The 41,421-nt window shown below is 41.3% G+C and carries 32 protein-coding genes and 1 tRNA gene; 10 read left to right on the plus strand and 23 right to left on the minus strand.

The window, feature by feature from the left end:
- Positions 1–19: 19 nt before the first annotated feature.
- From infC to DW981_RS03185, 5 genes are all read right to left on the minus strand, one after another.
- A complete protein-coding gene (gene infC / locus DW981_RS03165; protein WP_022025856.1) occupies positions 20–514 on the minus strand; it encodes a translation initiation factor IF-3 in 495 nt (164 codons plus the stop codon).
- Between the two features lie 325 nt (positions 515–839).
- Positions 840–2,087 carry a hypothetical protein gene (locus DW981_RS03170; protein ID WP_118506745.1) on the minus strand — a complete coding sequence of 416 codons (1,248 nt, stop codon included), beginning with the start codon at positions 2,085–2,087 and terminating at the stop codon, positions 840–842.
- A 20-nt stretch (positions 2,088–2,107) separates the two neighbouring features.
- Positions 2,108–2,947, minus strand: a complete 840-nt coding sequence (locus DW981_RS03175; protein ID WP_118506746.1) for a hypothetical protein — start codon at positions 2,945–2,947, stop codon at positions 2,108–2,110.
- 60 nt (positions 2,948–3,007) lie between these two features.
- The gene (locus DW981_RS03180) at positions 3,008–4,261 is read right to left on the minus strand and encodes a DUF5716 family protein (protein WP_118506747.1); all 1,254 of its coding nucleotides are present in this window, start codon (positions 4,259–4,261) and stop codon (positions 3,008–3,010) included.
- Between the two features lie 10 nt (positions 4,262–4,271).
- On the minus strand, positions 4,272–7,814 hold the full coding sequence (locus tag DW981_RS03185; RefSeq protein WP_118506748.1) for a DUF5717 family protein: 3,543 nt from the start codon (positions 7,812–7,814) through the stop codon (positions 4,272–4,274).
- 208 nt (positions 7,815–8,022) lie between these two features.
- Here DW981_RS03185 and cobD point away from each other — a divergent pair, with 208 nt between their 5' ends.
- Positions 8,023–9,126, plus strand: coding sequence for a threonine-phosphate decarboxylase CobD (cobD, locus tag DW981_RS03190; protein ID WP_118506749.1), 1,104 nt, complete (start codon positions 8,023–8,025; stop codon positions 9,124–9,126).
- Positions 9,127–9,195: 69 nt separating this feature from the next.
- Here the strand turns inward: cobD and DW981_RS03195 are convergent, their stop codons facing one another.
- Entirely contained in the window at positions 9,196–10,485 is a 1,290-nt protein-coding gene (locus tag DW981_RS03195; protein WP_118506750.1) for a PDZ domain-containing protein, read from the minus strand.
- Between the two features lie 340 nt (positions 10,486–10,825).
- On the opposite strand from DW981_RS03195, the gene DW981_RS03200 reads away from it, so the two are divergent.
- From DW981_RS03200 to DW981_RS03210, 3 genes are read left to right on the plus strand one after another with little or no spacing between them, the layout of a single operon-like run.
- Entirely contained in the window at positions 10,826–13,207 is a 2,382-nt protein-coding gene (locus DW981_RS03200; RefSeq protein ID WP_118506751.1) for an endonuclease MutS2, read from the plus strand.
- Between the two features lie 49 nt (positions 13,208–13,256).
- Positions 13,257–13,997 carry a response regulator transcription factor gene (locus tag DW981_RS03205; protein WP_022026080.1) on the plus strand — a complete coding sequence of 247 codons (741 nt, stop codon included), beginning with the start codon at positions 13,257–13,259 and terminating at the stop codon, positions 13,995–13,997.
- Positions 13,994–15,400: a HAMP domain-containing sensor histidine kinase gene (locus DW981_RS03210; RefSeq protein WP_118506752.1), complete on the plus strand. Its 1,407-nt coding sequence runs from the start codon at positions 13,994–13,996 to the stop codon at positions 15,398–15,400. Before DW981_RS03205 ends, DW981_RS03210 begins: the two co-directional genes overlap by 4 nt.
- Before the next feature lie 153 nt (positions 15,401–15,553).
- On the opposite strand, the gene pfkA is transcribed toward DW981_RS03210, so the two are convergent.
- From pfkA to DW981_RS03235, 5 genes are all read right to left on the minus strand, one after another.
- On the minus strand, positions 15,554–16,537 hold the full coding sequence (gene pfkA, locus DW981_RS03215; protein WP_022026082.1) for a 6-phosphofructokinase: 984 nt from the start codon (positions 16,535–16,537) through the stop codon (positions 15,554–15,556).
- Between the two features lie 151 nt (positions 16,538–16,688).
- Entirely contained in the window at positions 16,689–17,204 is a 516-nt protein-coding gene (trmL, locus tag DW981_RS03220) for a tRNA (uridine(34)/cytosine(34)/5-carboxymethylaminomethyluridine(34)-2'-O)-methyltransferase TrmL (protein ID WP_022026083.1), read from the minus strand.
- 53 nt (positions 17,205–17,257) lie between these two features.
- Complete coding sequence (locus DW981_RS03225; RefSeq protein ID WP_118506753.1) at positions 17,258–18,244, minus strand: AIR synthase family protein; 987 nt, start codon at positions 18,242–18,244, stop codon at positions 17,258–17,260.
- 77 nt (positions 18,245–18,321) lie between these two features.
- Positions 18,322–19,638 (minus strand): VanW family protein, encoded by a 1,317-nt coding sequence (locus DW981_RS03230; RefSeq protein WP_118506754.1) that lies wholly within the window; start codon positions 19,636–19,638, stop codon positions 18,322–18,324.
- A 59-nt stretch (positions 19,639–19,697) separates the two neighbouring features.
- On the minus strand, positions 19,698–19,886 hold the full coding sequence (locus tag DW981_RS03235; RefSeq protein WP_118506755.1) for a hypothetical protein: 189 nt from the start codon (positions 19,884–19,886) through the stop codon (positions 19,698–19,700).
- Between the two features lie 521 nt (positions 19,887–20,407).
- On the opposite strand from DW981_RS03235, the gene DW981_RS03240 reads away from it, so the two are divergent.
- From DW981_RS03240 to DW981_RS03265, 6 genes are all read left to right on the plus strand, one after another.
- A complete protein-coding gene (locus tag DW981_RS03240; RefSeq protein ID WP_147352596.1) occupies positions 20,408–20,962 on the plus strand; it encodes a hypothetical protein in 555 nt (184 codons plus the stop codon).
- Between the two features lie 14 nt (positions 20,963–20,976).
- Positions 20,977–21,294 carry a hypothetical protein gene (locus DW981_RS03245; protein ID WP_022026088.1) on the plus strand — a complete coding sequence of 106 codons (318 nt, stop codon included), beginning with the start codon at positions 20,977–20,979 and terminating at the stop codon, positions 21,292–21,294.
- Positions 21,295–21,460: 166 nt separating this feature from the next.
- Complete coding sequence (locus DW981_RS03250) at positions 21,461–22,735, plus strand: CDP-glycerol glycerophosphotransferase family protein (RefSeq protein ID WP_182434110.1); 1,275 nt, start codon at positions 21,461–21,463, stop codon at positions 22,733–22,735.
- Positions 22,736–22,743: 8 nt separating this feature from the next.
- Positions 22,744–23,859 carry a polysaccharide pyruvyl transferase family protein gene (locus tag DW981_RS03255; RefSeq protein ID WP_022026090.1) on the plus strand — a complete coding sequence of 372 codons (1,116 nt, stop codon included), beginning with the start codon at positions 22,744–22,746 and terminating at the stop codon, positions 23,857–23,859.
- A gap of 37 nt (positions 23,860–23,896) precedes the next feature.
- Positions 23,897–25,807 (plus strand): glycosyltransferase, encoded by a 1,911-nt coding sequence (locus DW981_RS03260; protein WP_118506759.1) that lies wholly within the window; start codon positions 23,897–23,899, stop codon positions 25,805–25,807.
- Between the two features lie 148 nt (positions 25,808–25,955).
- Positions 25,956–26,026 (plus strand) — tRNA-Trp (locus DW981_RS03265).
- Positions 26,027–26,123: 97 nt separating this feature from the next.
- Here DW981_RS03265 and DW981_RS03270 read toward each other — a convergent pair.
- The 12 genes from DW981_RS03270 to DW981_RS03325 form a co-directional block, all read right to left on the minus strand.
- Positions 26,124–26,507 carry a hypothetical protein gene (locus DW981_RS03270; RefSeq protein WP_118506760.1) on the minus strand — a complete coding sequence of 128 codons (384 nt, stop codon included), beginning with the start codon at positions 26,505–26,507 and terminating at the stop codon, positions 26,124–26,126.
- Between the two features lie 174 nt (positions 26,508–26,681).
- Positions 26,682–27,659, minus strand: a complete 978-nt coding sequence (locus tag DW981_RS03275) for a substrate-binding domain-containing protein (RefSeq protein ID WP_118506761.1) — start codon at positions 27,657–27,659, stop codon at positions 26,682–26,684.
- 115 nt (positions 27,660–27,774) lie between these two features.
- A complete protein-coding gene (locus DW981_RS03280) occupies positions 27,775–29,817 on the minus strand; it encodes a methyl-accepting chemotaxis protein (protein ID WP_182434111.1) in 2,043 nt (680 codons plus the stop codon).
- Positions 29,818–30,339: 522 nt separating this feature from the next.
- Positions 30,340–31,251 carry an Rpn family recombination-promoting nuclease/putative transposase gene (locus tag DW981_RS03285; RefSeq protein WP_118506763.1) on the minus strand — a complete coding sequence of 304 codons (912 nt, stop codon included), beginning with the start codon at positions 31,249–31,251 and terminating at the stop codon, positions 30,340–30,342.
- 628 nt (positions 31,252–31,879) lie between these two features.
- The gene (locus tag DW981_RS03290; protein WP_147352597.1) at positions 31,880–32,110 is read right to left on the minus strand and encodes a hypothetical protein; all 231 of its coding nucleotides are present in this window, start codon (positions 32,108–32,110) and stop codon (positions 31,880–31,882) included.
- A gap of 70 nt (positions 32,111–32,180) precedes the next feature.
- Positions 32,181–32,777, minus strand: a complete 597-nt coding sequence (locus DW981_RS03295; protein WP_118506765.1) for a hypothetical protein — start codon at positions 32,775–32,777, stop codon at positions 32,181–32,183.
- A 367-nt stretch (positions 32,778–33,144) separates the two neighbouring features.
- Positions 33,145–33,687 (minus strand): SMI1/KNR4 family protein, encoded by a 543-nt coding sequence (locus tag DW981_RS03300; protein WP_118506766.1) that lies wholly within the window; start codon positions 33,685–33,687, stop codon positions 33,145–33,147.
- 2 nt (positions 33,688–33,689) lie between these two features.
- Entirely contained in the window at positions 33,690–34,301 is a 612-nt protein-coding gene (locus DW981_RS03305) for an HNH endonuclease (protein ID WP_182434112.1), read from the minus strand.
- On the minus strand, positions 34,301–37,618 hold the full coding sequence (locus DW981_RS15550; protein ID WP_118506768.1) for a DUF87 domain-containing protein: 3,318 nt from the start codon (positions 37,616–37,618) through the stop codon (positions 34,301–34,303). Before DW981_RS15550 ends, DW981_RS03305 begins: the two co-directional genes overlap by 1 nt.
- A gap of 14 nt (positions 37,619–37,632) precedes the next feature.
- Entirely contained in the window at positions 37,633–38,934 is a 1,302-nt protein-coding gene (locus tag DW981_RS03315) for a hypothetical protein (RefSeq protein WP_147352598.1), read from the minus strand.
- Positions 38,865–39,677: a dynamin family protein gene (locus DW981_RS03320; protein WP_118506770.1), complete on the minus strand. Its 813-nt coding sequence runs from the start codon at positions 39,675–39,677 to the stop codon at positions 38,865–38,867. The genes DW981_RS03315 and DW981_RS03320 overlap by 70 nt, the downstream gene beginning before the upstream one ends.
- A 3-nt stretch (positions 39,678–39,680) precedes the next feature.
- A complete protein-coding gene (locus DW981_RS03325) occupies positions 39,681–41,303 on the minus strand; it encodes a hypothetical protein (protein ID WP_118506771.1) in 1,623 nt (540 codons plus the stop codon).
- Positions 41,304–41,421 lie beyond the last annotated feature (118 nt).

The following is a 41,421-nucleotide window of genomic DNA, read 5'->3' on the forward strand; positions in this document are numbered from 1 at the left end:
CTGCAAATAACACACTTTATTAGCGCTTCTTTGACAAAAACATTACCATGGATCTGCCTTCCATCTTCGGCGGCTTATCCACAACCGCAATATCCTCTACCTTTTCAAAGAAACTGTCCAGGATCTGCTTACTGTAATTGATATGTGTCATCTCTCTTCCGCGGAAACGAAGTGTAACTTTTACTTTATCTCCTTTTCCTAAGAACTTTCTTGCATGATTTGCTTTGGTGTTCAAATCATTGACATCAATATTTGGAGAGAGGCGAACTTCCTTAACTTCCATCGTTTTCTGCTTCTTCTTGGCCTCTTTTTCCTTACGTGCCATTTCATAACGATATTTGCCGTAATCAATAATCTTACATACCGGTGGCTTTGCACCCGGAGCAATCTTTACTAAATCCAGATCTGCCTCTCGTGCAAGTTTCATCGCATCTCTAGCTGACATAATGCCAAGCTGCTCTCCGTCCTGTCCAATCAGACGAACCTCTTTGTCTCGGATTCTCTCGTTAATCATTAAATCGCTAATGGTCGTACACCTCCAACTTTCTTCATACTCTTTTTCATTTTACCCAAAGAAAAAAACGCGGGTTTCAAAGAGAAATCCACGTTCTTGCAAAAGGAAATAATATATCATAATACAATGATTATATATATTTTATACACTTTTTAGTAACCCAAGTCACTTGCTCGTGCTAAGGTGAGAGTGGATACTCTTCTTTGGTTGTGTATGATCACACAACAGTCATATATTAACACATCTTTTTTTTTGTGTCAACATCTTTTTTTGGGTAGCAGCACTCTTTTTTAGGCTACACTCTTTTCGGGGAGGCATCACATTTTTACGACTCTTTGTAATAGCTTTGTACGATCGCGATGATATCCCGCTCTGCACTTGGGGTCTGGGCAATGATCCGGTCGATCCCAGCTAACATAGATGCCTTTGCCTCATCATTTTCTGCCATGCGTTCCCGTAGTTTTTGGCGGCGTATATTTAAGGCATGACGCACCTCCACCATTTCTTTGGGATCTATGATCGCTAATGTCTGACTTAGCCAGATATCCGGTGTCGCGACATGATTATCACGCAGCAATTCCAGCAATTGATCCTGCACAAGCTGCAGTTGTTTTGTATTTTCCTGGAATTTGCGTTCATACTCCTTGGCACGCACATATTCCTGCCATATCTTTTCAAACTCCGCAGCATCTTTCACCTGAAACTTAGCCCGATCATAATCCAACAGACTGCGGTTATTAATGTATTTAATCTTGACACGGTTTAATAACGTCGTCGCCTTGTTGATCTTTTTGCCTAACAACGCCGCTTCTGTCCGATTACGCAATGATTCCACAAATATTACCGTGGCAGAAATTGCCGCCAGCAATATCGTTCCCAAATATGGATATGTCATATCTACTTCCATCGCATAGTACAACACAGCAAACAATACAAACAACGATATAATAAGAAGAATGACAAACTTTGCCATCTTTTTCAGCGTTCTCTGATTGGCGATTACCTGACGCTGCTGCCGGTGAAGATCTTTTTTCGTCTCATCCAGCTTTTCAATATCTCCATTGATCGATGTCTGATACATTTCGGCATCATACATTTTCTTTACTTCTCTGCCAAGAACTTCCTCATACGGATCTAATAATCGGATCTGTGCATCCGTGATCGTGAGGCTGCGATTTTTGTACTGATTGCGTTCACGAGTCAGGTTCATGATACGTTTGCTTAAGTCATGCAGCGTATCTTTTGCTTCGCCGGATATTTCATCGATCCGCTGAATATCCGTCAATCGCTCACTCACCTTGTCATACTCGATCGTCGCCAACTCACGCTGATGTTCTATTTCACGGATCGCCTCACAGCACTCTGTGACAAGTCGCTTGCTTTCTGCAACATCTCCCGGTATTAATTCATTATCATCAAACGCTTCCGGCAAAGATGTCCCCTCATTCGATACTGTTTTCTGTGTCTGTGCACGCCTGCGGTCAAATTCTTCCTGTGCCAAGCGCATCTGCTCTGCCAATTCTGCTGCTTCCTGCTCTTTCTTTTCCCTACGTCTACGATTCCAAAATGCCATACCTTCCGCCTTTCTGTATATTATATACTGATCTGCTGACGATACTCCTCTTTCCAATCTCGGATCATCTCATCGATACGATCATAATATTCCGGCAGCTTTCCATTACTCGCCGGAAAACGCATCTTTTTGATCTGTCGCACTTTTACAGCGATCGAACAGCGTTTTTTACACTCTTTGTACTGATCTTCGATAGAGACCAGCCGATCCGGTAATAACCGCAACGTACTTACCGCCTCCTGCCAGGCTTGTTCATTTCCGGACAGGTGTAGTGCCGCCAAATAACACTGTAGACTTTTCTCTTTTTTATTTGTCTCATATGCCCGCAAAAAATAATCCGATGCCTGCAAATACTCACCCAGAAGACCAAGTGCCACGCCGATATTATGATAAAGCGGTGCATATTCTGCCGGACTTGCCTGCATCATATCCTCACTACGTAAGATTGCCTGATATCCCTCGACCGCACTTTCATAGCAGCCGCTCTGTAACTGCGTATCAGCCTTGATCTTACGGCATTCTCTCTCCGGAAGATGCTCTGTTTCTTCCATAATATGCACCATTTCATTGATCTGAGGTTCATCAAAATAATCGCAGCTGCAGCAGATTGTCACAACAACATCTTTTAACGCATCCTCTCGTGTTGACATTGCCTCTAATTTATCAGCAAGTTCTGTTAATGCCAGTTCCTCCCTGACCCAGTTTACGAAGCCTTTGCCAAAAATATCCCTCTGCAGCAGATAAATATTGTGCGCAATAAAATAACATACTTCTTCAATGGAATATACCCGCGTATCCCCTAATTGGAAGTGATACGGCCGTTTTGCAAGCCTGCCGCAGCACTGTATCAATCGTCCCATAAAAACCTTACCTTTCTGTGTCTTCAGTTACAGACTAAAAACACAACGAACACCTCTCATTTATAGACGGATACATCGTTCCCATATCCGGTTGCTCGTCGGTGATATTTCTCCGAATCCATTATCTTTCAGCGTGATCACTGCCGTCTCCCGATTCGAAAAACGTACCCGCACCGTAAATCGTGTCGTTTTATTTTCTCTTCCTTGAAAACCACTCAATGACAACATATGTATTTTGGTCTGATGTTTGATCACATCCTGGACCGCGATCTGGATCTCATATTCCTTATCCGGGATCACATCAACACTAGCATCAACCTCTTCCCAAAGACTTCCTGCTTTTGCCAAAACCACATCCTGCATCTGCGCCTCATGATATACCCGCAGAGATACATTGGCCGTGATCATATCCTCATCTAACAAAATACATTGATCCAGCTTACCCTCTCCACTAAGTTCTCTAGCCGCATAACAGGCACCTTTCGTAAAAATATTATTTCCCCGGAACACTCGACGGCCATTACATAACTTTTGCAATGCCTCTTTGGCCCACTCACCATCAAATGCATCCCCCTGCGCATACAACGTTGTCACGGCCTGCTTATGCATTGCTGTCTCTGCAATATTCACGAATGCATACTGTGCATCTACCGACTCTTCCTCTAACATAGAGTAATCAAATACATTTGTCAGATTCTGCGTTGTAACGTCGACGATCCAAGGAATAGTACGCCTATCCACTGTAATCTGTGAATAGAGCAACTCCTCCTTATTGAATAAAAACAATCCTACATTATTCAGCCATAATTCTTTCGGCTGACTCACCGCATAATACATATAACTTAGACGATAATTTTGTATAGACATGCGCTCCGGATACAAATTAAGCTTTTTGCCAACCTGATGCAGCAATTTGGTAAGTTCCGGCGTCTTGTCATGCACTGTAATGACCAAATGTTTGATCCTTTGCTCCGGAAACTGCTGTGTCACTGCACTAAGCAGCTTGAGCAGATACCGTTCTAACACCATTTCCGTTTGAAAAGTGTGTCCCCCTGCTTCAAACGATGTTTTCTGAAAACGTTCCAACAGGTGATCCAATATGATCTCCTCACCACCGTCTCCCTCCTGATCCGGAAAGCGCCACGTTCCCGAAGCTTTTAACCACTTTAACGCCATCGGAAACTCATATACCATCTCACCATTAATTTCTCTGCCTAGTGGAACTGCCTCATATTCGGTGCGATCAAAGCAGGTGATCTGTGAAGCCTGTTTGCCGAGATCTATGCCCAATAATAATTGATTTTTTTCGTCCATCACACACCTCCTACAACGGTTCAAAGATCGACGCTGCTATCTCCCGCTCCATTGTGAATGATTCCATTAAGTCGATCAATTTTTCATCTTCTCCGGAATTTTTAGCCGCCATCATCTCATTTAACTTCGCATATCTGCTGCCGGTATCCGGATGAATATCGTCTTTGCCTGTCGTAATTTCCTGCACTTCACTACGATGATCCTTACCATTATAATGTTCTGTAATATAATACTCTAACCTTTCATCCTCGAACAGTACAAATTCCCTGACATGGATCCCCGCAAAAACATTGTGCATCTTCACTTCTGCATATTTTCCTTTGTCAGCTCCCACATAAATCCGGTAATGCAATGCCACATCATGATCCGGATTTGCGATATATTCCACATAAACCTGATCCAGCACATGCTCCGGCAGACTGATCTTGCCATAAAAATTCCGGTAAAAGGCAAATATCATCTTTTGATCATATAACTTTCCTACATGGTAATCTGCAAATTTTGCTTCCTCTTCAGAAAGCTCTGCTTTACCGCTCATGTGCTTTAATACCGCCAGCAAACACGGCATATCCTCTTTCTTCTGCACATCCACAAAATAATCTGCGAACAGTTCTTCCGGTAATTGACGTCCACGCAGCAAATATTCATAAGCCATCCACTTCTTAAACGCACGTATGATCTGCTTATTGCCCGCATGCTCTTTATATTGTGCAAATACCGTAAAAACCTCCGGCACCACTTCTCCCGAGAAAATACTCTGTGCTAATAACCGCTCTTCCAAAGACTCTCTCGAAAGATCCCCTGCTGCCTGCCACAGACAAACTAACTCTGCAACGGTACCACTGAAAAAACGCATCAAATATTTAAGGACCGGCTCGCTATACGCATTTTCTGTAAATAATTTCCAAGCCAAGCATAACATTCTCTCATCCGGCACTGCAGAAGCATCCTGAAATGCCTGTTCAGAAATTGTCTGCAATCTCTTTATCGGAATCCCTTCAAAACCAAACTGTAAAATTCCTTCCATCGCTTTCGCAAAACATTCACACCAGGCACAATATTCAATCATGCGTCCCCTCTCGCCGGCTTCTACTGTCGTCCAGTCGAGCTGTTCCAATGCTTCCTCCAAACGACCCCGTTCTCCTCGCTGATAAAAATACTGCATCTGCTTTAACTCTAGCGCATGACGGTAGTTCTCACGAAGCCCCTCACACGCTAAAAGCTGTGCACGGAGTTCTACCGTTTCTGCAGTGTCCACCACCTGCTTTGAAGCCTGTTCTCCTAACGCCAGCAATAATGCCCGGTTCTGTTTATCAAAGCGGTAACATACCTCTTTCATCCCATCCATTTCCAATAATGGTTTCAACCGATACCAGGAATCATCTGCGTAGCGGTGATATTCCCGATCGATCAAAAAGAGCTTTGCCCGACTTGTAGCACAAGTTATAACCGCTTTCCCCTTTACAAACGGTGCAAAATGCTCCTCAGATAGTTCCGGATGGCTCACATAAACCCCCACCATATTCGGATTATCGCAGGTAATCTCATACTGAAGAAGAAACCCGGCCAATTGAACTGCCATCTCTTTGTCAAGTACTTCTTCCGTAACAAACTCATTGTATAACACACCAAGATTCGTACTGATCCTGCCCTCACGCAGTTGCTTCCACGTAAAGTTCTGCATCAGTGTGCGATAAGATTCATATGTCTCCGGATCTTTGTCCTTTTGCCGCACAACGTAAGCATATAACATCGCCTTTTTATCGACAGTCAGATGGTTATCATATAGGAAATACAAAAGCACAGAATGCGTAAATGCCATTGTTTCCTTCTCATCGATCGAATACATATAATATTCGTATAGTTCCGTAATTTTAAGATTATGATTCACACCACGCTCATACCAAACAAAGGCATCTTTCGTTGTGATCTGTCCCCTCATCAGCATCTTGCAGATCACTGTTAATATCTCATCCTCCGGATAACGATCGTACAGTAATGTCATATCCTCCAACACTCCTGCCGAATACTGACGCAGTCTTCCTGCCAGATACACATAGCGCAATGCCGTCTCTTTTTCAATAAAGTGGTTCTTGCAGCCCCAGTGAAGTGCCTGAACGATCACTTCAGAAAGTTCCGTTAAATACTTCGGTGTATCATTTAATATCTGACAGATCTCCAAATAAAAGATCGGACTGTAGCATCCATCAGTAAGCTGTTCTAATATTGTCGTAAACTTCTTTTTTTCAGACTGCAACTCCGGATCCAGATACAAAAGGCACCAGAGCACCTGTGCATCCTGTCCGTTCTCCTCATAACAATCACGTATCTGACGGATGCATTCTTCCTTTACTGACTCGTCATCCGTCCAGATCCCCTTCAGATAGCAAAATCCCGCATAGCGCTCCGGATGTTCTTTCCTTAACTCTTCCGCCTGCTCCTCCAGACTATTCAACCCTTTTGTCACAACCTCTGCCTGATGTTCCATAATGGCAAGATGGATGCGATACAACTGTAGTCTGGTGCTGTTTTTTTCTAATCCACTCCCCTGCAAAAGCTGATCCATCTCCTGCAGATAGTCCTGCAGTGGAAGTCTGTTCATACAAAACGCCAAATGACGTTTCAACATTTGGCACAAAGTACGCTGCTCTCTGCGATTTTTCTGCGCCTTTTCATGCTGTACTCCCGGTTTGACTGCCACAACAGAAATCTTAATGGTCTGTCTCGTATTTTTTATCTCAATGCGTGCATAATTCTTCCCCATAACCATCTGTTCCGGGTCAATCTCATACTTGCAGACAAAACGATCCCCTACAAACTCTTCTGTTGTAATATGTTCATTCTCTATACGAAGAAAGGACGCATCAGAACATATCTGAAACTCCTCGTATCCCCAAGTGTTTTTCGTGATGCTGATCTCGTCCTGAAACGCTTCTCTACAAGCATCATACTGCCTATACACCTGTTCTACAGCAATCGTAACCGGCTTCTTTTTGCCGATCGACACCAAAAAATTGTCCAATGCGTTCTTACGCCCTGCAGACGCACGCAGTCCATCATAAATTGCCTGTTTCTGTGCGTCCTTCGCCAACAATCCATCGCGAAAGGCCGGCGTGTCAAACAACTTCACCCCGGCTTCTATATCTTTTTGTACCAGTGAGACAAACTGGCTTAAATCTTCAATCTGATGTCCAGATGCCTTTGCCTTCACAGACTCCTTTGGAATGCAAAGTGAAACTTTCTCATTACCGCAGTCTGAAATGATCTGCAATACACTTTCAAAATTCTCTCCGGGTTTCACCCGCTCCATGTCGACCGATACAACGATCGTACTGTCCACGCCACGAAAATTGACCGGATCGATCGTGATCTCCGGAGCATGCGTTGTCACTATACCTTTCATCAGGTGTCTCTTCTCGTTCGATATTACAAGGCTTGTCTGATACACCTGCTTTGTAACATGGTTCCAGTCGAGTACCTCCGGCGTCACGATCACCCGTGACTGTTCATATTCATAATTTCCTTCTGCCAACCGGTTAATCTTCTCTCGCATACCGTCCTCCATGCCTGTACTAATTCCCTCAAACACCACACACTCCGATCATCTCCCCAAACCACATAATAAGTAATATATGGCTGACCAACACTTTCTGAATGTGCGAAGTTTGTGCAATTTATAGTATAGTATACCATTTCTCTTGGTCTTGCACAACACCCGACACGGGTGTATACTACCCTCAAAGAAAGGAATGACAGTTATTATGAATAAACTAGAACCAAAAGAACATTTTCATGGCAGCGATCTCGAAAAGATCGAAGAGATCTACGGTATTCCCAAGGAGAATATCATCAGCTTCTCCGCCAATGTGAATCCGCTGGGGATCTCCTATGATCTGCGCAAAGAACTTCCAAAACACTTAGATGCAATTACGCGTTATCCTGATCGGGAGTATACCTCTCTTCGAAAGTGTATTGGTGAATACGTGCATACCGACTATGAAAACATTTTGGTCGGCAACGGTTCCACCGAACTGATTTCTTTGGTAGCTCAGATCATGCGGCCCAAAAATGCATTGATCGTAGGACCAACCTACTCGGAATATGAACACGAAATTTCTTTAGTCGGCGGACGTTCTCATTACTTCCGCCTGCAGGAGAGTGACCGTTTTCTCCTCGATATCAAGGCACTCAGCAAAGCATTGACCAAAGACGTCGATCTGCTCGTGTTGTGCAATCCCAACAACCCAACCTCTTCTCAGATTGACCGTCAGACAATGCGCATTATTTTGGATAACTGCAAGGAACACGGTATTTTCGTTATGGTTGATGAGACTTATGTGGAATTTGCACCTCACCCGGAAGAAATCACCTCGATCCCGCTGGCAGAATATTACAATAATCTGATCATTTTACGCGGTATTTCCAAGTTTTTTGCAGCTCCCGGACTGCGACTGGGATACGCTGTATGCGGCAACCGTAAACTGCTGCATGAGATCGACAGCAAAAAGAATCCGTGGACGATCAATTCTCTCGCAGCTATCGCCGGCGAGATCATGTTCCGTGACAAAGCATATATTCACGATACGTATCAATTGATCGCAAGAGAACGGGAGCGTATCTGCCGGATCCTTGACACCCAAGATACTCTCACCTATTACCCGCCAAGTGCAAACTTTGTCCTTCTTAAAATACAAAAAGAAGGCGTCACTTCCGAGGATCTGTTTGACACTGCCATTCGACAGGGTCTTATGATCCGCGACTGTTCCACCTTCCCATTTCTAGATCAGAAGTTCATTCGATTCTGTTTTATGATGCCGGAAGACAACGACAAGCTGCTTGATGTATTGCTCCACAAACTGCAATAAAAAAGCAAAGCCAGCGCTTTGCTTTGCAAGAATTGCTTTAGCAATTCAGTATTTCTATGATAGAAACGATCACCCAAGCGTGACCTTAAGAGATATCTTATTACGACCCCTAGAGGCTTTCCTCGATACGACAACCTTAACCGTATCGCCGGACTGATAGTTTCTAAGGGTCTCTTTTATTGCTGCAGGTGTAGAAACATCATTATCGCCGATACGCAAGATAACATCGGCTGTCCGCATCCCCCCCTTAAAGGCAGGAGAAACCGCATTTACATCATCGACGTAAACTCCCTGCGCCAAATTCAACTTTTTCACCTCTGCTGTGTCCACCGCACTTCCCATCACTCCCAAATAAGCATCGGTATGTCCCTGTATCATCGTCTTGATATAACCTTGTAAACTCTCGATCGCAATAAAAGCAGACTCTGAAGTTCCGGTGATATTCGTATAATTTTTAGTTAAAACGCCAATCATTTCTCCTTTGGTATTCAGCACAAAACCCGCTCCATCCTTACAATATGGTATATTCATCGTACACAGAGCAAGAGAAGAATCCGGCACAGACACCGAAAGCTGATTATTCGTGATAATGCCGGAATTAACGGAATACATAACACCATTTGGCTGTCCGACCGCTAATATTCTCGACCCCAATGCATTTTCACGCACAACTTTACGTGTGATGATCTTTAATTTATTCCGTGTATCCTGCGAAAGATCTGATTGTTTCACTCGGTATACTGCCATATTGATCCCGGTATCACAACCTGCCAACTCTACCGCGGCCTCACTGCCATCTGCAAATGTTGCTACCATCTTCAGATGTTCCTGTGACGTATTATATGAAGTCAATATATACAGATACCTCTTAGATTTTTGAAACAAAACACCACAAATATGCTTGCTGTCTGTAGAAAGCATCTGCTCCGAATCTTTGCGAAGCTGAACAAGCGAAGATTTTGCTGCATTTCCATTATCGATCAATTGCTGTGTGAGATGATCATATTGTTCTAGGGAGGATAATTGTGACCGATCACTTTTCTGCGCCGGATCAGTTTCCCGTGCGGCTGCTTCCGTCTCTTCCGTACTGTCAGGCTCTTGATCTGACGGTGCCGGCGTTACATAGATAATCTCCGTGTCCAACGCCTCCACCGGCATATATTTACGCATAATATAGAAAGAACTCATTGAAATAACAGCAAATAGTATCAAGATTCCGCAAAACAAGGCGATTCGTCTTACTATCTTACGCATCTTTTCTCTCCCCTGTGGGCGGATCTGCTCCTTGATAAACTGATATTTCCGTTCCTCATGTGATTTTACATTCTGATCGGAATCCTCCGTGTGATTTTCCTTCATTCCACATCCTCCATGCCATCTGTATTCCTATGCTTTCCTTCTATCTCTTAAAGCTGCATTTGTATGCAAAACTGTCTAAACCAAACTTTATTATAACATATACTTATGAATAAGTTATGAACAATGCATGAACCAAACCCTATTTTTTGTAAAGTTTCGGGCTGTCAACGTACTTCAGGAATGACCGGATTTAAGGTGCAGCACTTGCAGTATAACCTATTTGTAGTGTATTATAATGTTGGGGTACGTTTTGAATAACCTTGATCTTTGGATCAATTAGCAGGACATAAGATGCCTGACACTCGAAATATACGGATCCGGAAAGGAATACCAAACAGCTATGAATAAAAAAGTTTTAAATACATTGGAATATGACAAGATCGTCGAGCAGCTTGCTAAGCTGGCGGGTTCTGATGGCGGCAAGAAACTATGCCGCTCTCTGACACCGATGACAGACCGCGATGAGATCTTAGAAGCACAGTGCGAGACTTCCGATGCTTTGACGCATATTATGACACAGGGGCCAATCTCCTTCCAGGGCGTGACCCCCATTAAAGAAAGTCTAAAACGCTTAGAACTCGGTGCACCTCTTAGCATGCGGGAATTGTTAGACATTTCCTCTCTGTTAGCCTGCGCAGGGCAGACCAAGCACTACTTTCGCAAGAGCTTAAATGAAAACGAAGAGACAGGCGACTGCCTGAATGAACGTTATCAACTTCTCGAACCACTTGCACCTCTGATGCAGGAGATTCGTCGATGCATTATCGCGGAAGACGAAATGGCGGATGATGCCAGTGCCGGTTTGAATCAGGTACGCCGCAAATTAAAAAGTACCGGCGACCGTATCCACGAACAGCTTGGCGTTCTCCTCAACAGTCATCGTTCTATGCTGCAGGATGCCATCATTACTATGCGAAACGGACGCTATTGTCTGCCGGTCAAGGCAGAATACCGCTCCTCTTTTCACGGAATGCTGCATGATCAATCTGCGACGGGAGCCACGCTCTTTATTGAACCAAATTCCGTTGTCAAATTAAATAACGAGATCCGTGAATTAGAACGACTGGAGCAAGATGAAATAGATAAGGTGTTGGCAGATTTAAGCAATCAAACTGCTGAGCAAAGCTTCTTGGTCGAACAGGATCACCGAATCCTGACAGAGTTGGACTTTATCTTTGCCAAGGCAATGCTCGCCAAGCAAATGAAAGCAACCAAACCTCGTTTTCCGGAGGAGCGCTTTATCGAGATCAAACAAGGACGTCATCCTCTGATCGCAGCCGATAAAGTTGTTCCGATCGACGTGCATTTAGGTCGGGATTTTTCTTTATTGATCGTCACCGGTCCAAATACCGGTGGTAAGACTGTTTCCTTAAAAACCGTTGGACTGTTTTGTTTAATGGGACAGGCCGGTTTACACATTCCTGCTTTTGACGGATCAAGCTTACGTATCTTTCACGAAGTATACGCCGATATTGGTGATGAGCAAAGCATTGAACAAAGCTTAAGTACATTTTCCTCTCATATGGTAAATACCGTATCCATCTTAGAGCAGGCAGACGAAAACAGTCTGGCACTCTTTGATGAGCTCGGTGCCGGTACTGATCCGACAGAGGGTGCGGCACTCGCTACCGCAATTCTTGCGAATCTGCATAAGCGCCATACACTTACCATGGCAACAACACACTATAGCGAGCTCAAGCTCTATGCATTACAGACGCCGGACGTTGAAAACGCGTGTTGTGAATTTGACGTTTCCACTCTACGGCCGACTTACCGTCTGTTGATCGGTGTTCCCGGTAAAAGTAATGCGTTTGCCATTTCTCACAAGCTGGGACTGTCCGACGATATTATCGAAGATGCCAAACACCACGTAGCAAGCGATGCCACACAGTTTGAAGATGTACTTGCAGATCTGGAGCAGACACGTATCCGTCTTGAAAAAGAGCTTGCCGATGCTTCGGAAAGCCGCAAAGAGATTTCCAGACTGCGCAAAGAATTACGCGAAAAAAACGACAAAATAGACAACTCCAAAGAACGCATCCTGCAAAATGCAAACGAAGAAGCAGGCCGGATCTTGGCAAAAGCCAAAGACTATGCGGATGAAACGATCCGCAAATACACAAAATGGGCAGAAAGCGATGCACATATCCGCGAAATGGAGGCAGAGCGCACCAAATTGCGGGAACAGATCAATAGCAAGCAATCCCATTCCTTAAAGCCTGCAAAACCAAAGAAAGCATCCGGTCTCAAAGCAAAAGATCTGTTCATTGGTGCAGACGTCCGCATTTTATCTTTAAATTCTGCGGGAACGGTCAGCACATTGCCTAACGATAAAGGCGATCTTTTTGTACAAGCCGGATTGCTGCGCACAAAAGTAAATATTCGGGATCTGGAGTTGATCAAACAACCAAAGCCGGAAAAAAATAAGCCGAAGAACACCGGAAGCGGCCGTATCGGTATGAGCAAAGCCGCTACCATGCATCAGGAAGTCAATTTGATCGGTATGACGGTCGATCAGGCAATGCCTGTCATGGAAAAATATCTGGATGATGCCTACCTTGCACATATGACACAGGTAACCGTGATCCATGGCCGCGGTACCGGAGCACTCCGCACAGCGGTACACAACCGTCTTAAAAAATTAAAATATGTCAAGTCGTATCGCTTAGGCGAATTTGGAGAGGGCGACATGGGCGTTACGATCGTCACCTTCAAATCCTGATGATCAACTTATGACATTGTCCATCTCATAAAGGAGGAAACACAACATCATGAAAGAAAAACAAAGAATACTCGTTGTCGATGATGATGAAAATATTGCAGAACTCATCGGATTATATCTCAACAAAGAATGTTTCGAAACAAAACTGGTCTATGACGGCGAGCAGGCACTAAAAGCCGTTAAAGACTTTGCGCCTAACCTTGTCCTGTTAGACATTATGCTTCCGGGAATTGACGGCTACGAAGTACTTCGAGAGATTCGCCGCGGCGGTTCCCTTCCTGTCATTATGCTGTCTGCCAAAGGAGAAACATTTGACCGCGTTTTGGGACTGGAACTTGGGGCAGATGATTACATTATGAAACCGTTTGACTCTAAAGAAATGGTTGCACGCGTCAAAGCCGTGCTTCGGCGAAGCACCAAAGCGACAGTCGGCGAAAGTACTCCAACACCGACACCGCAAGTGCCACAGCAGGAATTGGAGATCGTTACTTTTCCGGATCTTCAGATCAACCTGTCCGATTATTCGGTCCACTATAAAGACCAAATGATCGAGATGCCGCCAAAGGAATTAGAATTGTTCTATTTCCTGGCGTCCCATCCAAACCAGGTGTTTACCAGAGAACAACTCTTAGATCATATTTGGAGTTATGACTATATTGGTGATACTCGTACCGTCGACGTGCACATCAAACGTTTGCGCGAGAAATTCAAAGACCATGATCAGTGGAAATTGGCTACGGTATGGGGAATCGGCTATAAATTCGAATTTCACGAGAAAGGGAACGCATGAAAGTAACACTCCGTCTGCAGTTTATTACTGCATACTTATTGTTGGTAATCTGCATCTTTGTGCTGATCAATACGTACGGCTACTCCCTAACTTACAATTATTTAGAGACAAAAAAAGAGCAGCAGATTTCCAGTGAAGCCTATTATCTGACTTCACATTACGCCAGTACACAAGGCACTCCTGAGGATGGTGCATTTACACTGCAAAAACAAAGTACCATGCTCAGTTCTCTCTTTGATACTCGTGTCTGGCTTGTCAGCCCCACCGGAACGATCCTTTCAGATTCTTCCGATTACGACTATGTTGGCAAAAACATCACTGATTCCGACAGTGATTTTCTAAATCGGCAATCCGTTAAGGGAGCACGACCAAAGGGCATCATGAAATCCAATGTTCTCGCTGTCATCTGCCCTCTTACCGGTTCTAAAGAAACCAAGGGATATTTGGTCCTGTTGACACCGCAAAAAGCCATCAAGGAAGAAGCAACTCTGATCTTAGACACGATCCTGATCTGTTATTTATTATTACTTTTGGTATCTGCCATCGTATTTTTGCTGCTGTACTGGCGCAGTGTATATCCTCTCAAGCAGCTTGCACACAACGCCAAAGAGTACGCAGATGGCCACTTTGACCAAAATCCTGCAAAATTAGGCGGAGCTGAACAGCTCGAACTCGCTTCTGCCGTAAAATATCTTGCGCAAAAAAACAAAAGCATGATCGAATACCAACGTCAGTTTTTAGCAAATGTATCTCACGATTTCCGCTCACCACTGACTTCGATCCGCGGTTATACTGAGGCTTTGGCAGATGGCACGATCCCACCGGAAATGCAGGAAAAATATCTGCACATTATCCTGTTTGAGACAGGCAGGCTGACAAAACTAACGTCAAATCTGCTAGATCTTAACCAGTTTGAGCATAGTGGCTTGATCGTAGAACTCGAACGATTTGACCTGCACAACACACTCAAAGAGACGATTGAAACATTTGAACCACAATGCGAAAAGAAGCATCTGTCCATTGATTTATTATTAGATGGCAAAGAATTATATGTCAAGGCGGATCAATCCAAGATACAGCGCGTGATCCAGAACTTAGTCGACAATGCCATTAAGTTCAGCAATACTAATTCCGTTATTGAAATTCATACGGTCAAAAAGCATCACAAAGTTTTTGTTTCCGTCAAAGATCATGGCATTGGCATTACCAAAGAAGAAGCTTCTAAAATATGGGATCGATTTTACAAGAGCGACAGGTCCCGTGGCAAAGATAAGACCGGAACCGGCTTAGGGTTATCGATCACGAAAGAAATTATTGAAGCACACGGGGAACATATTAATGTGATCAGTACCGAAGGTGTTGGCACAGAATTTATCTTTTCCCTTCCGCTAGATGAAGAATAATACAAAACCAACGCGTTCCTTTGTAATGATGCTCCATATTTTGGGACGTAATTACAAAGGAGCGCAACAAAGAAAGGTTCGTCATTTCAAATTGACGAACCTTTCTTCGTAATATACATATTTGCTATATAGTCATGCCAAAATCTACACGGCTTACTCGCATCTGGTACCAAGAATACCAGCTACTTCGTATTCATAATCGTTGATATCTTTGGTCATTGCAAACGCCTCATCTACATCAACGTCATAAACTCTACCATTCTTATAACCGATCAAACGATTCTTCTTACCCTGCTCAATGACATCAATTGCATAAGCACCCATTACAGATGCATACACACGATCTCTTGCTGTCGGACTGCCACCACGCTGCATATGACCAAGGATCGTTGCACGTGTCTCAATGCCTGTCTCCTCCTCAATGCGCTTAGCAAGCCCATAAGAATGACCGATTCCTTCTGCATTCACGATCACCTGATGTGTCATGCCTGCTTCTCGGTTGCTCTTGATGATTCCCATCAAACGATCATAATCGTTATCAAATTTCTCCGGGATCAAGATCTGCTCTGCACCATTAGCAATACTACACCACAATGCAATATATCCTGCTGAGCGGCCCATAACCTCGACAACGCTGACACGCTCATGAGAGTTGGAAGTCTCGCGGATGCGGTCAATTGCTTCCATTGCAGTATTTACTGCAGTGTCAAAACCAATCGTATACTCAGTGTAAGCGATATCCAGATCGATCGTGCCCGGAATACCAACAATATTTACACCATATTTTGACAGATCACGTGCCCCCTTGAAAGAGCCGTCACCACCAATAACGATCAGAGTTTCAATACCGAGTTCTTTACAGATTCCTGCTGCTTTCTGCTTACCGGCGTCCTCACCAAACTCTGCACTTCTTGCTGTAAACAAAAATGTACCACCATGCTGTAACTTCTCTGATACATCGTGGAATGTCATCTTAGAGATTTCTTTATTTAATAATCCGTTATATCCTCTACGGATTCCATATACCTCATAACCCTTTGCAATACCCGTACGTACTACGGCACGCACTGCTGCGTTCATTCCAGGCGCATCTCCACCACTAGTCAATACGGCAATCTTGCCTTTACATTCACCCATAATATCCTCCATTTCTGTCATTTGTTTGACTGTCTGTGCCTGATTATATTTTGCACAACAGTATTATTCTATTATGTTCCCGCCCTTTTTCAATATCTATTTGGAAAAAAGTAAGGTCTTTTCCATAAAAATAGATTATCACCTCATAATTTTATACAATATCCGGATTTTCCCAGCTAAGTCTATGTAAGTTTCCTTCGGTCTGCATCGAGAAAAAGTCATTTTGGCGTAACGCCTCATACAGTACGATCGCCACAGAATTCGATAAGTTCAAGGAACGTATCTGTGGATTCATAGGAATACGGATCGCAGTGTCCGGCGTCTGCACCAAAATTTCTTCCGGAATCCCTGCACTCTCCTTACCGAACATAATATACGCATCTTCCTCATAGGATACATCTGTATATCGATGACGTGCCTTTGTCGTCGCCATATACATCTTGTCTCGTGCTTTTGGATTTTTTTCCAAAAAATCCTCATAGCTGTCATAAATAGTGACATCCAAATGTTCCCAGTAATCTAATCCTGCCCGTTTCAGCATTTTATCATTGATCCGAAAACCCATCGGCTCGATCAAATGCAGCCTCGTGCCGGTGGCACAACACGTCCTTCCGATATTACCGGTATTTGCCGGCATTTCCGGCTCCAAAAGTACAATATTTAACACAACAATCACTGATTCCTTTCTGGCATAGATCCAATATCTATAGCCATTGCTTCCTACTCATATATCTTGTATAACTCATCACTGCCTGCCGGCTCTAAAAATCTCGTTTCCTCTCCACTGCGTATCACACGGTCATTACCTTCCGTAGCGCGTCCGATCACCGCTGCCGGTATTCCTGCCTCCTGCAATCGCTCTACTAACAAATTACCATTCTCGCAGCCGATTAACATACAGCCACTCGATATGAGCAGATACGGATTGATATCAAAAACCTCACACAATTCTATTGTCTCCTGACGGATCGGTATTTTATCAAGATCTGCAACGATACCGACTCCCGATGCTGCGCCCATCTCCCACAGTGCGCCAAAAATACCACCTTCCGTCACGTCATGCATAGCATGTACACCATGCTGCATTGCAATCTTCGCTTCCGGCACAACTGAAATATGCTTCAGAAAACTTTCTGCTGTATCAATAAGATGAGCCGGCAGCGTTTGTTCCAAAACATCTCGTTTCTCAGCCGCTATGATCGCAGAACCTTCTAACCCTGCCCATTTCGTCATGACCAGCTCATCGCCGGGCTGCATTCCTCCCGTCGAAAGGAGATCACCACGCGCAACCTTTCCAACCCCTGTCACTGTGATGACCGGTCGATTCACGGCGTCAGACACCTCCGTATGTCCGCCTAAGATCTCGATCTGCAACTCATCGCATGCCTGCTCCAATTCGCTCATAATACGTCTGAGGTCCTGTTCCTCCGTCTCCGGCGGCAAAATAATGCTACTCAAAATACCTATCGGCTCCGCTCCTGCCGTTGCCAGATCGTTCGCCGTAATATGTACGGCAAAGACCCCCATCTGCTTGTCTGCCCCAGTGATCGGATCCGTAGAAAGCACAAAAACCTCTCCCTGCTCCGGTGCGACTGCTGCACAGTCTTCTCCAACACCCGGATGCAGCAAAACCTCTTGTCGTCTATGGTGAATCTGCTTAAATACCGCTCTTTTCAGTACATTTTCCGGTACTTTTCCTATCTTCATATTCGTTTGCTCCTTTGTTATCCCGCTCAATCTTATCCGCTAACGTATTCCATTTTAACGGCATAATAGTATATGTTTTACTCTTCCGTTACCGGCTTTGTAGTCTTTTTGGCTGCAGCTGTTGCTTTTGGCTTTGCCGTAGCGTTCTTGGCCGGTTTCTTTGTAGACTTTGGTTTTGCCGTCTTCTTCGGCTCCTTCGAACTCTTTGGCTTGCCTGTTGCTTTTGGATCCTTCGTAGCCTTTGGATCCGCTGACGCACTCGGCTTTGGTGATCCTGCGGCACCTGCTCCCACCGTCACATGACGCGGTTCTGCCGCATAAGAACTGCTATTGAGCTGCACCTTGTCCGTTTGTTTGCCATTTACTTTAATGATCTTCCACAGCTTTGCCTTATATCCGACATGCGCAGACTGTGTTACCTCACGATACGATGCAGGCTTTGTCTCATCCACCGTCTCTTCATCATCTCCCGGTTGGATCGTCTCTAAGATCTCCGATTCAAAAGAAATCTCCCGACCGCTTTCTCTTGTCTCCTCACCGTAAATACGAAAAGAAAGTACACCGCCCTCGGCTGATGCCGCAATGTAAACTGGAGCATTGGTATTATTCTTAAATTTAAAATCCTTATAATCACCGGCAATCGCCGCGTCACGCGACACATCAACATAACTTACCACCATGGAATGTGGCGAGCGCTCTACCACCTCTAGCTCTGCATTGATCACCGCATTATATAATGTCGTGGAAACCTGGCATACGCCACCACCAACGCCATCAACCACTTTACCACTGGAATATTCCGATGCACTTTTGTAACCATTTGCCTCTGTGCGCTCCTTAATCACCTTGATCGTGGAAAATGTTTTGCCCGGATATAAAATTGTTCCATTGATCCTTCCGGCCGCCGTCTGTACATTCGTCGCACGTGCCGCCGTTGATGTTGCATAAGACGTTGAATAACGTCCCAGCAGATCTTGGCATTTCGATACCATTTCCTGCGTGTACTTTGGCTCTGTTGTCTCCACAATCGCCTGTACCGTATAGGAATCCGACTGGTCTGATTCCTGCAGCGTCTTGCGGATACGATCGATCGTTTGGTCGACCTGCAATTCTCTGCCGGTACGTTCCTTAGATGCAACAAATCGTCCATTTTTTAAGGATAATTTGGAATTTTTGGCTTTCACATCAAACTGTGTGCACTCTTTTTCAACATATTCTTTGAGTTTCTGCTCATCAAACGAATACTTTAAGGCAAATGTTTTGCCGGATTGATGCGCATTCTCCACTTCGCGCATACGCTTTATCAAGTTACCCTTTTTACCAACTGCGTATGCCTGATCGATCAACTTTTCTTCCGAAAAGTGCATTCCGAGTGATTCAAAATCTGTTTCCAACTCATTCTCACCGATCTGGATAACAACCTTTCGGCTAAGCAGCCCTGCAATATGATCATCTACGCATTCTCAGCCTCAGCTTTCGTCATTCCGCCAACTTCGACTTTGCCGATCTTAACCCCTTCACAGATCGTATGCTTTGATCCAAAGATCCCGGAAGAAGCAAGCTCTGCAGCCACTGCCACGCCGACAGCCAAAAGACAGCCAACTATAAAAATACCGGATAAACGTTTATTCTTGTTTGTCATAATCAATAAGCCTCCCAATTCACATTATATTTTGTCATAAATAAGAGTCCTTCGCAAGTCAAAGATTTCTTCATAATTTGACATTTTTTCAGTTATTTTGTATAGTCGATTTTAACCGGGAAAATGCAAGGTCAGTGTTTTGCGATATATCGCACTACGCGGCAGCAATTTCCGAATCAACAAAGGCAAAAAGCAAAAGGGCGTCCATTCTATCCTTATAGAATAAGCGCCCTTTATAACCCCGCCGATGAACTATTTTACTAAATACTCTAAGACCATAGGCAAAACCATTGCAATAATAACTAAAATACAGATTACTGATGCAATTCTTTTCTGGTTTTTACGATTAAAAAAGTTCATTGTTACCTCCTGTCTGTCCCCGGTACAGCCCCACCCGCGATGCAAGCTTGTCGGTTCGGCTGTCGGCTTGCAGGCTGAGAAAGGAATATGTGATCATCATGAATACTATACCTATATTTTTTGTCCTCTTCATTGTATTCATAATTTATGTACAAGTCAAGATGAAACAAGGGACAAAAACACCACAGTGGAATCAATCTTTTTGGAGCAAAGAAAAGGCTTCTAACTTCGCCCGCAAAAAAGATATTTCCGAATTGGATTATCTCGAAGTCGATCAAAATCTGCTGCCGTGGGACGATCAGGCAGACGGTGCTATACAAGACGCCCAGGATGATGTGCGCGAGATACTGAAACGTCCTATTTTGAACCTGCAGGGAATGAGCAATGCTGATATTAAACTCAACTACGGCATTGCCAATTTTGAGATCCTTTCTGCCTGCGATCAAAATTATGCCCGACTGATCCGGGCACTAAATCAATGGGGAGAGGCACTCTATCAGTCGGAGAAGCTGGCAGACGCAGAGAGCATTTTTTCGTATGCACTGGATATCGGGAGCGATATATCAAGCACCTACATTACCCTTGGCAAAATATACGCTCAAACTGACCGTATTGAGCAGATCCAGCCTTTGATCGAACGCGTCAAAAAACAGGACTTCTTTATGCGGGACACTGTCATAGACAAACTGACCGGAATCGTCCGATCTTACCAATAGAAATGAGGTTGACCATGAATAGCAGAAAATCACTATATGACAAACAAGAGTTTTATCGCAAAGGAGCTATTCTGAAAGCAAGTTTTCAGGGGATGCGTTATCAGGTAGAAAAATGGCAAAAAGACAATGAGGAAGAATGTTTTCGCGCTGCCATATGGCCTGAGCCGTTTTGCTTTGAAAAGACACCGGAAGAAAATAAAACCTATGCGTATTTTCCGTATACCGAAGAAGGACTGGATGACGTCTATGATTGGCTCTGCACCCAATATGACGAGAAGAAAGACCGCTGGGACCAGGCAGGGGAATCTGCCATGATCTTTCCAAAAACATGAAAAGCTCCCAAAATATGACATAATTATTACATATTCTTTACAGAATCACCCTATTATGATAGAATATCAAAGGTTTTATCGTTGTTTTGGCGTGTTCTTATGCCGAACGATCGGCATTTCCATTCCAAAGCGGCATTGATCATATGAAATAGAAATGAGGAACATTATGCATCGCTTGATTCAATTATTAAAGCGGTACCGTCATTACAGACAGTATCAGAAATTATTAAAATACCGTAAATATTCACGCTATGGCGCTGACTTCCGCTCCATCGCACGTATCAAAGAATATATTAAGGACTGCATTTACCTGATCGTTCTGCGCGTCTTTTATATTTTCCCGATCAAGAAAAACCGGGTTATGTTTATGAGTTTTGAAGCCGGCAAATACGCCTGCAATCCTCGCCGCATCTCCGAATATCTGGCAAAAAATTATCCGGACGATGTAGAGATCATCTGGGCATTTAAAGGAGCGAACAACTTCCGCTGGCTTGCCGACTGGGGCGTATCGAAGACTGTGGAATACGGTACCTTTTCATTCTACCGTTACGCACTGTCTTCCCGCGTATTCGTATACAATATGCGTATACCTGCCATGATCCCGTTCCGCAAGAAGCAGACAACGATCGGAACCGGACACGGTGGCGGTGCATATAAAAAATTGTTATTGGACAATCCAAGCATCCGCACGTCGGATCAGAAGATCCAAGAGCTCAGTGCTTCCCATACGGATATTTTAGTTTCCAGTTGTAAATACTATACCAAATATGTTGTCCGTGGTGCATTTGCTCACAAGGGTGAATGTTTGGAATGTGGAATGCCGCGTAATGATGAACTGGTCAATAATCACGACAACAAAACGGCAGCATATATTCGTAAATATTACAATATTCCTGCTGATAATAAGATCATCCTCTATGCTCCTACTTACCGCAAGGGCAAACGCAACGAGGCAACGGATTACAATTTGGATGTACGCGGTATCGTAGAAGCTGCCAAAGAACGTTTTGGCGGAGAATGGACTATCTTGTACCGCATGCATTACTTTATTAAGAAACGTCTTCCGGCAGACACAAAGGGGCAGCATATTATCGATGTCACAGATTATGGCGATATGCAGGATCTCCTTCTTGCCGCAGATATTTTGATCACAGACTACTCTTCGAGTGTATGGGATTATTCCCTGTTAAAACGTCCATGTTTCCTGTATACCACAGATTTGGACGAATATTTAGAGACACAAGGCTTTTACGTGGATGTGCGCGACTGGCCATTCCCACTTGCTAAAAACAATGCCGCATTGGTCGACAATATTGCTCACTTTGACGAGGAACAGTATCTCAAAGATGTTCACAAACATCACACCGATCTTGGCAGCTTTGACAACGGAAACGCAACCGAAACAATTTCCAAACGCATTCTGCAGGAATGCCAGAAATGAGGATAACTATGAAAGTTGGAATTATCAGTATTAATAAATATTCAAAACACTTGAATTTCGGTGCTGCATTGCATTCCTATGCATTTCAGCAGTATTTGGATAAGCAGGGGATCGATAACGTCATCATCGACTACCTTCCCCGTTTCATGAAAACTTACAATATGAAATATCCGTTTCTTTCTGAACAGCCTAAAGAGAAAATAAAACGATTCTTTTTTTGGCTTGGATATTTCTTTCCGAATCTGACCAGATACAAAAAATTTATGAACTTTTTTGATACGCAGTACCGCATGACCAATTGTCAATATGACGAGGCACTGCTTAGCAAGGCATTGTTCGACTTTGATACGATCGTATGCGAAAGCGATGTTATCTGGAGTCCACACAGCACACAGGGCTTTGATAATGGATTTTTCTGCAATCTCCCATCTATGCGAGGCAAAAATAAGATATCTTATGCTGCCTGCATCGGTTATACAAACTTTTCCGAAAAGAGACAGGCGCGTTTCCGCGAACTGCTAAAGAACTTTGATTCCATTTCGGTACGTGAGATTCAGGGAACCGAGTTTACGCAGGAATATACGGATAAACCGGTCGTAAATGTGTTAGATCCTACCCTGTTATTAGATGCTGAGGACTATGCAAAGATCGCTGTAAAACCAAAAGAAAAACATTATCTGTTAGTGTATAACTGCCTCAAAAACAATCGAAAGATGTTAGAGGATGCACATAAAATTGCCAAAGAACGCGGTTTGGAAGTCATTGAGATCAGCGTTTTTTATACAAATATTTTCCGTAACAAGGTGAAATTATCCATTGGTATTGAAGAATTTTTAGGATATTTCATGCATGCAGATTTTATATTAACAAATGCTTTTCATGGGGTCTGCTTTTCTCTTATCAATAAGAAAAGCTTTTATACCTATGCACGTGGAACAAAAGATTCCCGCGTGACCAGTATTTTGCATTTGCTGCACCTAGATGACCGATTTTTGCAAAACGATCAAGAAATGCCTGCCGTAACCGAAATCGACTACGATGATGTTTACAAACACCTACAGGCGGAACGCGAAAAATCCGCAAAGTTTTTAACGGACGCGTTTGCAAAAAGTTTAGAGGCATGAGGAGCAACTTGACAGTAATCACGAGGGGGAAGTGAAGATGAAACCAAACATTTCAATTATTATACCGGTGTATAATGTCGAAGCATATTTAGCTGACTGTCTGGATTCGATATTAGCGCAGACATTTGAGAGTTTTGAAGTCATCTTAGTTGATGACGGTTCGACCGATGGCAGTCCTGCCATTGCACAAAAATACGCCGATGCGCATTCTGAACAGATCTGTTATTACCGCAAAGAAAACGGCGGTCCCGGGCTCGCCAGAAACTTCGGTATATCCAAAGCAAAGGGCGACTATTTGATGTTCGTCGATTCGGATGATATTGTAGATCCGGAAATGTTGACGGATCTATATGAGTCTGCCTTTGTACTGGAAAGCGACATTATCTTTTGTCCGTATTTTCGTCATGGACTGTATCAGGAAGTGACGATTGAAGGAACTTATGATTTCGATATGGATAAAGTATACGCCGGAACAGATTTTCTAAGACAATCTGATTACACCGTAACAACTTGTTCTAAATTATACCGTACTGCATTTGTCAAACAATTTGCCTTCCCGGCACACTGGTTTGAAGATGTGGCGTGGCTTCCGGTCGTTATGTCTTATGCGAAGAAGATCAGTTATGTATCTACGCCTTATTACCACTATTTGCGTCATGATACTTCTATCGTCTCCAGCACATCCAACAAGCAGATTCTCGGTAGTCTGGATGCTATCCGTTTTATCGTACAAAATGCCAATCCGGAAGCAGCCTCTGAGGTTGCCCCATTCACGGCAAGCCTTACTTTGTATATGTGCACACGCCGTCCGGCTTTTGCGGACCGATATGTAGATCTTCTGATGGAAAACAAAGATTTTATCCTTTCCAACACAAACTTTGAAGAGCACCCACGACTGAAAGTACGCTTGGATTATTATTACAATGCCTTTCAGGCAATTCCAAAACACATATACTACGATCACTTTGGAAAAACCACATTAACCGAACAAGAGCAGAATAACCTTGATACTCTGGTCGGCACTTTGGTCGAATTTGATGCAGAGATCACCTGCCTAAATGAAGAAAACTGTGATATCGATGAGCATCCTGCTATTCGAAAAGCGTATGACGAAGGACGATATCATATCGTTGGGCAATATTTCAAATGTAAAAAATTAATGGAAGAAGGCGGCATCGCTCTTTCCAAGCAGGTACGCGGCATCAAATATATCACACCGTTATTACTGCGCACACAGGCTCTGTTTGGTTTTCAAAACGATACTTCTATCACAGAGCGCATATACGCAGCTGTTGCCGGTCATCCTGTTATGCAGGAGATCTTCGATGTCTTTATGGCTCATATCGATCAAGACGATGCCATGACAATCGCAATGCGTGAGATTCTGATGCAGAAAAATCATCTCACATATTCTTACGACCTAGAATGTAACTTTAAGCAAAAATATCTCACTGCCTACAACGAAACCGTCCGCGTTTACGCTACCTGCGTACTCGCACACGATTATGGGATCGGCAGTGCTTACTCCGATTGTCACACCAAACCGCTTTCCAAAGAGATCAAAAACGGCACTGAGTACACGTTAGTTGACAGTTTTTACTTTGATACATTGCTGCGTATCACCAAAGACTATACGGTTTACCAGATGAACCGCGAACGACAGAATAAGGCAAACGAAACTTTTTTCCTGCACCGCAAGATCGGCAATCTACGCAACCGCATGCATCGCCAGGCAATGCGTATCACTGTGTTAAAGGATCGCAGCGAAAATATCAAAATGCATTACGATGCTGTCACACGAATGAAAATCATTTGGTATCCATATCAGTTGCTGCGCAAGCTATTCCCTGCAAAAGATGTAAAAGCTTGGATGAAGCAGCGTGAGGCAGACAAAAAACTAGCTTATTTCCGTCAGATCATAGAACAACCAGAGGAAGAGGATGAATAATGATTCACCATAAACTCTGCATAAAATTTGCATATTGTCTTTGCTGAGTTTTTGCTGAGATATGCGTAGATTTTCTCAAAAAACTATTGACAAACTCCGATGAATTTTGTATACTATTATAGTCGCTTGCGAGTGACACATCGCATTTAGGGGTGTAGTTCATCGGTAGAATAAGAGTCTCCAAAACTCCAGAGCCGGGTTCGATTCCTGGCACCCCTGTTAACTGTAAAAGCTCAGAAGAAATTCTTCTGAGCTTTTTATTATATTTCTAAATGTGTTTATATTGTAACTCAAATATATTTCATATTGCTCATGATCAATCAGCTAGGGCTTCCAATAGCAGTTCGCCAATCGTCTGGCGATACTGCATTTCTAATACTTCCTGCTTTGTCTGCGCATCCTTACACCGCTCCCGCAGTTCCCTCATCACAAGATGAATACAATGACAAACATCTTTGCGGCGATTTAATTCGCGTAAACTGCCAAGCTGTTCGCAGAGCTGTCCATATCCTAACTTCAACTGCTCATCTGAGGTGTGGTACGCATGTAATACGATCAGGATCGGATCTGCCAATACCTCCTCCACAAGATCTTTCGTACTGCGTCTATGCAATGTAAATGGATTATTCGGATCACACTGCATAGACACAATGGCTGCCATAACAACACCAAATATCAATAATACCGTACTCATACTCATAATCTCATCCCCTTGTTATCAATCATTTGCATTTCTTTATATGTTTGCAAATATTGTAACCAAGGTGCGTAAAATCTACGAGCACACAACTGTATAATTTATGTAAAATGTATGTGACGACACAATAATCTTAACGTGCAACGTTTGAATAAGTAACGTGACATAACGTTTGAGTTACTGATATTGCGATAAATTCTCTGCCGTAACCTGTTCAAATGGCACCCATACAAACAGGCCATTATGTTCCGCTCCATCAAGCGACTCGATAGATTGTCCGGAAGCAAGTTTTTCTGCTGCTTTGACCGCTGCTTCTCCCTGCCCTTTCGCCGGCTGAAAAATTGTACATGCCATGGCGCCCTGCGAAATCAGATCTAAACCATCAGCTGTTGCATCAACACCAAGAATAGGTAATGTGTTTGTATCTATTTTAGCTTTCTGGACTTCCTGTGCAACACCTACTGCCATCGAATCATTGTTACATATAACGGCATCAACCGGCTGTCCGGTCTGTAAAAACTGATGAAACATTTTGGCTGCGGTTTCTGTACTCCAATCCGCATAATCCTCATATACATAATGAATGGTTTTACCAGATGCCTCTAATGTTGCTTTATTTGCTTTGGTACGTCCCTTTGTTGCTGAATGCGTACTCTCTCCCTTGATGAGTACGATATTTAAGGAGTCCTTGGACGCATATTTATTAAGGACATATTCTGCCTGAAGATTACCGGCCACCGCTTCGTCAGATCCAACATAGACATATTTATTTTTTTGCAGGTATTCTTCTTCCGGACAACTGTTAATAAATACAATCGGTTTGTCTCCCGCCAATGCTTCCATTTGCTGCGCCGTTCCGGCATCACACAACGCACATATGATCACATCCGCGTCCTTTGCATTCTTAATCTGGTTCATCTGTGTCTCCGAAGAACCCGCTGCATCCTGAATATCTATTGTATAACCGGCTTCTTCCGCTGCATTTTTGGCTGCCTCTGCGAGTGTGGCACGAAATGTGTCAGAACCATCAGATACAGTGAACATGATCTTAAGGTCTTTGCCGGAGCCCTGACCATCTTCTTTTTTTCCCGAACAGCCGACTGTCAATACACAGCACATGACAGCCAAACAATATAACATTATTTTTTTTGTCATAATCCTCTCCATTTCCGCATACAGCACCACACCAGTGCCGTCATGCTTACCCTAAAAACTTATTTGCACTTTTTCTTTATACTTATCACATAGTATAGTATCTAAACAACGTTCCTTATATCTGAAATCTACCCATCTGCTCTGCAAGCTGCTCTGAAGTGTTCGTCAAAACTTTCGAGCTGTCTGCCACCTGCTCACTCTGGTCTGCTAAATTGTTAGCCTGATCAACCATAGCATCCGAAGTCTCACTGATCACGGTAGTCGAAGCAGCCTGCTCCTCTGAGATTGCTGATACATCCATAGCAACATTATTTACAGCAGCGATCTGCGTGATCATATTATTGATACCATTTTTCATGTCCTCAATGCATGTATAAATCTGCTCAAATGTCTCTTGTGCCACACGTATGCGGCCACCACTCTCACCAATATTTTGTACGCTGACATTCGCTTGATTTACAGCATCATCAACCAGACCGTCCACCTGGTCTATCAACTGTGAAATCTCTTCCACGGAGGATGCTGTGTTTTGTGCAAGTTTGCTGATCTCTGTGGCTACCACAGAGAATCCCTTTCCAGCCTCTCCGGCTCTCGCAGCCTCAATAGAAGCATTTAACGACAACAGTGAGGTTTCTTCTGAAATATTCGCGATCAAGCTTGTAATTCCTGTAATCTCTTTGGAGGCTTCTCCCACTTTACGAATAGCATCTACCAGTAACGACATAGAATCACGTATCTCGTCCATAGCAGTACCTACCAACTCCATATCACTCCGACCTTTACGTGCAATGCCGACAGTACTATCGATCTGCGATTTCACCTGTTCGCTATCCCGAGACACATCAGAAACAACACCGCTAAGATCTGTTGCGCTCTCGGCGATTTCATTGATCGACTCCGAAATCTGCTCAACCGTCTCACTCAAAGCCGCCATAGAAGCTGCTTGCGCATTCGAAGCATCCTGCATACTCACTGACACAACACTGCTGCTATCAGCTTGGTTTCTAATACTATCTGATACAGCATTAATTTTACAGATCATTTCACGCATATATTCTGTAAATATCTTAACACTCTGTTGGATCTGAGCAATCTCGTCAGTGCCTTTCGCTTCGATCTGTATTGTAAAATCACCATTTGACATCGCCTTGATCTTGTGACTGAGTATTCGCAATGGTTTCACCGTAAGTGACACGCCTATTGTATTAAGCAGCGTAAATACCAGCAGACCAATAATTGCAACTCCAATCAATATCGTTCTCAAATTATCTACTTCAGAAGTAATTAAACTGGTTGGCACATAGGAAACAAGGACCCAATCTGTTCCTGCAATTTCGCGCGTAACAACTACTTTATCACGTATTGTTGTCACCGACTCGTCGTCTTTGTTAATTTTATCTGCAACATTTTTAAGAAAACCATTGGACGTATCTTTTAAGGATGTTGCGATCAATTCTGATTCACGCGATGCAAGAATATCATCTGTACTTTTGTCTACAAGCAACGACTCAGCCCCTTGCATGGATACACTGGAATTGACAATAATATTTATCGAATCAAGAGACAAGTTTGTTGACAATACACGAATGTTCGTTGCATCGTCCAACATGCCACATGCACTGATCATCATATGATTCTCATCATCCTCAAAAACAGGCGTATAACCCGGATTCATTCTGGTTAGCCCTTTTTGATACCATATCTGATCTTTTGCATTATTGATCTGTGTCGTATTGTCATCAGCTTTCATGACAGTTCCTGCTGTGTCCGTCACATAAAAACCACCAGCAAAAGAAGCATCCAACGCATAATAATCGTTTAATTTCTTCTGTAACAACTTTTGATCCTTCACTGCACCGGAATGTTCTAAATCGTACTTTACTGTTTTAACTTCGTCCAGTTTACGATTCAACCACGCCTCGATCTGATTTCCTTGATCTTTTGCTGATGTTCGCAGCAAGCTCTGTGAAGATTTCATGATGTCTTTCTCCGAAACACTGTAAGCAATGGCGATCATTGCAATAACCATAATGATGGTAATTGGCAACGATATCCCCAATATCTTTGCTCGCAGTCCCATTCGAAATCCCTTTTGCTTTGGATGCTGCTTTGGCTTTTTCATTTTGTCATCTTTTGTTTGCTTAGTATTCTTCTTCATATTACCCACCTCTCCTTTGTTAATGTAATAATCACTAGGCATTGCTCGATATTCATGTTTCCTAATTTACGAGATCGACATAACGTACATATTTTAAATCCATTATACAGAAATATTCAACATTTCTCAACCCTCATAGCTACATTACTTTTCTCGGAAGTGCTCAATATGTGCGTTCTCGTTCCGTTTCCTTTTGCACCGAAACGGATTGTTGTTTTTTTAGATGTCGTAATTTTAGAAACTAATTTGTCTATTGGATCAAATTTCCTTATCTAGATAGTGCACGTCACTACCTTGTTTCTTTTTTCTACATCTTAATTTTCCAGGAATTTGCATGCAAACAGCAATATTACCCTTTTAAGGGATATTATAACTTTCAGGCGATTGAAAAAATTTATTTTGTTGTCACGTGCGATTATCAGCTTAATTTGAACAACAAAAAACAGCCCCAGTATGAAACATCATAAAAGGACTGTTTATCTTACAAAGCATTAATATAATGTTCTTTCAAAGTCTTCTGAATTATTCCGATTCATCAAGAATTTTCTGCACTTCGCTCTCTGTTATGCTCAGTTTCTCTGCAATCTCAGATACGGACATACCTAGTTCATGATAGAACACATCTATTTTGCCGGCAATTTTGCCGGCAATTCTTCCAGCATCATATCCTTTTTTCTCTACTCTATCCAATACCTCACACATATTCAACTCCTCCTTCTGTATCGCATCATTATATGCATCCTCAAATCGATGATCGCCCGTCATTATGCTCATCATTTGCAAAACTGCATGCACATGCTTCATTTTCTGTGGCGATGGTTTATATTCATGATTTAACCGTTTCTGCACAAAATAATCCGCTACAATGCGAAAATCACTCTGAAATAGTTTTACCTGTTCCGGCGTAAGATATGCGATTTCAAATACATTGATCCGATAGTCCTGCACATATGGTTTCAATGCATCTGAAACAGTTAGTCGATCCAAAAGACTCTTCGAGGAACTCCAAGGTTTCTCATAGCCAAAATACAGCACCAATGTCACAACCGGATAACGCTTTATATCACGCCTCTTCTTGGTAGATATTATATCATCATCTCCACCATCCTGTGAAGATATATCTCTAATTAACTGAGCACGATATTCTGCTCCATCATACGAAATAACTCTCAATGGCATATCCGCATCAGAATCTGTCTGATTTTCAATCCCCAAACAGGCGATGCGTATGGTGTCCTGATTCCAATTCTTTCCGACATCTCTCACTATTTCGCGTAATTTACCATCTGCCTTATAAGAAGACCGTAATGTTTTATCCTCCAATTGCTCCGGCTTTACGATCTGTTCTCCCTGAAACAATAACACATTCACTATATCCGCAAAAACGTCATTGTAATCCTCCAGTACCTTCTCCGCAATGTCTTTCTCTCCCATGTTCCCTACCTTTCCCTGTTGGCAACAAGTTCTTCCTCTCTTAAGGATACAACCCTTGATTTACTATACCAAAACTGCGCCTATGGCAGGAATCTGCACCTATAAAGGATACAAATCCATGCTAGTAAATCTGTCCAACATATACACACTTCTCGTTTTAGAACATAAGAGCAAAAGAACTTGTTAGATTATTTGTATATATATAAATATATCATCTCATACGTCAATTGTCAATATGATTTGTTTTATAATCATTCATTTGTGCCGTTTTATGCTTTGCTCGTTTCGGAACACTCTAGCATGATATGGTTCTATCATACATTCATGCTGTTTCGTTTTCTTATCATAATATGCAGTCCAAAAGCTTCCTTAAATTTGATTGTAAAATACAATTTATTCTTAGTTACCTTGAACGTATATGGATTTGCTTTTAACAGTTTCATTTCTTATGCAGTATATTCTTTCATTGCATCCTCTCCAATCTTGATCTTATTGTATCAGATGCCCTTGTTCTTAGAAATACTCATGTGTCCATTTTTATTAATTTATTGCCTTTAACCAGCGTCTACTTTATAGGATTTGATTCCTTTTTCACATGTCCACTTAATAGGGGCATCTCCCTTCTGAATTATTCCGATTCATCAAGAATTTTCTGCACTTCACTCTCTGTCATAGTCAGTTTCTCTGCAATCTCAGAGACAGACATACCTAATTCATGATAGAACGCGTCTATTTTGCCGGCAATTCTTCCAGCATCATATCCTTTTTTCTCTACTCTATCCAATACCTCACACATATTCAACTCCTCCTTCTGTATCGCATCATTATATGCATCCTCAAATCGATGATCTCCTGTCATTATGCTCATCATTTGCAAAACCGCATGCACATGCTTCATTTTCTGTGGCGACGGTTTATATAGGTAGGACTTACAAGGCATCTACAATCTTTTGCACCTCTTCTTCCGAAATCGCTAATTTCTCTGCGATCTCAACCACAGTCATATGAAGTTCCTCATATAAGGTCTCAATTTTCCCTTCAATCTTACCTTCTTTAATGCCTTCGGCCTTACCCTCCTGGAAGCGTTCTCTATATTCCTGCTGTAATGTCATATAATCCAACCTCCATTTCTCATTTTGACGGGCGGACTGTACCGCCTCCTCCAAATCTCTTGTGAAGGTATCCGATACGCCTTTTCCGTCAACATAATCCAACAATCGTTTCATTTCAGGACTTACATCATCCAAAGTCCCTTTTGTGTTTAAGATTATCTTAACGATGCCATCGTTTAATGTCAATGCTGTATCTTCACTGCAGCGGTTTTCATCCTCGACATACACATTGAGGCGGATTCCCTTGGCACCCGCTGCAATGTCAATGTTTTTCTGCACCTCCGGATATTCGATCTTTGCGATCTTGATCCTTAGGATCGTTTCTAGAAACGGTTTTACATATTTCGGATCGCGCATGATCACGCTGAACATAAAATCGTCTTTGAGTTCCAATTCTTCGTACGCTTTCGCCATCGTTTTTCCTCCCTTATCCCTATACATTTTTTTCTTTCGTATGTTGTATTATATGATACGACTTTTAGAATAACTATAGGCAAAAGCGCCAAATTTTGGAGGGTAAATTCACCAACCCAGACAATTTTTCAAGTTAAAAATCTTGCTGGCCTGGTGCACTTTGTACATTCGGCTATTGAATTTTGGTGAAAAATAAACAATGGGAATAGCAGCCAACATGCTACTATTCCCATTTTACCTAGTGTTTTGACAATTTTTTCACGACATCCTTTGGATTGATTTTATCTCCGTTTTTGGAAACCATTTTTTCAATTGTTTCAACGATTGCCGGTACATTATCTTTTACATAATCCTTACTGGTATATTTTTATAACACAACCTCTTCCTGTGACAATGAACCATACTTATTTATTTCCACTCTCCACATATCTCTTAATGCATCTGAAATAATTGCGCCACGGCCTTGTGCAATAAGGTCTTTTTCTCTTTCTTCAACGCTTTTTATGGCGGATTTATTTATTAGCTTACTCTCACATCCAGCAAAAAAATCTTCTAATGAAGTAGCTATTTTTTTGCATCTTCCATTTTCATGTTCTTTGAAAACAATTGTGCCATCATTTAACCCAATCAAGATGTCATTTCCAAACGAGTCCATTCCAATTGGTAAATATAATGTACCTTGAACATCCTCAACACAAACTGCATTTAAAGAAAACTTCACTTTCCCGATACCGTACAACCCTTTTAAATCAGAGCTAATACCACTTATGTTAAAGTTGGTATTTGGCGTCTCACCACCATTATATTTTTCAAGAAACGATCTGTATTGCGTTGGTAGCTTTACTCCACAAACATCTTCAAACTCTGATATTGTCTCCGTACTAATTGTTCCAAATTTTGAAATCAGCATTTCTATACCTCCTTAAATAGGCTGTGACCACCTGCATGTGTAAATTCTTTGTGCCAGTCTGTCTTTACAAGTTGCATATTTCCATTTTTAGAATCATGATGAAGATCATACCCATCCGGCATTTCCGTCAGTCCATACTGTTCCTGTAATTTTTCAAGATATACTCTTTTGTCTTCAGCTCTGTCTCCACTGAACTGTCCAATGTCTATGTCGTTAATAACCGGATGTTTTGCCTCAGGAGGGAAAATAGGGTAGCCATCAATGTACTTAACTTCCCTTCCAATATTATCAATGTATGTCCAAACTTGCTTTCCCTCTACCTCTTCTATTTTTATACTACCACCCTTGTCAAACCATTTTGCAATATTGGGAGAATTTGGAGGTTTATTCTCTTTAATTTCACCATATGTCTTCCCCATCTCATTTTTCATCGAATCCAAATCGTTAAAAATGCTTTGTTTAGTTTCATTTTTCAGACTCTCAAAAAAATCCGGGAAAATAGATTCGCCTTTACCAAGTATCTCTTTTGCTGTTTCCGCAACCTTCTCTCCTGCTTCCTTCGTTACATCCTTCACAGCTTCTAGCATCACTTTTCCAACTTCTGCAAATGCCATTATAATCCCCTCCTTCCCATATAATTCATCCATTTAAGAAAATTTTCCTCGTCAGAAGCATGCTCTAAACTCCTATGGTGAATAAGACATTCTAATATATTTTCAACATCTGCATCATCAACATCAGATGAATCCATATCAAGATTCTGAATAAGTGTTGCATTCCATTCTTCGACAGAATCAGTGTCCTTTGCTATTTCAAATGCCCTACAATCACCATCCACAAGATTTGCTATTACCTTTTCCACCTGCGCCTTCTTTATAAGATTCTTAGAGTTAAATATTCTTAGAGCATCAAGTTTTGTTGTAGAAGCAATATCAGATGCAATAAGCCATTCTTTCAATCTCTCCACATCAACATTATCTGCTTTACCCGACAATATAGACACCAAGTGCAAAGCAACTTTTGTTCTGATAACGGAATTCCCTAGAATATCTTTTCTCTGTTGAGGTGAATATCCATACTCTGTTGGAGAAACATTATAATAGTCGATATTACATAATACAGGTTCCACCCACTTATTTTGATATATTGCAGCAACACCTGATGGAAGCTTTGCCAATTCTATTAATTGATCATCAGTAAGACCGGCAGCCCTTCCAACTAATTCTCTATCACTCATATCCGGAAGATGCAATATGATTTTTGTGTTAGTATTTCTAATAGCTGACATATCCAATAACCCCGGAGCCTGATCAACGATAATAAATCCTTCGCCGTATGTCCGCATCTCAGCAATTGCATTTGATATCATTTCAACAGATTTTCCTTGTAAATTTCCCCCTTCAATTGATTGTTCCGTGGATGTTTTTTTCAAAAGATTATGCGCTTCCTCCAAAATGGTAACATGCTGCAAATCTCTATTAATTCCACCTTGTGCCATTCTTCTCTCTTGAAGTCTCATTACTATGATACCCATTATCATTGATTTTGTTTCACTTGAACCCACCCGACTTAAATCAATAATCGTGCTCTCTTCAAACAAACGATGATTATCAATCTCATTTGAAGTGAATATCTGTCCATTTAATCCATTTGCTAAGGATTTTACTCTTGTTATTAATGAACCTGTGTAATTGTCTTTAACTTCCTGTGAGTAATCTGAAGATTTAATTACATTTCTCAACGAAATTAACAAATCTCCAAAATTAGGATATATATCATAACCACTGGAATTTGCCGACATATTTAAGTCCCACCCACATCTTTGATATGCATCCTCAACAGCTTCTTTCAATACCGCAGGCATGGCTGCATACATTGGCCAACACACATTAAAAATATCAATTAATCTATCGATATGTTCTAATACATGTATTTTTTTGTCAAACTTAAATGGATTAATTCGTAACAATTCCGTACAATCTGGATGCGTTCCAAAAACATTAAAACTATTACCAAAAATCTGCTTATACTCCCCTTTAGCTGGCTCAATCACAAGTGTTGGCACTGTTTTTTTCAATGATTTTCCGGTAAGTTTTCCTCTCTCTTCTAATCCGTTTAATCTTGCTATAATTTCATATGTAGTATTGGACTTTCCTGATCCCGTAGATCCAGTAATAAAAGTATGTTCCCGCAGTCTACTCAATTGTAGATTAACATCATGGTCTTCGTACACTTTACCCATATGATATATTTGACCAATATGTAATTTGTCATCATCTTCATTATCAAATACATTTCGTCCAAATCCCACCATTTCCCTGACATACACACCAGGAATTGACTTATAGGGCACATTGCATTGTACAGATAATTCCTTCGTACTCAGCATAGTTGATGGCGTAATATCGGTCGCAGCAGAAAAATCTGACAAATAATCTTCGTCATAAAATCTTGGATGCGCAAAATAACGCAAATATTGATTAATGAACTTGGTTTTATCATCGTTAAACCAAGTATTTATGCTAGTAGCTTCTAACGATGTTCCTTCACCATTAATAATTCCTTTATAGGTGCTTGCAGAAATAATTGATGTCTCTCTTGATGGACTTATAAAGTATGCCGCACTAGACCACATACCATAATTTTCACACTCTTTAAGGCGTTTAAGATGATCATCAATGCACTCTAAAAATACTTTTACCAGCTTGTTTTCATATTTTACCATTGATGATGTCGAACTTCCTGTTGTAACCCCTTTTTGAGTTGTCTGTTGCGACATTATTGCATGAGATTTTTGTTCTGTATCTTGACTGCCTACTTGTTCACTCTCATTTTTAGCCTTTGAAGTCCCTTCTTGTTTTGCTCTTGAAACATTTAACCCAAAATTCGCCCCAATCGCCTGAGACAACCCCGAAACTGCAGCCATTGCTACCGGTCCGCCAAACATCGCATTTTTGAGTGTAGAGAACACATTCTTTGAAACATTTGTACTATCGGATGACATAGCCCCCATATTTCCCATCATTCCAATTCCCACACCAAAAGTATTTGTCGTACTTTCACTCTTTGTTAAGGTTATTCCTTTCGTAAAACTCTGTGTCTTTGATACGCTTTTTCCAATAGTATCTGTGTAACCTTCCATATCTGAATTGGAAATATTGATTCCTTTATTTTCTCCAAGAGTTAAGCTATATTCTGATAAAGGAGCTATTTCGGAATATAATTCTTCATATCCCTGCTTCATTTTCTCAATTTGTCCACCTGACACAGGATCTGAAATAATGATTAACGAATATTTTTCTCCTTGCATAGCATCTATAAATTTCTCAATTCCCTGCACATATTGTTCATTCTGAACATCATCGTCTTTCAATGCCGGCAAACTAGTTAATGAAGAAACAGCATTTTTCCCATCTTCAGGTAAAATTTCTTGTAACATTCCGTTATATTCACACGGTTTAACAGCCGAAATCTCACTTCCCGGAAAGTTTCCCACAAAAACCTTTTCAAAAGCTTTTGTCAAGTCATCGTTATCAGAAAAATTACCATTGACGGTCTTCGTTCCGATGTAAAAATCAACATTCTTTCCATTACTATGAAGCATAAACACAATAGACAAGTTCAATCCATGCATGGCACTGTATACATTGTTTAACCTGTCCAGTACATTTTCACCCTTATTAAAGACAAGCCCCGATATTTTATATAAAGCCAAGTTTTCATTTAATGACATTTCAGCCATTCTTCTTGTCGGCTTTGTAATACCGTATTTGTCCAAATCATCTAAATAAAATTTTTTTACAAATTGTTCTGCAAGACGCAATCCTTTTGTTGGATCTGAATTTGCCTCTTTATTTTGCATCTGTTCTTTTACTGATGTTCTTTCTGGCTCTGAAACTTCCAGCGACGTCATCTGTTCCTGTAATGTCATATGTACCTCCTTGTTTATTCAATTGCCTGACCTAACGCATTCAGTTCACTGCTTATGCTATTCAACTGCTCCTCATAGTCTGCAAGCGCTGCAAGCTTTTCAGCCCTTTCTTCTACAGTATCTTTCTTGTTTTTCCTTAAACTTTCCACCTTACTCTTCTCAATTTGAATTTCAGCATCAAGTGCCTCATTTACTAAATTGAATTTCTCGCGCACATCACATGCAATATTCTTTGCATATTCTTTGCATCCATCTTCTCGTCCATTTTTTAAGCTTTCAATAAAGCTTTCTTTTAGTTTTTTCTTATATTTATTTGTTAATGCCTTTCCACCTGTAGCAAACTGAAGAATTCCTGCCGCAACAACCGCAACGGTAGTAGCAGTAGTAGCGGCTGCTATTCCCACAGGTGTAAATGCCAATATCACTCCTCCCGTAAATGTAGCTCCTAGTGTTACTGCAGAACGCTTTGCAACTTCGCCTAATCCTAGAGAGGCCCCTAATGCCCCATACAGTGGGCCACCCGCAATAGTACCTAACACTGTAGCAGACACACGCTCTAATCCAGAAATATTCTTTGGTTTTTCAACTCCACTTAATTTAACTCTAAATTCATCTAGTTTCTCATAAAAGATATCAATATCCTCTCCAATCTCCTGTTGTAACTTATCAATGTTATTATCAATTGCCATTTTTAATTCCATTTTTATCCATGTTCCCATTTCCTTCTGAACAAATTGTTCTAACTTGGATACCACCTCTTTTTCTAACGCATCCTTTGTTTGTTTCTGCTTAAACGGATTCGCCGACATATAATTTTCAAGATCCATGTTTTCAACATATTTAGGAAGTTTTCCTATAATCTCCTCATACTTCGCATTCATCAAATCTCTTATAGTTTGCTCTAATTCCTGGATTCTCAAATCTATTCTATTTACGACTAAATCTTTTCTGTTTTCGGCAAAATCAAGATTAGGCATTGCATCGTTAATCTTTTTTTCTAAAGTATTTACATCCTGATCAAGAGCAGCGATATAACTTTTTATATGTTGATTTTTCAAAGTCTCAATAAACGATTTGCAGGGAATAATGATTTGCATTAATTTTGCTTTTCCCTTATTATTACGCAAATACTCCGAAAGAGCATTCTCAAATTCCGGCATTCCAGTATGTGCTAATAACTCCCTATTTTTTTCTTGTTTTGCTTTCAGTGCAGACAAAGCATCCACAAAAAAAATTCCATTCTCGCCTAATGAAGTGAGTGGTAATAATTTTTTCTTGCCAAATTTAATAAGTCTACCCTGATCCTCTTCTGGCACCTGATTAATCGCATTACAAATGAAAAAATATCATTATAACCTCTTGTTTGAATCTGCTCTGTTATATAATTCACTTCAGAATCTCCTGCAATTTTAGGACATCTAAAAACAAACAAAATGGCATCAGCCTGATTTAAATACTCTTCAGTAACTTTTGTTCTTGTACCATTTTCGTTAAGGCCAGGAGAATCTACCAGCTCAATTCCATCATGACATATCTCTATTGGATATTCTAAAACAACCTTACTGTATGGTAATTCCTTTATAGCATCCGCCTGATCCTTAGTTGGATCTGGAATGGCAACATAATCCACCAAATCATTTACATCCAACTCAATTGGTGGGATTTCTTTACTTTTATACTTTTTTAAATGTTGCATAGCACTTGGTGTAATATCCGTTGAAATTTCTTCTGGAAGAGGATTTTTAAAGTATAGCGTTGCTTTCTTTTCCTTTCCATAAATAACTTCATTGATAACTGCCGTACATGGAGTTGCATAGGCTGGCAAAACTTTTTCACCCATTAATGAATTAATAAATGTACTTTTACCATTTTTGAATTCTCCAATAACCAATACCTTAAAATTATCACTCTCTAATTTCTTTTTTAGATCTATCAATGCCGTTCCATTTATTGCTAATCCCATCTCATTCAGTTTATCCACTATACCCGCCACATCATATAACGAACACATAATCTGGCTCTTCTTTTCCTTCATATCCTCATAACTACTAATTGGCATAACTTAAACCTCCTGTATTGTTTTTATTAAATGTTCAATTCTGTGTCTTTGTTCAATATATTTATCCTGTGGGTCATAATCAAAGCCATATCTTTCCTCTAATATTCTTGCTGCTTCATTATTAAATTCTGATAATATATCTGCATATATCTTATTAATTTCCCTTTTAGAAACTTTTCTAAGATTCAACGAAATATCTTTGATTTTTATACTAAGTTTCTTTTGAATTTCTTCTGTTTGCATGAAATCTCTCTGTTCCAAATACGAATATGCTAATAAGCCTCCACCAAGACCAATAACCGCACCAATCATTCGAAGCAAACAATATCCAGCAACCGCACCACCGGCAATTCCAATCGGTCCATATCTTTTATATTTTTCATACGGAACAATCTTGCCATCACTTTTAATACTTTTCTCAGAAACATGGACCGACATTGCATCCGCCCCCAATTTTGTTTCTAAAAAGCCGTTCAACCAGTCAACATCCTTCCCTATTTCGGATGCCGCATAACAATCTACCCTTTTTGATACCGAAACAGCTAAACTTCTCCATAACGGATCCAATTCTTTTTCATACCAGAAATACTTTTTTGGTGCTTCCAAAAAGGAACTCTCTATTTTTGATAATACGTCAACAAACTGATCCTTTATATATTCATCAATCAACTCGACTGTATTATTTCGTTTTTTCTGAAATTCAATTTTTGCATTTTCTATTGCCGCTTTCTCTAATTCTATTTGTTGCTCTTTTTGTTTTATTGCATTGTCTCTTTCTACTTTGCTTTTTTTCTCTAAACTCAACAATTCTGTATGTTGTATTTCCAATTGCTCTTTAATATATTTAAGTGTATTTATAATAGAAGTGTCATCTGCGTCATGATTCTCTCTAAACAACATCTTAACACTTGTCTTAAAATCACTAGAAACATAATTATCAACTATCTCTTCATAGTTTTTTGGGCAACCAGAGACCGTCCACTCAACTCCACTGAATTTTAAAGCAATTTGCTTCTCTATATAATCCAGCACATGCTCCACCTCGGTGTTCACCACTAAATCCAGTTTATTTACGATTAGCAAAAGACGCTTTGCACCAACATACTTTATATAGTTCTCTATAAACGAACTCTCTGTTTCACTTAATAGATGTTGGGCGGTCAAAACCAAGAAAATCGCATCGCATCTGTATAAATCATTCATTGTCTTCAAATCATTTATCTTTGATTCTCTTAGTCCACCATGATACTCCTTAATAATAAGCGAATTATCCTTCAAAAACTCGTTATTTACGGAAATAGATAAAATATCCTTTTCCTCGACACTCTGAAGTAGATCATCGTCATTAATAATAGCCCCATCTCCATCATAAATAACACGTTCGCTTCCATATCTAATTGTAATTTCTGCCAAAGAGGGAATACTGGTAACTGGTATAACAGTCTCACCCAACAGAGAATTGATAATTGTGCTTTTTCCTACCAAATCATCGCCTAAAACGCCAATAACATGGGGTACCCTTCCAGATTGCCTTTCAAGAATACTTGCAAGAAGCATCGAAAGCATTTCATTATCAGATTCTTTCAAATCCTCTTGTATTTTTTTCAATTTTGCTGAAACTTCCATAACTCAACTTTCCTCCTCATATAATCAAGTGTTTTTTATTGAAAATTCAGGGTTTCTCAACCTTTTTATCTCAGCGAATAAACCATAGCTATGAGCATTTCGATGTATCGGGTACTGA

Source organism: Clostridium sp. AM49-4BH, from assembly GCF_003478335.1.
GTDB lineage: Bacteria > Bacillota > Clostridia > Lachnospirales > Lachnospiraceae > Butyribacter.

Excerpts from the sequence above, each read along its gene's own strand:
- DW981_RS03205 (WP_022026080.1), top strand. The coding sequence starts at position 13,257 with ATGAAAGAAAAACAAAGAATACTCGTTGTCGATGATGATGAAAATATT.
- DW981_RS03195 (WP_118506750.1), bottom strand. The coding sequence starts at position 10,485 with ATGAAGGAAAATCACACGGAGGATTCCGATCAGAATGTAAAATCACAT.
- DW981_RS03200 (WP_118506751.1), top strand. The coding sequence starts at position 10,826 with ATGAATAAAAAAGTTTTAAATACATTGGAATATGACAAGATCGTCGAG.
- DW981_RS03260 (WP_118506759.1), top strand. The coding sequence starts at position 23,897 with ATGAAACCAAACATTTCAATTATTATACCGGTGTATAATGTCGAAGCA.
- DW981_RS03290 (WP_147352597.1), bottom strand. The coding sequence starts at position 32,110 with ATGACAGGAGATCATCGATTTGAGGATGCATATAATGATGCGATACAG.
- DW981_RS03170 (WP_118506745.1), bottom strand. The coding sequence starts at position 2,087 with ATGGCATTTTGGAATCGTAGACGTAGGGAAAAGAAAGAGCAGGAAGCA.
- DW981_RS03270 (WP_118506760.1), bottom strand. The coding sequence starts at position 26,507 with ATGAGTATGAGTACGGTATTATTGATATTTGGTGTTGTTATGGCAGCC.
- DW981_RS03250 (WP_182434110.1), top strand. The coding sequence starts at position 21,461 with ATGCATCGCTTGATTCAATTATTAAAGCGGTACCGTCATTACAGACAG.
- DW981_RS03285 (WP_118506763.1), bottom strand. The coding sequence starts at position 31,251 with ATGGGAGAGAAAGACATTGCGGAGAAGGTACTGGAGGATTACAATGAC.
- DW981_RS15550 (WP_118506768.1), bottom strand. The coding sequence starts at position 37,618 with ATGACATTACAGGAACAGATGACGTCGCTGGAAGTTTCAGAGCCAGAA.
- infC (WP_022025856.1), bottom strand. The coding sequence starts at position 514 with ATGATTAACGAGAGAATCCGAGACAAAGAGGTTCGTCTGATTGGACAG.
- DW981_RS03245 (WP_022026088.1), top strand. The coding sequence starts at position 20,977 with ATGAATAGCAGAAAATCACTATATGACAAACAAGAGTTTTATCGCAAA.
- DW981_RS03305 (WP_182434112.1), bottom strand. The coding sequence starts at position 34,301 with ATGGCATTTGCAGAAGTTGGAAAAGTGATGCTAGAAGCTGTGAAGGAT.
- cobD (WP_118506749.1), top strand. The coding sequence starts at position 8,023 with ATGAATAAACTAGAACCAAAAGAACATTTTCATGGCAGCGATCTCGAA.
- DW981_RS03175 (WP_118506746.1), bottom strand. The coding sequence starts at position 2,947 with ATGGGACGATTGATACAGTGCTGCGGCAGGCTTGCAAAACGGCCGTAT.
- DW981_RS03325 (WP_118506771.1), bottom strand. The coding sequence starts at position 41,303 with ATGGAAGTTTCAGCAAAATTGAAAAAAATACAAGAGGATTTGAAAGAA.
- DW981_RS03185 (WP_118506748.1), bottom strand. The coding sequence starts at position 7,814 with ATGCGAGAGAAGATTAACCGGTTGGCAGAAGGAAATTATGAATATGAA.
- DW981_RS03255 (WP_022026090.1), top strand. The coding sequence starts at position 22,744 with ATGAAAGTTGGAATTATCAGTATTAATAAATATTCAAAACACTTGAAT.
- DW981_RS03235 (WP_118506755.1), bottom strand. The coding sequence starts at position 19,886 with ATGACAAACAAGAATAAACGTTTATCCGGTATTTTTATAGTTGGCTGT.
- DW981_RS03275 (WP_118506761.1), bottom strand. The coding sequence starts at position 27,659 with ATGACAAAAAAAATAATGTTATATTGTTTGGCTGTCATGTGCTGTGTA.
- DW981_RS03300 (WP_118506766.1), bottom strand. The coding sequence starts at position 33,687 with ATGCTGATTTCAAAATTTGGAACAATTAGTACGGAGACAATATCAGAG.
- DW981_RS03295 (WP_118506765.1), bottom strand. The coding sequence starts at position 32,777 with ATGGCGAAAGCGTACGAAGAATTGGAACTCAAAGACGATTTTATGTTC.
- DW981_RS03320 (WP_118506770.1), bottom strand. The coding sequence starts at position 39,677 with ATGCCAATTAGTAGTTATGAGGATATGAAGGAAAAGAAGAGCCAGATT.
- DW981_RS03210 (WP_118506752.1), top strand. The coding sequence starts at position 13,994 with ATGAAAGTAACACTCCGTCTGCAGTTTATTACTGCATACTTATTGTTG.
- DW981_RS03280 (WP_182434111.1), bottom strand. The coding sequence starts at position 29,817 with ATGAAGAAGAATACTAAGCAAACAAAAGATGACAAAATGAAAAAGCCA.
- pfkA (WP_022026082.1), bottom strand. The coding sequence starts at position 16,537 with ATGGGTGAATGTAAAGGCAAGATTGCCGTATTGACTAGTGGTGGAGAT.
- DW981_RS03240 (WP_147352596.1), top strand. The coding sequence starts at position 20,408 with ATGAAACAAGGGACAAAAACACCACAGTGGAATCAATCTTTTTGGAGC.
- DW981_RS03180 (WP_118506747.1), bottom strand. The coding sequence starts at position 4,261 with ATGGACGAAAAAAATCAATTATTATTGGGCATAGATCTCGGCAAACAG.
- DW981_RS03225 (WP_118506753.1), bottom strand. The coding sequence starts at position 18,244 with ATGAAGATAGGAAAAGTACCGGAAAATGTACTGAAAAGAGCGGTATTT.